This window comes from Bacillus cereus group sp. BcHK124, from assembly GCF_027712065.1.
In the GTDB taxonomy this organism is placed as follows: Bacteria; Bacillota; Bacilli; order Bacillales; family Bacillaceae_G; genus Bacillus_A; species Bacillus_A pacificus.
In genome coordinates this window covers 805,538-863,208 of sequence record NZ_JAQFPJ010000001.1, presented here as the reverse complement: position 1 = coordinate 863,208, position 57,671 = coordinate 805,538, and the positions used below count along the sequence as shown (strand labels likewise).

Sequence of the window (57,671 nt, the reverse complement as noted above, 5' to 3'; positions counted from 1 at the left end):
GCATCGCAATTTCAACTGCACGTGGATGAACGACTTTTGCACCTTGGTATGCCATGTTACAAATTTCGTTATACGTTACAGTTTGAAGGTGACGTGCATCTTTTACAATGCGAGGATCTGCAGTCATCACACCTTCTACATCTGTGAAGATATCGATATATTCAGCATGAAGCGCAACACCTAAAGCTGAAGCTGAAGTATCACTACCTCCGCGTCCAAGTGTTGTCGTATCACCTTTTTTCGTTTGTCCTTGGAATCCTGTCACAACGATTACATCTACATTTTCTAGCTCTTCGTGTATACGATCACAATTCATTTCAATAATCTTAGCATTTGTAAAATCATCATTTGTTACAAAACCAGCTTGTGCACCATTTAATGCCGCTGCTTTTATACCGTTCTCATTTAACATGTTAGAGAAAACGATTGCTGAGATTAATTCTCCGCATGATAATAATAAATCTTGCTCACGATTAGAAATGTGAGATTCCTCTTGATTTACAAGACTTAACAACGTATCAGTTGCATATGGTTCACCTTTACGACCCATAGCAGATACGACAGTCACTACTTTATAACCCGCATCTAGCGATTTTTTTATATGATGAAGCGCATGCTTACGTCCATTTTCATCACGTACAGATGTGCCACCAAATTTTTGAACAATAATTTTCATATTTTGCACCTTCTCTTAGCCGTTTACACTAATTGTAATTTTACTAAGCGCTCTGCAATTTGAACAGAATTCCATGCAGCGCCTTTTAATAAGTTATCAGATACGACCCAAAGATGGAATCCTTTATCGTTATTTAAATCTTTACGAATTCTTCCAACGAATACTTCGTTTTTACCTACTGCAGTAGCTGGCATTGGATATAATTGCTCTTCTGGGTTATCTTGCAGAACGATACCTTCCGCATTTGCAAGTAAATTCTTTAATTCCTCTACTGTTACGCCTTCTTTTTCTACTTCAATGTAAACAGACTCAGAGTGACCTGATACAACTGGTAAACGTACACATGTTGCCGCTACTTCTAGCTCTGGCATATGCATAATTTTTTTCGTTTCATTAATCATTTTCATTTCTTCAAATGTAAATCCATTATCTTGGAACTTATCAATCTGTGGAATCGCGTTGAAAGCAATCGGGAAATGTTTCTTATCACCTGATACAGGTAAAACATTCGCCTTTACTTCCTCACCATTTAAGATTGCTTGTGATTGTTCATGAAGTTCTTCAATCGCTGCCGCACCAGCACCTGATACAGCTTGATATGTGGAAACGATTACTCGTTTTAAACCATATTGCTGACGAACTGGCTCAAGAGCTACTACCATTTGAATTGTAGAACAGTTTGGATTTGCAATAATACCGTTATGTTCTTTTAAGTCGTTTTCATTTACTTCAGGTACAACAAGTGGCACGTTTTCTGTCATACGGAATGCACTTGTATTATCAACAACAATCGCACCGCGCTTTGCTGCTTCTGGCGCTAATTGTTTTGATACAGATCCACCAGCACTAAATAGTGCGATATCTACTCCTTCAAAACTTTCAGGAGTTGCCTCTTGAACTGTAAATTCTTCGCCTTTAAATACAAGTTTCTTACCTGCAGATCGTTTAGATGAAAGTAACGTTAACTTCCCAATTGGAAATTCTCGTTTCTCTAAAGTATTTAACATTTGTTCACCAACTGCGCCGGTTGCTCCAACTACAGCGACATGAAAAGTTTTTTGCTTTTCCATCACTATGCCCCTTTCTAGATACCAATCCTTCTATAACTTAGAATGAGAAGGAGTATACAATACCCCTTCTAATCTTAATAACGTTAATTTTATCATATTCTACAGTAAGAATGATGGTTTCATCGAAAATTGTCCGTTTTTTTTCGTTTTTTAATTCATATATCTGAATTTTTCTACGACAACCGGTTGCAATTGCTTCCCTTGCAGCGCTTCTAATACTGTATCTTCCAGTAACTCCATGCGAGCTACCATTGAATTTGGTTTTTTCTCTGGTGCATCTTGACCGAATGGGACGAAGTAGATGTTTTTTGTAGCCATTAGGCGCATGAGATTTACCCCATTAAGTCCCAACGCATCATTCGTCGAAACAGCCAATACGACGGGCTTACCATTTCTTAGCGTCGCTTTCGCTGCCATTAATACCGGAGAGTCTGTCATTGCATTAGCAAATTTACTCATAGAATTTCCTGTTAGTGGTGCAATTACCATACAATCTAGTGGAATTTTAGGTCCTAGCGGTTCTGCGCCAACGATTGAATTAATCGCTTTAAAACCTGTTACTTCTTCAATCTTTTTAATCCACTCTGCCCCTTCTCCAAATCTCGTATTTGTTGATTGAACAGTGTAAGAAACAACTGGACGCACTTCAGCTCCCTCAGCAATTAACTTTTCTAAATGAGGCATTACTTCTTCGTACGTACAATGTGAACCAGTAAAACCAAACCCTATTCTTTTCCCTTTTAAATTCATTCCCCATTCTCCTTTCTTGCGATTACATCTTCTGCTAATAACTGAGAAAGAACGTTCGCTAAAATTTGTCCTGCTGTTTTTGGAGCAACAATACCTGGTAATCCAGGTGCTAACAGCGCTTTAACTCCCCTTTTTTCCGCATATCTAAAGTCGGTACCACCTGGTTTAGAAGCTAAATCAATTACTAACGTATGAGCTGGCATTTTTGAAATGACATTCGCTGTCACAACGAGATGAGGAATTGTATTAATGACAATATCGATATCCCCTACTTCTTTCTCAATGTCCTGCATATGAAAAGGAGAAAACATCATTTCTGTAATACGTGCAATATGTTCTGATCGTCTTGCTCCAACTTTGACATGGGCTCCTAATGATTGAAATGCTCTGGCAACGCTCATCCCTGTTCTACCAAATCCTAAAACCATTACATTAGAACCATGAATTGTATAGTCGGTATGTTGAATTACCATCATTAATGTACCTTCTACAGTTGGTATAGAATTGTAGATTGCCACATCATCACGATCAAATAATTTAATTAGTTTACGGTTTGTAGTAGATACGAGATTTTCCAAGTAAGGCGTACCAATACCTGAATATATAGTAAAATGTTCTGGTGTATTTTCAATTTGTTCTTTCGTTATAGAAACTTTTTCATTTGAAAAAATAGTATCTACTTCTCCCTTGGCATTTGTACCTGCAACTGGCAAAATAATTGCATCTACAGAAGTGAAATCTAAATTTTGTATACTTTCTTTTGCTGCCCCTGTGAAGCCATGGTCTAACTGATCAAACCCTATCAATGAAAGTTTCGCATCCAATTCAACGAGCTTGCGAATTACTTCTAGCTGTCTTGCATCTCCTCCTATGACAGCAATATGCATCTCAGTCAACATTCCCTAATTCACCTTCTTTTTCTGTCATTTATAAGAAAAGTGCCTACTTTTTCTTTTTCCTCCACATCATATGTAATGTACGAGTTTTAGGTGATTGAAAAACAAAAAGCACCCATCATGTATCCCCCTATTTGTATGCAGGAAGGCCCCACCTCAAAATTCGGCGTAGGAAAAGACATTATGTTGGATTTTGCTCTGAGTAAAATGAACAAAAAAGATGACCAAAATGGCCATCTTTCACTTCGAATTTGAACGATCTGTAATATCGCAAAGAATCATATCATGACCCACTTTTTTTATTTGACTCCATGCGACTCTTATTTCTTGTGGTTCCTTTTTAAAACCTCCCCATTTCCCAGCAGGTATAATAAGAGCCTGTATTTGTCCATCCTTCTCATCAATCTCTAAATCCACATAGCCTAAAACCCCCATTTTTTCTGCTCTTTCTAAATTAACAATTTCTTTCCCACTTAGTTCACTTAATCGCATACTCTCTCCCCCTACCCAAATTATTCATTTAAGTTATCCATAATTAGTACCTATTCTATATACTCACAAAAAATAACCGTATCTCATTTAAAAGAGATACGGTTATTTTTAAATCATATATGGTAATTACAGTTTTATTCCTTTTGGAAGTTTTCCATCTGGACTAATTAATGCTGCAGAAAATTCATCTGTAAACATGTTACGAATTAACTCATCTACATTTTCTTTTGTTACCGTGTTTACACTTTCAATAATCTCATCAAGTGAACGGTGCTTACGAAGTAGCAATTCATTTTTACCATTACGGCTCATACGACTATTCGTACTTTCTAAACTTAACATTAAGTTTCCTTTTAATTGCTCTTTACTATTCATAAGCTCTTTTTCTGTAATACCTGTATTTTTTAATGTTTCTAATGTTTCTTGCATTGTTTCATACAGTGTATCTAATTGTTGGCTACCTGTTCCACCATACAGCGTTAACATACCTGTATCTTCATAAGAAGAATGGTAAGAGAATACTGAGTAAGCTAACCCGCGTTGCTCACGTACTTCTTGGAATAAACGGCTACTCATACTACCGCCTAAAACGTTATTTAATACAATTAAGTTATAAATATCTTCGTGTCCCATTTGTAAGCCTTTATATCCTAAACATAAATGAGCTTGTTCTGTTTCCTTTTTACGTGCTACCTTATTAAAATGGAAAATTGGGCTATGTACTTGTTCACGGTTTGTCGTTCCTTCATAACTACCGAAATATTGCTCTACTGTTTGTAAAAAGGCTTCATCAATATTTCCTGCAATTGATACAACTACATTTTCAGGTGTGTAATGATCCTTAATATATTGACGTAGCGTATCACCTGTAAACGTATTAAGCGTTTCTTCTGTTCCTAAAATAGGGTATCCAAGCGGATGCGTTTCATATGTTGCTTTCGTTAACATATCATGCACAATATCATCTGGAGCATCTTCGTACATTTTAATTTCTTCACATACGACATTCTTCTCTTTTTTCAGTTCTTCTTCATCAAATGTTGAATTAAAGAACATATCTGCTAATACATCTAGAGCATATTTAGCATGCTCATCTAGCACTTTTGCATAGTAACAAGTGTATTCTTTTGAAGTAAAAGCATTCACTTGTCCGCCAATGCTATCAAATGATTCTGCAATTTCACGTGCACTACGTGTTTCTGTTCCTTTAAAGAACATATGCTCTAAAAAGTGAGAAATCCCGTTATTTTTTTCATTTTCATTTCTTGATCCTGCATGGATCCAAATACCAATCGCAACCGATCTTACAGTTGGTATATTCTCCATAACTATTCTTACACCATTTTTACAAGTATATTTTTTAATCAAAAACTTTCCTCCTAATGCCAGTTTCTCTAAATAAGTGCTATTATTTAATGATAACAAGTTTAAGGATGAATGTCATGCAAATGTATTTAATCCACACGTTTTTCATCCAGTAATTCTGTTATATTCCCTACTTTATATCCTTGTTCCTTCAATTTTGTAATCATTGTATCTAATGCTTCTGTTGTGGACGAAGTAGGATGCATTAATACGATAGCACCTGGATGTATTTTTCTCATTACTCTCTGCAATAGTACACCTGGCTCAGGTCGCTTCCAATCAATTGTATCAACAGTCCACATAATCGTTCCCATTTGAAAATCATCTGCAATTTTCACGACTTCATCCCGAAAACTTCCACTCGGCGGTGCAAACCATCTTACCTTTTGATTCGTAGCTGCTTCGATCATTCGATTTGTTTTTTGTAACTGATCTCTTATTTCATCAGACGATAATGTTTTCATATTAGGGTGTGTGTAAGAATGATTTCCAACTTCTTGCTTTGCATCGACAATCATTTTTGCAAATCGTAAATTTTCTTTCACCCAACGTCCTTCTAAAAAGAAGGTCGCCTTCACATCATGTTTTTTCAATATTTCTAATATACGAGGCAAATACTCATTTCCCCATGCCACATTTATTGTTAACCCGACCATCTTTTTATCCGGATGACCTCTATAAATTGGTGCTGGTGATAAATCTTCTAAGTGGACACTCGGTGATACTTCCTTGAATTCAAGATGTTTTTGATCAAACTGCTTTAATTTCTTCATATTGTTATAGGATGCTTCCATATCAACTTGTCTTCCATTATATCCTGGTGTTGCTTTCCATATCTTATCAATCATCGCATTTTGCGGTGCAATCTCATATTGTTTTGCATGCTTTTGAATTTCTTCATATAAGTGATCCTGTGCAAAAACAGAATAAGAACCTGCACTGACATATAAAAAGAATATACATATGTATGCCAATATACGAGTTTTCATATAAACCCTCCCATTAACTATATAAAAAACCATTTTCCTTCTTATCTTTGTTAATTTGAGCGTTATAATGAAAACTATACCTATACTGACATAAAAATATATGCAAATCATATTTTTACATAACAAAAAAAGCCAGTTAAACTGGCTTTTACTTATTGCTGCTCTTGTTTGTTTTCTTCTTTAGCAGCTTCTTTTTCTTGCTCTTCTTTTAGCAATACTTTTCTAGATAAATTCACGCGACCTTGCTTGTCAATCTCGATAACTTTAACTGTAATTACATCACCGATTTTCACAACGTCTTCTACTTTACCTACACGCTCAAGTGCAAGTTCAGAAATGTGAACTAATCCATCTTTACCGCTGAATAATTCAACGAAAGCACCGAATTTCTCAACACGTTTCACTTTTCCTTCGTAGATTTCCCCTACTTGTACTTCGCGAACGATATCCTCGATAATTTTCTTAGCTTTGTCGTTCATTTCTTGATTTATTGAAGAAATGAATACTGTACCATCTTGCTCGATGTCAATTTTAACGCCAGTTTCTTCAATAATTTTATTGATTTGTTTACCGCTTGGTCCGATAACGTCACGGATTTTATCTGGGTTAATTGTCATTGTAATAATCTTTGGAGCGTACGCTGATAATTCAGTGCGTGGCTCTGCAATTACAGATAACATATGATCTAGAATGTGCATACGACCAACTTTCGCTTGTTGTAATGCCTCTTCTAAAATTTCACGAGATAGACCATCGATTTTAATGTCCATTTGTAGTGCAGTTACACCGTGTGCTGTACCTGCTACTTTAAAGTCCATATCACCTAAATGATCTTCCATACCTTGAATATCAGTTAAAATTGTGTAATGCTCACCTGATTTAACTAGGCCCATTGCAATACCTGCAACTGGAGCTTTAAGTGGAACACCAGCATCCATCATTGCTAAAGTACTACCACAAATACTCGCTTGTGAAGTAGAACCATTTGATTCTAATACTTCAGATACAAGACGGACTGTGTATGGGAAATCTTTTTCAGACGGAATTACAGGCTCAAGAGCACGTTCTCCTAGTGCACCGTGACCAATTTCACGACGACCTGGTCCACGCATTGGTCTTGTTTCACCAACACTAAATGATGGGAAATTGTAATGGTGCATAAAGCGTTTTGATTCTTCTACACCAAGGCCATCTAAAATTTGCACATCGCCTAATGCGCCTAATGTACAAATACTTAATGCTTGTGTTTGTCCACGTGTGAATAAACCAGAACCGTGTGTACGAGATAAAATGCCAACCTCTGATGCTAATGGACGGATTTCGTCACCTTTACGGCCATCTGGGCGGATTTTCTCAACTGTAATAAGACGACGTACTTCTTCTTTTACAATTTTATATAAAATCTCATTTACTTGTCCTAATGTATCAGCATCAGCTTCTTGCGCTTCGTAATGCTCAATTACACGCTTTTTCACTTCGTTAATTGCATCTTCACGTGCATGTTTCTCATGTACTTGAATTGCAGAATGCATATCCTTCTCAGCCATTTCACGTACAGATTGGTTAAGATCAGCGTCAACTTCATAAAGTTTCACTTCTGATTTCTCTTTACCTACAGCTTGTACAATCTCTTCTTGGAATGCAATTAGACGTTTAATTTCGTCATGACCAAACATAATTGCTTCTAACATTGTTTCCTCAGGCACTTGATCTGCTCCTGCTTCAACCATGTTAATTGCATCTTTCGTACCAGCTACAACAAGGTGAATATCACTTTGTTCTTGCTGTTCTACTGTTGGGTTGATAACGAATTCGCCGTTAATACGACCAACTGTTGCACCCGCGATCGGACCTTCAAATGGAATGTCTGAAATCGATAACGCTAATGAAGAACCAAGCATAGCTGCCATTTCAGAAGAACAATCTTGATCAACACTCATTACGATGCTGACAACTTGTACTTCGTTACGGAAACCATCTGCGAAAAGTGGACGAATTGGACGGTCGATTAAACGACTTGCCAAAATTGCTTTTTCACTTGGACGACCTTCACGTTTAATGAAACCGCCAGGAATTTTTCCGACTGCATATAAACGCTCTTCATAGTTTACTGTAAGTGGGAAGAAATCTACATTTTTTGCTTCTTTTGATGCAGTTGCTGTAGATAGAACCGCTGTATCGCCATATCTTACTAATACTGCTCCGTTCGCTTGCTTTGCAAGCTGACCTGTTTCAACTGTTAGCTGGCGACCAGCTAAATCTATCGAGAAGACTTGCTTTTCTTGACTCATTTAAGTACCCCTCTCAATTTAAAGTATTCAATTCTTCTATGTAAATGGATAGTATATCACAATATTCTACCTCTAGTATTACCGAAAATGAAGTAAGCTATAAAGAGTAGAAGATATATTTTTACCTAACAAAAAAGCGGGAATATTCCCGCTTCTTTGACTATCGACGTAAGCCAAGCTTTGTGATTAATTCACGGTAACGTGTGATATCGCTATTACGAAGGTAAGTTAGTAAGTTACGACGTTTACCAACCATCTTTAATAGACCACGACGTGAATGATGATCTTTCTTGTGAGTACGTAAGTGCTCGTTTAGAGTGTTAATTTGCTCCGTTAGGACAGCAATTTGAACCTCTGGAGAACCAGTATCAGTCTCATGAGTTCTAAATTGTGCAATGATTTCATTTTTACGCTCTTGTGTTAAAGCCATCCTATTTCACCTCCTATTAATTAAACCCCCGATTACCTAGCAAGCGTCGGTGAGTCGCAATGCCAAGCAATGGTTGTCATAAAGTACATAACATAGAATACTACTTTTCATTTGAAAAAGCAAGTATATTCTTTTCGTTCGTAAAATATTCTTGTGCTGTTTTCTTATCTTTAGCGATTTGTTCAACTAACTCATCGATGCCATTGAATTTCTTCTCTTCTCTTATACGCATATGCCACTCTACTGTAACATTTTGATCATATATGTCTTTGTTAAATTCAAATAAGTGCACTTCAATAGATAGTTGGCGCTCATCTTCTTTAAAGGTTGGTTTATATCCAATATTACATACACCATCGTACCATTCATCGTGAACTTTTAATCTCACTGCATAAACACCTACAGGTGGTAATAGATACTCATCACTTAAACCTACATTAGCTGTTGGGAAACCAATTTGACGTCCACGTTTATCACCGTGTACAACCGTTCCTCCTACTGTATATGCTCTACCTAAAACAGATGGAATTTGCTCCATTTCGCCATTTCGAATTAACTTTCGTAATGCCGTAGAACTTACTTTCTCTTCTTGAAATTCAACTTTTTCAATCACAGTCTGTGTAAACTCCCCTCTTGCATGAAATGGTAAAGTCTCCATCTTTCCTTTTCCTAAACGTCCATATGAATAATCAAATCCTGCTACTACATGTTTTACATTTAAACCAATAATATAATCATCTACAAATTGTTGTGGCAATAAGCCTGCAAATGATTCATCGAATTTAACAACATATAATATATCGATTCCTAAACTCTCGACTATTTTTTCTTTATCACACATTGGTGTAATATACTCCGCATGCGCTTCCTTTTTACCTAAAACAACAGATGGATGCGGATAAAATGTCATCACTGCACTTTTATATCCTCGTTCATCCGCTATTTGTTTCGCAGTTCGAATCACACATTGATGTCCTAAATGAATGCCATCAAAAAATCCTAATGCCATTACAGTAGGTGGTAATTCTAATTTATTTTGTTCATGTGGATGAGTTAAATGAATAAGTTTCACGCTTGAATTCACCTTTTTCTGTAATAATCCTTCCAATAATTCATTATAGCTTTAGTTCTTGATTATTCACAAGTACTTTCATCGGCTTTAGCATACCAGGGTGTTTTGGATGGTGCTCATAAATTGCAAGGCAACGATCGTTTTTATCAAACACTGTTATAAATGGCGCCGTTATTTGCAATTCATTTTTTAAGAACATACCATTTTTTATTTTTTCTGCTTGCTTTTCATCTACAACCATTTTCGGGAACTTACTTAACGCTTCATCAATTGAAATGAAGATAGACTCTACTGTTCCATTTTGCACGTTTTCTTCAATTTCTTCAAATGATATGCAATCTTCTAATACAAATTCACCTGAAGCCGTTCTTACAAGGTGAGACATATGTGATGGAAAACCAAGTTTTTCACCAATCATTACCGCTAATGTTCTTACATATGTGCCTTTACTACACGTTACACGGAAACGGAATGAAATATTTTCTCCTTCAAACACTTCACGTTCATCCAGTAATACAAATTCATGAATTGTAATTGTACGAACTGGACGTTCAACCTCTTGTCCTGCTCTTGCATATTCATATAATTTTTTCCCGTTAACTTTTACAGCCGAAAACATCGGAGGCATTTGCTCAATCGTACCTGTTAATGCGGCAAGAACCTCTTCCACTTCTTTACGAGTAATAACACGATCTACATGTTTCGTTTCCACAACTTCACCTGAAGCATCTTCAGTTGTTGTTGAAAACCCTAATGTTACTTCACCTTCATATGTTTTCGTTTCACTTGTTAAAAATTGTGCAATCTTCGTTGCTCGTCCAACACAAATAGGCAATACTCCTGTTACATCTGGATCTAATGTTCCTGTATGACCAATTCGTTTTTCACGCAATATCTTTCTTAATTTAAATACACAATCGTGTGATGTCATGCCTTTTGGCTTATGTAATAATACTACACCTTCCATATATGTTCACCTCATCGTAATTCTTTCATAATCATTACCTAAAACTTATTTTACATTGAAAAAATGGATAGACAAATGTCTATCCATTATTCTTCACGTTTACCTTCTTTATTAATTTCATGTAAAAGTGTATCAATTCGATGACCATATCCGATAGATTCATCAAATTCAAAGGAAATTTCAGGCGTTTTACGAAGACGAATACGTTGGCCAATTTCTGAACGAATGAAGCCTTTTGCCTTCGCTAAACCTTTTAATGTACTTTCTTTCTGTTCTTCATCACCTAAAACAGAAATATATACTGTAGCAATTTGTAAATCTCCACTCACTTGTACATCTGTTACAGTAACAAATCCGACACGTGGATCTTTAATTTTACGACTGATGATGTCGCCTAATTCTTTTTTCATTTGCTCGCCTACACGGTTTGCACGTAATTTCATAACTCTTCACCTCATTCAATACCATTCCAATTGTGTTATCGTACGTTCAATTTCAGGAAATGAATCGATATACTCAAGTACACGATTCATTTCTTTTTCACAAATAACACGATTTGAGGATACGGAAACAATCGCAATTTCTGTACGTTGCCATACATCTTGATGCCCTACTTCTGAAACAGCTACGTTATAACGCTGTTTCACACGAGTTAACACCCGTTGCAAAATTGCTCGTTTCTCTTTTAAAGAATGCACATCGTAGATCATACACTCGAATGAGAGAGAAGCGATAATCATCGCTTCACTTCTTCCATAATGTACGCTTCAATGATGTCCCCTTCTTTAAGATCGTTGTATTTCTCAATTGTAATACCACACTCATAGTTTTGAGCAACTTCTTTTACGTCGTCTTTGAAACGTTTTAACGTATCAAGTTGACCTTCATAGATTACCACACCATCACGGATAATACGCACGCCGCTATCACGTGTAATTTTACCATCTGTTACGTAACAACCTGCGATTGTTCCAACTTTTGTTACTTTAAACGTTTGACGTACTTCTGCTTGACCGATTACTTTTTCTTCAAATTCTGGATCTAGCATACCTTGCATCGCTGCTTCGATCTCTTCGATTACTTTATAAATAATGCGGTGTAAACGAATATCAACGTTCTCTAATTCAGCTGTACGCTTCGCATTTACATCTGGGCGTACGTTAAATCCAATTACAATCGCATTAGATGCAGAAGCTAAAATGATATCAGATTCTGTAATCGCACCTACGCCTGTATGGATAATTTTAACTTTAACACCTTCAACATCAATTTTACGAAGTGATGCTGCCATTGCTTCTACAGAACCTTGTACGTCCGCTTTCACAATTAAGTTAATTTCTTTTACATCGCCCTCTTGGATTTGTTGGAATAAATCTTCAAGGCTTAATTTAGATTTCTCACCACGTTGAGCAAGTAGCGCTTCTTGTGCACGTGATTCACCGATTTGACGAGCTTTCTTCTCATCAGCGAATGCCATGAAACGATCTCCTGCTTGTGGTACTTCGTTTAAACCTGTAATTTCAACAGGAGTTGATGGACCAGCAACTTTTACACGACGACCAATATCACTTACCATTGCACGAACACGACCGAATGTAGTTCCAACAACGATTGGATCTCCTACTCGAAGCGTACCGTTTTGAACAAGTAATGTCGCGATAGTTCCTTTACCTTTATCAAGTTGGGCTTCAATTACAGTACCAGTTGCATAGCGGTTTGGATTTGCTTTATACTCTTCTACTTCACTTACAAGAAGAATCATTTCTAGTAAATTGTCAATTCCTTCGCCTTGAATCGCAGAAATTGGTACGAAAATTGTGTCTCCGCCCCATGCTTCTGGAACTAATTCATATTCTGTTAGTTCTTGCATTACGCGATCAGGGTTCGCAGCTGGTTTATCCATTTTATTCACAGCTACAATAATTGGTACTCCTGCTGCTTTCGCATGGTTAATTGCTTCAACTGTTTGTGGCATAACACCGTCATCAGCTGCAACAACAAGGATTGTAATATCCGTTACTTGTGCACCGCGAGCACGCATCGTTGTAAACGCCGCGTGACCAGGTGTATCTAAGAATGTAATTTTCTTGTCATTTACTTCAACTTGGTATGCACCAATATGCTGAGTAATTCCACCCGCTTCACCAGCAGTTACTTTAGAGTTACGGATAGAGTCAAGCAATGTTGTTTTACCATGGTCAACGTGTCCCATGATTGTAACTACAGCTGGACGCTCTTTTAAGTTCTCTTCATCATCTTGCTCATCGATGAATGTTTCAAACTCAGTTTCGCTTACAATTACTTCTTCTTCTACTTCAATACCGTAGTCGTTAGCAATTAACTCAATTGTATCTTTATCTAAGTCTTGGTTAATTGTTGCCATAATTCCAAGCATGAAGAGCTTTTTAATAATTTCAGATGGCTCTTTACTTAATTTCTTAGCAAGATCACCTACTGTAAGACTTCCAGAGAAAGTAATTTTATCTGGTGTTTCTACAGTTTGTGTTTGTTGTCTTCCAGCAAAGTTCTCTTGACGCTTATCTTCGTTTCCTTTGCCTTTTTTCTTTTTCTTATTGCTGTTCTTTTTACTACGAACAACTTTTTCTTCTACTTCAAACTCATCTGCAACAGAAGGTTTTTCAGTTTGATACTCATTATCTAATTTGTTTACTACTTCATCGTCTAACATTGTCATATGATTCGAAACCTCGATATTCATTTCTTTTAGTTTTGTCATAAGATCTTTACTTGAGATATTATGTTTTTTCGCATATTCATGCACTCGAATTTTACTCATACCTTCACCCCCGGTAATTTGTATCGAGCATGCTACGCAGCTTTTTCGCAAAGCCTTCATCTAACACAGCTACAACGACTCGCTCATCTCTCCCAATCGCATGCCCTAATTGTTGTCGATTTTCGACCTTTCTCATTGGTACGTTGTAGTACGTCGCTTTATCCGTAATACGCTTTGTAGTATTTACTGACGCATCTTCAGATAGCAACACAAGTTTTGCTTTGCCACTTCGTACTTCCTTTAAAACGAGTTCTTCACCCGAAATAATTTTTCGAGCCCGGTTTGCTAGTCCTAAAAACGATTTCCAATCGGACACTTATTTCGACTCCTTCTCAACAAGCTCAAGAAGTTCTTCATAAAGAGAACTGTCGATTTTCGCTTTTAGATGATGTTCCAAAACATTTTTCTTTTGAGCTTGAAGAATGCTTTCTTTATCTTTTGATAAATAAGCACCTCGTCCTGATTTCTTTCCAGTTAAATCAATAGACACTTCTCCCTCTTTGGAACGAACAATGCGAACGAGCTCTCGTTTTGATTTCATTTCTTGCGTTGCAACACATTTTCGTAACGGAACTTTTCGATTGCTCATACTCATCACCTCTACTCGATTTCGTCTTCAACTGAATCGAATCCGAATGCGACTACGCTATCTTCTTCTGTTACAATTCCAAGTTGTTTCGCATCAGACTCACTCTTAATATCAATTTTCCAACCTGTTAATTTAGCTGCAAGACGTGCATTTTGTCCACGTTTACCGATAGCTAATGACAGTTGGTGGTCTGGAACAACAACAGTTGTTGCTTTTTCTTCTTCATCTACAAGCACTTTAACAACTTGTGATGGGCTTAAAGCATTGGCAACATATTCTACTGGATCATTTGACCAGCGAACGATGTCAATCTTTTCACCTTTTAGTTCGTCTACAATGCGTTGTACACGTTGTCCTTTCGGTCCTACACAAGAACCTACTGGATCCACATCAATGTTCTCTGCATGTACAGAGATTTTAGAACGATCTCCTGCTTCACGTGCTACAGAACGAATTTCAACCGTTCCATCATAAATTTCAGGAACTTCCATTTCGAATAAACGTTTTAAAAGACCAGGATGTGTACGTGATACGTAAATTTGTGGTCCTTTTGTTGTTTTTTCTACTTTCGTAATGAATACGCGAATACGATCATGTGGTTTGTACTGTTCGTTCGGCATTTGCTCACTTACAGGTAATAAAGCTTCTACTTTCCCTAAGCTTACATAGATGAAACGAGCATCTTGACGTTGTACGATACCAACCATGATATCTTCTTCACGATCACTAAACTCAGAGTAAATAACACCACGCTCTGCTTCACGCACTCGTTGTGTTACAACTTGTTTTGCAGTTTGTGCTGCAATACGACCGAAATCTTTTGGCGTTACCTCAATTTCTAGTACGTCACCATCTTGATAGTTTGGATTAATTTGTCTTGCTTCTTCAACAGAAATTTCAAGACGTGGATCAAACACATTATCAACAACGTCTTTACGTGCTAAAACTTGGATTGTTCCCACTTGTGGGTTAAAGCTCACACGAACGTTTTGTGCTTGGTTAAAATTGCGTTTATAAGCAGAGATTAACGCTGCTTCAATCGCATCAATAATAATATCTTTACTAATTCCTTTTTCTGACTCTAATACGAGCAAGGCATCTAACAACTCAGTGCTCATGAAGATCCCCCTTCTAACTAAAACGTAACAGCAAGTCGCGCATTTGCAACTTTGTCCATTGGAATTTGGATTTCTTTTTTACGTGTTTTAATTGTTAATAATAGTGTAATTGTAGTACCATCGTAGGAAAGCATTTTTCCTTCAAACATCTTTTCACCATCAATCGGCTCATATGTTTTAATTGCCACTTGTTTTCCTACCGCTTGCTGGAAGTCTTTCTCTTTCTTTAATGGGCGTTCTGCTCCAGGAGATGACACATCCAAAAAGTAAAGATGAGGAATTGGATCCTCTTTATCTAAAGCTTCGCTTAAACGTTCACTCACCGCACCGCATTCTTCAATGTCGACTCCCTTTTCAGAATCGATGAATACGCGTAAGAACCAGTCTTGTCCTTCTTTCACATACTCTACATCTACAAGTTCAAGATTTAACTCTTCAACGATTGGCTGCGCAAATGCTTCTACAACTTCTGTGACTTTCTTATCCATAAACAGCCTCCTTCCTGCCGCCATGTACCATTTACAAGAAAAGACCCCGCCCATAGAACGGTCTATCTTATTCTTTCTCGTTAGCTAACAAAAGCCCCTGCCGTTAAGCAGGGAATATCTGTCTTAGTATTACCAAATTTAAGAAGTAAAACTTGTAACAAAATATGTATATACGACAGAAATTTCTTACCTCTCCACATCAATAAAATGTAGATAGTAACACGAAAGAGTGGGTTTCCCCACTCTTTTTTTCACACAATATACATGACATGGTTATCTCGGTTAATAGTATACCATAGCAAATGTTGATTTGCAAAGACTTTTCCTACCTATTAGAACAGTGATAACTGGTTTTGATCCGGCAAATCACCTAAACAACCTTGACTATCTAAGTACTCAATAATTGTTTTCGAAACCTTACTACGCTGCTGCAAGTCTTCCTTTGATAAGAATTCTCCATTTTTACGAGCTTCCACAATACTTAAAGCTGCGTTCGTACCAAGACCAGGTACCGCATTAAATGGAGGAATTAATGAGTCTCCATCAATAATAAAGTCTGTTGCATGTGAACGATACAAATCAACCTTTTGGAATGAGTATCCACGCTCACACATTTCAAGTGTCATTTCTAGTACCGTTAATAAACTCTTCTCTTTCGGCGATGCATCTAAACCTTTTTGCGCAATTTCATCAATTCTTGCACGTATAGATGCTGAACCTTTCGCCATCGCTTCTACGTCAAAGTCATCTGCACGAACCGTAAAGTATGCCGCATAGAATAGAAGCGCGAAATGTACTTTAAAGTATGCAATACGCACGGCCATAAGTACGTATGCAGCCGCATGGGCTTTAGGGAACATGTACTTAATCTTCTTACATGAATCAATATACCAACCTGGTACATTATTATTTTTCATGTCCTCTTCCCATTCTTCTGGTACACCTTTACCTTTACGTACTGACTCCATGATTTTGAAGGCTAATGATGGGTCTAAACCTTGATAGATTAAATATACCATGATGTCATCACGACAACCGATAACTTCACTCAGCGTACATGTACCGTTATAAATTAATTCGTTTGCATTACCTAGCCATACGTCCGTACCATGTGATAATCCAGAAATTTGGACTAACTCTGAGAATGTCGTCGGTTTCGTCTCTTCTAACATCTGTCTTACGAATTTCGTACCAAACTCTGGTATACCAAGTGTACCTGTTTTACAGTTAATTTGTTCTTCCGTTACGCCTAACGATTCTGGCCCTGAGAAAATTTTCATTACTTCTGGATCGTCCGTTGGGATTGTTTTCGGATCAATACCACTTAAATCTTGTAACATACGAATAACTGTCGGATCATCGTGTCCTAGTATATCAAGTTTCAATAAATTATCATGAATCGAGTGGAAGTCAAAGTGTGTCGTTCTCCACTCAGCCCCTATTGAATCTGCCGGATACTGTATCGGTGAGAAATCAAAAATGTCCATGTAATCTGGCACAACGATAATACCACCTGGATGCTGTCCTGTTGTACGTTTTACACCGGTACATCCTGCTACTAAGCGATCAATTTCTGCATTTCGAATCGTTAAGTTATGATCATTTGCATAACCTTTTACATATCCATAAGCAGTTTTTTCCGCAACTGTACCAATCGTTCCTGCACGATATACATAATCTTCACCGAACAGTACTTTCGTATAGTTATGGGCACGTGGTTGGTATTCCCCGGAGAAATTCAAATCGATATCGGGTACCTTATCTCCTTTAAATCCAAGGAACGTTTCGAACGGAATATCATGTCCATCTTTTACGTATGGAACATTACATGTAGGACATTCTTTATCCGGTAAGTCGAAACCAGACCCTACAGAACCATCATTAAAGAATTCTGATTGCTTACACTTCGGACATACATAATGTGGTGGTAATGGGTTTACTTCTGTAATTTCCATCATCGTTGCAACGAATGATGAACCTACCGATCCACGCGAACCTACTAGATATCCGTCTACTAATGATTTTTTCACAAGTTTATGTGAAATTAAATAGATTACGGCGAATCCATGACCAATAATACTTTTTAATTCTTTTTCTAAACGGGCTTCTACTATTTCAGGTAACTCTTCACCATAAATGCTACGCGCCATTTTATAACTCATATCACGCGTTTCATCATCTGCACCTTCAATTTTCGGTGTATATAGATCATCTTTTACTGGATGAACATCACCAATTAATGATGCAATCTTTTGTGTATTCGTTACGACAATTTCTTTCGCTACGTCTTCACCTAAAAATGAGAAACACTCTAACATTTCATCCGTTGTACGGAAATGTACAGGTGGTAATGAATGTCGGTTTAACGGATTCGCTCCACCCTGTGAACTTACTAAAATTTTACGATACATTGCATCTTCTGGATCTAAATAATGTACGTTTCCGGTAGCAACAACTGGTTTATCTAACGTCTCACCTAGTTTTACTAAGTTAGAAATGATTGTTTTTAATTGTCCCTCATCTCGAACGAGTTCACGCTCTACTAAATGACGTAACACTTCTGGTGGCATTACTTCAATGTAATCGTAGAACTGCGCAATTTCTTCTACCTCTTCAGGAGCTTTTTGCATCATCGCCTCAAACACTTCACCTTTATCACAAGCCGTTCCTACTAAAATACCTTCACGATACTTTTTTAATAGTGATCTTGGTACTCGTGGTACACGGTAAAAGTAATTTAAATGAGAATATGAAACAAGTTTATATAAATTTTTCAATCCAACATCCGATGTAGCAAGTAATGTCATATGACTTGGACGCCCGCGTTTATATGCATCCCCTTGTCCCATACTATCGTTTAATTGATCGTGATATTCAAAACCTTTTTCAATTACCTCTTTTAACATTTTTACAAGTAAATATCCCGTTGCTTCTGTATCATAAATTGCACGGTGATGTTGCGTTAATTCGATATCCATCTTTTTACACAACGTATTTAAACGGTGATTTTTCATTTCTGGGAATAAGAATCGTGCAAGCTCTAACGTATCTATTACTGGATTTTTTGTTTTTTCTAAACCAGCTTTTTTAAATCCTACGTTAATAAAGCCCATATCGAAGCTTGCGTTATGAGCAACAAGTGTATGGTCACCCATCCATTCCTCAAACTTTTTAAACACTTCGTCCACTTCTGGTGCGTCGGTTAACATATCATCTGTAATACCTGTTAATTCAATGATCGTTGCCGATAATGGTTGATGCGGATTTGCAAAAGATTCAAAGCGGTCAATAATTTCGCCGCCTTTTACTTTTACAGCAGCTAACTCAATAACTGTATCATATACAGCTGATAAACCTGTCGTCTCAACGTCGAAAACAACATACGTTTCCTCTGCAAGTAAACGATGCGCTTCGTTATACGCTATTGGTACACCGTCATTCACTAAGTTTGCTTCCACACCATATATAACTTTAATTCCGGCTTTTTTCCCAGCTGAATATGCTTCTGGGAATGACTGTGCAACAGCGTGGTCTGTAATGGCAATAGCCTCATGCCCCCATTTACCTGCTTGAGCAACAAGCTTAGAAACTGGAGTAACAGCATCCATTTGACTCATTGGCGTGTGAAGATGGAGCTCTACTCGTTTTTCGCCTTCTGGGGCTTTATCTTTACGAGACGGTCCTGTTATTTCATTAATATCATTTGCAATCATTACTAAATCTCGAACAAATGTATCATTTTGAACAGAACCACGAGCCTTCACCCACATTCCTTTTTTCAAGGATTGTAGCATTGGAATATCTTCTTTATCACGTGAGAACATTTTGATCATAATCGAATCTGTATAATCCGTTATTTTTAAAGTTAATAACGTACGTCCACTACGAAGCTCTTTCGTTTCCACATGGAAGACATATCCTTGAACTGTTTTTCTTCTTTCTTCATCTTGAATTTCTCGCATTGGTGTAATCTCTTCATCTGGCTTAATAAGATACCCGAGTGTGATCGGCCCTTCATGCACAACGCTGCTTTCTTCAGCTTGCTTCTTCGCCATTTCTTCCATAGCTTGTATAACACGCTCGCGGTCTTCTTGCTGCGTTTGCTCACGAAACTTTTGCATTTCTTCTGTATTTTGCTGTATATGTGTGTCTAACTGGAAACGCGGGAATCCAAAAGCCTCGTATTGATCCCCTACTGGTTTCGCAACGTTTTTCTTTAAAGCAGTAGATTCCAGCTCATTATTCACATTTATAAGTAACTTCACTCCATTGACCTGCGGAAGCTGCTTCTTTAAATAAGCAAACATAGGTGAAAATGTAATTCGTTCTGTACAAAGTGGCCAATACGCCCTCACTTCTTCTTCAGTAAATTGTTTGTTCTCTGTTTCTAATGCAAATGTTGTTCTTGCAATATGAGAAAATGATTGCTTAAGCTTTGTTTCTAGCAATTCATATAATTCTGTAGGCAAAATACGCGGTACTTGTAAATCAAAATGCCAACTTTTATTCGCTTTATCAATAACTAGCTTTTCAATGCCACCGCCTTGTAAATATTGATTTATAAGGTCTTCTGGTATTTGCAACTGCTGGAGCAAAATTTGAAATCGCTCTTGTTGTTCATTTGTTAAAGACATAAGCACTCTCCTTCCATTTGCTATTATAAATTGAAACGTACTACAAAGAAAGATTTCTCCCTTCTTCTTTTACAAAATACGTTGACAAAGAAAGAGAAGGTACCTCGTTACGAGGTACCTCTTCTTATTTTAAAATATTAGCAATATATGTTTGAAGCTCTTCTACTTTCACTTCTTCAGACTCACCTGTAGCACGTACTTTCACTTCTACAATACCTTCGTCTGCTTTTTTACCAACTGTCACGCGAACTGGAAGGCCGAATAAATCAGCATCAGCAAATTTAACGCCTGCACGTTCTGCACGATCATCTAGTAATACTTCATATCCTTGCTCTTGTAATGAGTTATAGATGTTTTCACCCATTTCACGTTGTGCATCAGATTTCATATTTACTGGAATTACATGCACATGGAACGGCGCCACAGCTTTTGGCCAAACTAAACCGTTCTCATCATTAAACTGCTCTGCAATTGCTGCCACTGTACGAGACACACCAATGCCGTAACAACCCATAATAAGTGGTTGTGTTTTTCCGTTTTCATCTAGGAATGTTGCGTTCATTGCTTCACTATAACGAGTTCCTAATTTAAATACATGACCAACTTCAATTCCGCGTGCGAAAAGAATTGTTCCGTTTCCGTCTGGAGATTGGTCTCCTTCTTGAATGAATCGTAAATCCGTATATTGACTTACTTTAAAGTCACGTTCTGGATTTACATTTACATAATGGAACCCTTCTTCGTTCGCTCCTGAACATCCGTTGACAATTGATGCTACAGCGTGATCAGCAATAATTTCAATATCACCTGTTACACCAATTGGACCTAATGAACCAACTTCACAATTTAATAATTCTTTTACTTCTTCATGAGAGGCAAGCTCAACAACGGAAGCACCGTATACATTTTTCACTTTTACATCGTTTACTTCATGATCACCACGAACAAGTACAACTACTAATTTCTCATCTACTTTAAATACCATAGACTTAATGCACTTTTCAGCTTCTATGTTTAAGAAGGCAGATACTTCTTCAATTGCTTTTTGGTCTGGTGTTGCTACTTTTTCAAGCGCTTTTTCTGCTTCGTCACTCTTCGTATACGTAGCTACAACAGGAGCCATTTCGATGTTCGCTGCATAATCAGATGTATCCGAGTATGCAATTGTATCTTCACCAACATCAGATAATACCATAAATTCATGTGTATCTTTTCCGCCCATTGCTCCTGAATCAGCAATAACCGCACGGAAATTCAAGCCACAACGAGCGAAAATGTTAGAGTATGCTTTGTATAAGCGATCGTACACTTCATCTAAGCTCTCTTGTGTAGCATGGAAAGAGTATGCATCTTTCATTAGAAACTCTCTTCCACGTAATAAACCGAAACGAGGTCTTTGTTCATCACGGAATTTTGTTTGAATTTGATATAATGTTAACGGTAATTTTTTATATGATTTCACTTCATCACGTACAAGATCCGTAATTACTTCTTCATGTGTCGCTCCTAATGCAAATTCACGAGCGTTACGATCTTTCATACGCATTAATTCAGATCCGTAAGAATACCAACGACCTGACTCTTGCCATAATTCTGCAGCTTGCATCGCTGGCATTAATAATTCTACAGCACCTGCGCGCTCCATTTCTTCTCGAACGATTCGTTCTACTTTGTGTAGCACTTTTAATCCAAATGGTAAAAAGCTATAAATACCAGAAGCATTTTGACGCATAAAACCTGCACGAAGTAATAACTGATGACTCTTAATTTCAGCATCAGCTGGAACTTCACGTAATGTAGGACTAAATACCATACTTTGTTTCATTTATTCGCACCTCTTCATTTTACTCTTATACGCAGGAAAACCCCTCACCTCGAGTTAGGTGAGGGATTTTATTCTACGAGCTCTATTTCATTATAAGTTTCACTTTATTTTACAAGAAAAACTTACGAATGTCATTCCAAGTTACTACTAACATAAGTAACATTAATAATGCAAAACCAATAAAGTGAACCATTCCTTCTTTTTGACGGTCAATTGGTTTCCCGCGTAACGCTTCAATTAAGAAGAAGAACAAACGTCCACCGTCTAAAGCAGGAACTGGTAGTAGGTTAAATAAACCAAGGTTAATACTTAAAACGGCTGCTAAACTTAATACACGCGTAAATCCATAATCTACAACTTGATCTGTTAGATTATAAATTCCTACTGGACCTGACAACTCATTAATAGAGAATTGGCCGGTTACTAATTTCACAAGAGACTCAAAAATTAGTTTCGTCCATTGGTATGTTTGTTCAAAACCTGATTTAATAGAACCCATCACTGTTTTTTCTACAGGAGAGTAAACACCGATTCTACCAACTTCTTCTTTACCTTCTTTATCAAGCGTTGGCGTTACTTTCACATTAAACTGTTCACTATCACGCTTTACTTGTAACGTAATTTCTTTATTCGGATTTTCACGTACAATGGTAACAACATCTTTCCATGTACTTGTGTTTTTCCCATCAATAGCTTGAATTGTATCATTTTCTTTTAATCCAGCTTGCTCTGCCGCACTATTCTCCATCACTTTTCCGACCATTGGTTTGTCAACAGGAACACCTTGTACAAATCCAAGAATCACAAAAATAACAAACGCTAAAATGAAGTTCATTGCAGGACCCGCAAAGATCGTTAAAGCACGTTGACCTAATTTCTTAGAGCCAAACTGTCTATTATACGGAGCAATTTGAATTTCTTCACCGGCAGTAATAATACGAGCCTTTTCATTCACTCGGAATGTTTGAAGCTCTTCCTCGTACTCTTCATAACCCGAAATTGTTAAATTATGCTCTAAATCAGCTTGTTCCACTTCAATCACGCGAACATTTGGATACTTTTCATATCCATCAAAAACTAATTTTACAACTTCGTCTTTTTCGTTTAATACAAGGCCAACCTTTTTCCCAGGCTTTAACTCAACTGTATCTGCATCCTCGCCAGCCATTCTTACATAGCCACCAAGGGGCAATAATCGAATCGTATACACCGTTTCATTCTTTTCAAATGAGAATATTTTCGGACCAAAACCAATCGCAAACTCACGGCATAAAATACCTGCTCTTTTTGCGAAATATAGATGCCCTAGCTCATGGAAAAATACGAGTGCACCGAAAATTAATATAAAGGCAATCGCTGTATTCAATTCCATACCACCTTTGCTAAATTTGTTCCATCACAAACCGTCTTGTGGTTGCATCAATTTCCAGAATTTCCTCTAAGCTCGGACGTGCAATGACATTGTGATGGTTCATTGCTTTTTCAATGAGGTCTTCCACTGTTAAGAAACCAATTCTCTTTTGTAAAAAAGCTTCAACAGCTACTTCATTCGCTGCATTCATTACAGCCGGCATACTTCCACCTGTTTTTCCAGCTTCATACGCAAAGCGCAAGCAACGGAAACGTTCTTGGTTCATTTTCTCAAAATGCAATGTACCCATTTCCCATAAATTTAACTGCTTTGTGTCTGAAAGAGGCAATCGATCAGGATATGTAAGTGCGTATTGAATTGGTACTCGCATATCAGGTGAGCCAAGCTGTGCCATCACACTACGATCTTCAAATTCAACCATAGAATGAATAATACTTTCTTTATGTAAAACAACATCGATTTGCTCGTAAGGGATACCAAAAAGCCAATGTGCTTCAATTACTTCTAGCCCCTTATTCATCATTGTAGCAGAATCAATTGTAATTTTCGAACCCATTGACCAGTTTGGATGTCGAAGCGCATCTTCTACGGTCACATGATGCAATTCATCTCTCGTTTTATCACGGAAACTTCCACCAGAAGCCGTTATAATTAGTCGAGAAATTCTTTTTTCATTTTCACCATTCAAGCATTGAAAAATAGCTGAATGTTCACTGTCTACTGGAAGTAACGAAACATTATGTTTTCGCGCTGCTTCCATTACAAGATGCCCTGCAGTTACTAACGTTTCTTTGTTTGCAATTCCAATTGTTTTTTTCGCCTCAATTGCACGAAGTGTTGGTAACAACCCTACGCTACCTACAACAGCATTTACTACGATCTCCGCATCTGGATGTAATGCTACTTCTAAAAGTCCTTCACTACCATATACAATTTTTGTATTACCAGAGACAGCTTGTAATTTTAAAACATCTTCCTCTCTTTGCACAGAGACAATTTGCGGAGAAAATTCTTGAATGACTTTTACTGCGTAGTCAATATTTTTCCCTACAGAAAAAGCAACGAGACGGAATTGGTCTGGGTGCGAGCGTAATACATCTAAAGTTTGTGTACCAATTGATCCGCTTGCACCTAATAAACTAATGTTTTTCATGACTCCAACCCCTCGTTCATTTATTAATTGTATTGTAATAAGAAGTAGAGAATTGGTAAAACGAATAACCAACTATCTGTTCGATCTAATATACCACCATGTCCAGGTAAAATTGTACCTGAATCTTTTACGCCATAATGACGTTTAAATGCAGATTGTACTAAATCACCAATTTGTCCAAAAATAGAAATGATAATTGTCAGCACAATTAAAATTACTACATTCGATTCCACTGGGAAAAACATGTTGTAAACAAGCGCTACAATAATTCCACAAACGATGCCGCCTAATGAACCTTCAATCGTTTTATTTGGACTAATTTCTGGCCATAACTTTCTTTTTCCTAATGCTTTTCCTACAAAATATGCGCCTGAATCAGTAGCCCATATAACAAATAATGCGCAAAACACATATTTAATTCCTAAAATTCTCGTTTCATTCAAATATAAGAATCCCATTGCAACATATGTTGTTGCCATTAGTAAAAATGAAGCATTGTCAAAAGTAAATGTATTCTTAGAAAGGACTGTATATGATAAAAGTAATAGAACAATCACAAATGTGATTTCTAATTTACCTAATCCAATCCAAGTAAACAGTTCTGATGCACTACTTGGAACTAAAATAATCCATAATAATACTGCAGCTAAAACTGTTGGTACTGAAATAAGCGTAAGCTTATTCATACGAATTAATTCATATAAACCTATAGAAGCAAGTGCATACACTAAAACCGTAAAAGGCACGCCACCGTAAATTACGATGGGAATGAATAGCGCGGCAGCAACCACTCCAGTAATAATTCTCTGTTTCACTACCAAACCCTCTCTTTCTACACGCCTCCGAATCTGCGCCCTCTATGCTGAAAGTCTGTAATCGCATTTAGCAAATGTTCCTCGGTAAAATCTGGCCAATACACATCTGTAAACCAAAATTCCGAATATGCAATTTGCCATAACATGAAATTACTAATACGTAGCTCTCCGCTCGTACGGATTAACAACTCTGGGTCAGGTAAAGAACTCGTCATTAAGTAGGAAGAAAGCATTTCTTCGCTTACATCTTCAACACGAACTTTTCCTTCCTCACGATCTTTCATCATATGTTGCACAGCAGAAACGATTTCATCTCGACTTCCATAGTTTAACGCGAAATTCAGAATTAATCCCGTATTCTCTTTCGTCTCTTCCATGGCCTTCTCCATCGCTCTGCGTGTATGCGTAGGAAGACGATCTTGTTGCCCTATTACACGGACTTGTACGTTCTCTTCAATCAATTCTGGTAAAAATGTACCTAAAAATTCTTCTGGAAGCTTCATTAAATAATCAACTTCCTTTTTCGGTCTTTTCCAGTTCTCAGTTGAAAAAGCATAAAGAGTTAATACTTTCACATTAAGTTTGCTTGCAAATTTTGTGATTTTCTTTACAACTTGCATGCCTTCATGATGTCCCGCAATACGAGGCATCGCTCTCCTCTTTGCCCACCTTCCATTACCATCCATAATGATGGCAATATGTTCTGGGATGTATCCTTTTTTCACTTCTTCAACGAGATGATCAAACGATGTGTCCTTTTTACCTTTAAAAAAAGGAAAGTTTTTAAACATCATTCATACCCTCCAACAAGCAGACGTATGCCTAAAAGTGTAAAAAGACCCCCTTAAGAAGAGGGTCATATTTGCGAAAGTATCGCTATTACACTTCCATGATTTCTTTTTCTTTGTTTTTTGCGATTTCGTCAACTTTTGCAATATATTTATCTGTTTCTTTTTGGATATCTTCAGTATATCCTCTTAAATCGTCTTCTGTAATCTCGCCAGCTTTTTCAAGCTTCTTAAGATCATCGTTACCGTCACGACGTACGTTACGAACAGCAACTTTTGCTTCTTCAGCATATTTTTTCACAACTTTTACAAGATCACGACGACGCTCTTCTGTTAATGCAGGGAATGCAATACGAATTACAGTTCCATCATTAGAAGGGTTTAAGCCTAAATCTGCTTTTAAAATTGCTTTTTCGATATCACCGATAGAAGTTTTATCATACGGTTGAATTACAAGTAAACGTGCTTCTGGAACTGTAATGTTCGCTAATTGCACAACTGGTGTTGGTGCACCATAGTAATCAACTTGTACTTTATCTAATACAGACGCGTTTGCACGACCAGCGCGAACTGTTGCTAATTCGCGTGAATAAGCAGCAACCGCTTTTTCCATTTTTTCATTTGCAGACTTCAATACTTGTTGTCCCATATTTATTTCCCCCTTACAACTGTTCCGATATTTTCGCCTAACACGGCACGTTTAATATTCCCTTTTTCCATAACTGAGAATACAATTAATGGAATATCATTATCCATACATAGAGAAGAAGCTGTAGAATCCATTACACCTAAACCTTCTTTTAATACATCTAAGTAAGTAAGTGTTTCGTATTTCGTAGCTGTTGGGTCAATAGATGGATCTGCATTATATACGCCATCCACATTGTTTTTCGCCATTAAAATTACGTCAGCTTCAATTTCCGCCGCACGTAATGCTGCCGTTGTATCTGTAGAGAAGTATGGGTTACCAGTACCTGCTGCGAAGATAACAACACGTTTTTTCTCTAAGTGACGAACTGCTTTACGACGAATGTAAGGCTCTGCCACTTGACGCATTTCAATTGAAGTTTGTACGCGAGTTTGAATTCCGATGTTCTCCAAGCTATCTTGAAGAGCTAATGAATTCATAACTGTCGCTAACATGCCCATGTAATCCGCTCCTGCACGATCCATGCCCATCTCACTTCCAATTTTTCCACGCCAAATGTTACCGCCGCCAACAACAACAGCAACCTCTACATCTAGTTCTGCAATTTCTTTCACTTGTTCCGCAACTGACTTAATAACAGCTGGGTTGATTCCAAATCCTTGCTCGCCAGCTAAAGCTTCTCCACTCAGCTTTAAAACGACACGATTATATTTCGGTTTACTCATAATGAACCTCCAATTGCTTACATCTTTATTTTAAAAAAGGGAACACAATGTGTTCCCTAATCTGTATTAGTTACTACCTTTTACTTGGTTCATTACTTCTTCAGCAAAGTTGTCTTCGCGTTTTTCGATACCTTCACCAACAGCGTAGCGAACGAATCCTTTTAATGTTGCGCCTTTAGACTCAACGAATTGACGAACTTTCATATCAGGGTTTTTAACGAATGCTTGGTCAAGTAAGCAAATCTCTTCGAAGAATTTGCCTAGACGGCCTTCAACCATTTTTGCAACGATTTTTTCAGGCTTGCCTTCGTTTAATGCTTGTTGTGTTAATACTTGACGCTCATGCTCAACTTCTTCAGCTGTTACAGCATCACGATCGATGTATTTAGGGTTAACTGCAGCGATGTGCATTGCTACGTCTTTAGCAGCCGCTTCATCAGTAGAACCTTCAAGAACTGTTAGAACACCAATGCGTCCACCCATGTGTAGGTAAGCACCGAATGCATCTGCATCAGTTTTTGATACGATTTCGAAACGACGAAGTGTAAGCTTTTCACCAATTTTAGCGATTGCTTCGTTGATGTGCTCTTCAACTTTTTTACCGTTTTCCATTGTTTGAGCCATAGCTTCTTCAACGTTAGCAGGTTTCTTAGCTAATAAGTGAGCAGCTAATTCTTTAATTAATGTTTGGAAACCTTCGTTTTTCGCAACGAAATCAGTTTCAGAGTTTAATTCTAAGATTAAACCGTCGTTACCGTTTGTTTCGATGAAAGTTAAACCTTCAGCAGCGATGCGGTCTGCTTTTTTAGCAGCTTTCGCGATACCTTTTTCACGTAAGAAGTCAATTGCCTTCTCCATGTCGCCGTTAGTTTCTGTTAAAGCTTTTTTGCAGTCCATCATACCTGCGCCAGTTTTTTCACGTAATTCTTTTACCATTTGTGCAGTGATTGCCATACTTTTCATCCTCCTAAAATATGTATTTATACCTTTTATAAAGGTGTTTATACCTTAAAAAAGGTGATAAAAGGCCGAACCCCTTATCACCTTTCCAACTTTGTTACGCAGTAACAGTTTCTTCACCTTGTTTTGCTTCAAGGATCGCGTCTGCCATTTTAGATGTAAGAAGTTTTACAGCACGAATTGCATCATCGTTCGCTGGGATAACGTGATCGATTTCGTCTGGATCACAGTTTGTATCAACGATACCGATGATTGGAATGTGTAATTTGCGTGCTTCAGCAACTGCAATACGCTCTTTACGAGGGTCTACTACGAATAATGCACTTGGAAGACCTTTCATATCTTTAATACCGCCTAAGAATTTCTCAAGACGCTCTAACTCTTTTTTAAGTTGAACAACTTCTTTCTTAGGTAGTACTTCGAAAGTACCATCTTCTTGCATTCTTTCGATGTCTTTAAGACGCTTGATACGCTTTTGGATTGTTTGGAAGTTAGTTAAAGTTCCACCTAACCAACGTTGGTTAACGAAGTACATACCAGCACGAGTTGCTTCTTCTTTAATAGCTTCTTGTGCTTGTTTTTTAGTACCTACGAATAAGATGTCTCCGCCTTCAGCAGCGATGTCACGCATAACTTTGAAAGCTTCCTCAACTTTTTTCACAGTTTTTTGTAAGTCGATGATGTAGATACCGTTACGCTCTGTGAAAATGTAACGCTTCATTTTTGGGTTCCAACGACGAGTTTGATGTCCGAAATGAACACCAGCTTCAAGCAATTGCTTCATAGAAATTACTGACATAATATAGTTCCTCCTAAATGGTTTTTGATATCCTCCGTTTACTTCATCTCTAAGCGAAACTACAAACGTAGCACCAACACTTAAATCAGTAAACGTGTGTACTTTGTACTGACACCACTGCTTACTATATCATACTGAAATATTACAATCAAGTCGAAAATGCGAACAATGTAAAACTTTCTTTGTTCATACTCGAATTCTAGTATTACCAACCTGCATTTCTTTTAAGCAAAAAGTGAAATGCAATTCATGGCTTTTCAAAAAAATGCGATTATGACGCTATGTACGAACAACATCAATCTGTTATACAAAAAAACTCTCCTCAAAAAATGAGAAGAGTTTTATAAATTAGTTTGTTTTTAATTTAGCAAGTTCATGTAAGAATTTGTCGTTTAATACTTTAATGTATGTTCCTTTCATACCTAAAGAACGTGACTCAATTACACCAGCACTTTCTAATTTACGAAGTGCATTTACGATTACCGAACGAGTGATTCCTACACGGTCAGCAATTTTACTTGCAACAAGTAAACCTTCTGTTCCGTTTAATTCTTCGAAGATGTGCTCGATTGCTTCTAACTCACTGTAAGATAATGAGCTGATCGCCATTTGAACAACAGCTTTGCTACGCGCTTCTTCTTCAATTTCTTCTGCTTTTTCACGTAAAATTTCCATACCTACAACAGTTGAGCTGTACTCAGCAAGAATTAAATCATCATCTAAGAACTCTTGACCAAGACGAGCTAAAACTAATGTACCTAGACGCTCACCGCCACCAACGATCGGTACGATTGTAGTTAAGCCTTGACCAAATAATTCTTTATTTTCTACTGGGAATGCTGTGTAAGCACTGTTTACATCTAAGTTTGAAGATGTTTCTGTAATGTTGAATAAGCTTTGTGTATACTCTTCTGGGAATTGACGCTCTGCAAGCATTTGTTTCATACGCTCATTCTCGATTTGTTGGTGAATTGCATAACCTAGTAATTTACCACGACGGCTTACTACGAATACGTTCGCTTCGATTACTTCACACATTGTGTCAGACATTTCTCTAAAGTTTACAGGCTTTCCTGCTGCGCTCTGTAATAACGCATTTAATTTTCTTGTTTTTGCTAATAATTCCATTTCAAAAGTTCCTCCTACATGTTACTCACATATTTTTTCATCACTTGGAAACTAGGGCGAGTCACCTGATGACACTATTACAAAATAAACTGGCTCACATCTTTATTTTTAGCAATCGTTGCTAATTTTTCCTCAACGTATTGAGGCGTTATCGTTATTTTCTCTAACGTAATTTCAGATGCTTCAAACGATAAATCTTCAAGGAGCTTCTCCATAATCGTATGAAGTCTTCTTGCTCCAATATTATCTGTATCCTGATTAACTTGATAAGCAATCTCAGCAATCTTACGAATAGCTTCGTCTGAAAATTCAATTTCTATACCTTCAGTCGCTAATAAAGCAATATATTGTTTAATTAACGCATTGTCAGGCTCGATTAATATTTTAACAAAATCATCCGTCGATAATTTTGTTAATTCTACTCGAATCGGAAATCTCCCTTGTAATTCCGGAATCAAATCTGACGGTTTAGACATATGAAACGCTCCAGCTGCAACGAATAAAATATAATCCGTTTTTACTGATCCGTATTTTGTCGCAACATTTGATCCTTCTACAATTGGTAAAATGTCACGTTGCACACCTTCACGTGATACATCTACACTATTCGACTGCTTACCAGCAATTTTGTCAATTTCATCGATAAAAATAATCCCGAGCTGTTCAGCACGATAAACAGCCTCTTGTGTAACTTCATCCATATCAATTAAGCGCTGTGCTTCCTCATTTGTCAAGACTTTTCTTGCTTCTTTTACAGAAAGTTTACGTTTTTTTGTTTTTTTCGGCATAAAACTTCCTAATGCATCTTGGAAATTCATCCCCATTTGTTCCATGCCAGTTCCTTGCAGCATATCGAACATGGAAGACTGTTGTTCAGTCACTTCAATCGATACAATTTCATCTTCAAGAAGTCCTGCAGCAAGCTTTCTTTCCACATCTTGACGTTTCTTTTCGATTTCAACATCTTCCTGTGAATCTGTTGTTTGATTCGAATTTTGAGCGCCACCAAATAGCATTTCTAATGGGTTTTTAAATCCAGATTGCTTCTCCGGACTCGGTACTAAAATTTCAACAAGACGTTGGTTCGCTTGTTCTTCTGCTTTGTCTTGTACTTTTACTACCATTTCTTCTTTCACAATGCGAACTGACGTTTCCACAAGGTCACGTACCATCGATTCTACATCTCTACCTACATATCCAACTTCTGTAAATTTCGTAGCTTCAACCTTAATAAAAGGTGCTCCAACGAGTTTCGCCATTCGTCGTGCTACCTCTGTTTTACCAACACCTGTCGGTCCAATCATTAAAATATTTTTAGGTGCAATTTCATCACGTAGATTTTCAGCTAATTTACTTCGGCGGTATCGATTTCTTAAAGCTACAGCAACCGCTTTCTTCGCATCTTTTTGACCGATAATGTATTGATCTAATTTTTCCACAATTTGACGCGGAGTAAAATGTAAATGCATATAAAATGCCTCCCTTACGATTCTACAATTCTTCCACAATTATATTGTGGTTTGTATACACACAAATATCGCCTGCAATGTCTAAACTCGCTTTCGCAATTTGCTTCGCTGTTAAATGTTCACTTGCATATTGTTTTAAAGCACGACCTGCTGAAAGCGCATAATTTCCGCCAGATCCAATTGCTAAAATACCATCATCCGGTTCAATCACTTCTCCCGTACCTGAAACAAGGAGCATAGTTGTTTTATCCATGACAATGAGCATCGCTTCTAGCTGACGTAACATTTTGTCACCGCGCCATTGCTTCGCCATCTCAACAGCAGCACGCTGCAAGTTTCCATTATACTCTTCTAATTTCCCTTCAAACATTTCAAAAAGAGTAAATGCATCAGCAACTGAACCTGCAAAACCAGCTAAAACTTTCCCTTGAAAAAGTTTACGAACCTTACGAGCTGTATGTTTCATTACAACAGCATTTCCCATTGTCACCTGGCCATCTCCAGCCATTGCACATTCTCCATTATGATGAACTGCAAATATCGTTGTAGCGTGGAAATTTCCCATAGAAAAAACTCCTTTATATGTTTTTATAGCTTTAAAAGCAATTTATGCCCGTGGGTGATGCTTCATGTAGACAGAACGCAATCTTTCTTTAGAGACATGCGTATAAATTTGTGTCGTAGACAAATTTTCATGACCGAGTAGCTCCTGTACAGTACGTAAATCTGCCCCTTCATCTAACATATGTGTAGCAAATGTATGCCTTAACATATGAGGACTTATACGCATTGTCAGTGAAGCTTTCTTAATGAGTTCATTTAATACATAGCGTACTCCTCGACTTGTCAGCGGCGTGCCTTTCGCATTTAAAAATACCATATGAGATTGTTCTTCAGTTTTCTTGGCTAACTGTTTTCTCCCGTTCTCTATATAAGTAATTAAAGCATCTTGTGCATAGCTCCCGAACGGAATATACCTTTGTTTTTTTCCTTTTCCCATTACTAAAATTGTCCCCACCGCAAAGTCAATATCGGTAAGTTGTAAATTGACACATTCACTCACACGGATCCCGGTCGCATACATCAACTCTAATAAAGCTTGATTCCTTTGACCTAACGGGGTTTCCGTATCAGAAACTTCAAATAATTCCTCTAATTCTTCAGCATATAAAAACTTTGGGATTGACAATTCTTTTTTGGGGAGTGACGCAAGTGCAAACGGATTATCCTTCCGATAACCTTCACGCATCAAAAAACGATATAAACTTCGTAAGCTTGATACTTTTCTTGCGACAGATTTACGGGCTAACTTTTCATCGTGCAACGTCGTTAAGTACAAACGAACATCCGCGTATGTAATATCTAAAAAAGAGGATATGCCTTCTCGCTCCATAAATTGCACAAAATGTTCTAAATCATTTTGATAACTTGCAATTGTATATTTTGAATAATTTCTTTCAATTTGTAAATATCCAACGAATAATTGTAACAATTTCTTCACATTCACACAATTCACCTCAATAAAGGCTACTAAATCGTATCACAACTTAGTAGCCTTTGCAAGAAATTTAACTAAATATTTACAAAATTTCGAATCGTTTCTAAAGCGCGTGTTGCATAGGCTTCATTACGTTCTGCTTTCTTTTTAATTTTCTTCTCTAACGGTGCAAACAGACCGAAGTTTGCATTCATCGGTTGGAAGTTTTTTGCATTTGTCGCAGTAATATAATTCGCCATACTTCCCATCGCAGTTACTGGTGGTAATACAACCGGCTCTTCACCTTTTACAAGTCGAGCAGCGTTGATACCTGCTAGCAATCCTGAAGCCGCTGATTCAACATATCCCTCCACTCCAGTCATTTGACCAGCGAAGAATAAATCATCACGTTGTTTATATTGGTATGTTGGACGAAGCAAGTTAGGTGAATTAATAAACGTATTACGATGCATTACACCATAACGTACAATCTCTGCGTTTTCCAGTCCTGGAATCAACTGTAACACTTCTTTTTGCGGTCCCCATTTTAAATGCGTTTGGAAACCTACGATATTGTATAACGTTCCCGCTGCATCATCTTGGCGTAACTGAACAACAGCATATGGCGTTTTCCCTGTTTTCGGATCTTCTAATCCAACAGGTTTCATCGGTCCAAATACTAGTGTTTGTCTTCCTCTACTTGCCATAACTTCTACTGGCATACAACCTTCAAAGAAAATTTCTTTTTCAAATTCTTTTAAAGGTACTGTTTCAGCAGCGATTAAAGCCTCGTAAAAACGGTCGAATTCCTCTTCCGTCATTGGACAGTTTAAATATGCCGCTTCACCTTTATCGTAACGAGATTTTAAATACACTTTATTCATATCAATGCTGTCTTTCTCAACAATCGGTGCTGCTGCATCATAGAAATAAAAGTAGTCTTCACCCGTTAATTCTTTTAATTGCGCAGAAAGATCAGGCGACGTAAGTGGACCTGTCGCGATAACAGTAGGACCTTCTGGAATTTCAGTAATTTCTTCATTCACCACAGTTACGTTCGGATGATTTTTCACATATTCCGTTACTTTTGCCGCAAATTCATGACGATCTACCGCTAAAGCCCCTCCTGCTGGTACAGAACACTCATCAGCTGCACGAATAATAACAGAATCCATTAAACGCATTTCTTCTTTAATAACACCAACAGCATTTGTTAATGTGTTTGCGCGAAGCGAGTTACTACATACTAATTCTGCAAATTTATCTGTGTGATGAGCTGGCGTTTGCCTTACCGGTCTCATTTCGTATAATCTTACTTGGACACCACGTTTTGCAATTTGGTAAGCTGCTTCACTTCCTGCAAGACCTGCGCCAATGACGTTTACTACTTGTGTTGTCATATATTTATCACCTTTCCTTTTCTTCCCGAAAAAAATGTGAGCAGTTACGCTCACATTTGTTGTTCTTCTTCATAATCACACGAAATACATTGTACTTGTACGCCTTTTTTCAACTTCTTCTCTACTAGCATACCTTCACACTTCGGACATTTACGGCCAATCGGCTTATCCCAAGATACAAAGTCACACTCTGGATACGTACCGCACCCATAGAAAAGACGTTTCTTTTTATTACTACGACGCTCAATAATTTGACCTTTATCACATTTCGGACAAGTAACACCGATTTCTTTCACAATCGGTTTTGTATTACGACAATCTGGGAAATTCGAGCAAGCCATAAATTTCCCGTATTTACCCATTTTAAAGACCATTGGGTGATTACATAATTCACAATCTTCCCCAGCTGGTTCATCTTTAATTTCCACTTCACGCATTTCTTTTTCCGCTTTTTCTAAACGCGGTTCAAATCCTACGTAGAAATCATCAACAATTTTTACCCAATTCGCATTTCCTTCTTCTACTTCATCGAGGCTTTGCTCCATGTTAGCAGTAAATTCAATGTTAATAATTTCTGGGAAAAACTCTAAAATAAGTTCAATTACTATTTCACCTAGTTCAGTTGGAACGAAGCGTTTATTATCCAAACCTACATATCCACGTTTTTGAATCGTTTCAAGTGTCGGTACGTAAGTCGACGGTCTTCCAATTCCAAGCTCTTCAAGTGTTCTTACTAAACGAGCCTCTGTATAGCGCGGCGGAGGTTGTGTAAAGTGTTGCTTCGGTTCTAAATCCTTCGAAAATACGGTTTCCCCTACTTCTAAAGGTGGCAACATCTTATCCTTTTCTTCAGCCCCATCATCTTTCGACTCTACATACACTTTCATAAATCCTGGGAACTTTACAACCGATCCACTTGCACGGAACTGAACATTATTATTAATGAGTCTCGCTGTCACAGTATCCATTATAGCAGACGCCATTTGACTTGCAACAAATCGCTCCCAAATCAATTTATACAATCGAAGTTGATCACGACTTAAGAAACTCTTTAGTTCCTCTGGCTTTCTCATTACCGAAGTAGGACGAATTGCCTCATGCGCATCTTGTGCGTTCGACTTCTTCGTTTCTTTCTTCTTTTCTGTTCCTATGTATTCCGTACCAAACGCCTCAGTAATGTACGTACGTGCCTCTGTTTGAGCTGTTTCTGAGATACGTGTTGAATCAGTTCTCATATACGTAATAAGACCTACAGTTCCTTGTTTTCCAAGATCAATTCCTTCATACAATTGCTGCGCAAGCATCATCGTTTTCTTTGCTCGCATGTTTAACTTACGCGCCGCCTCTTGTTGCAAGGAAGATGTTGTAAATGGTAATGCCGGATTACGTTTTCGCTCTTTTCTCGTTACATTTTCAACTGAGAACGCATTATCTTTCAGCCGTTCAATTATTTCATTCACTTGTGTTTCATTCGTTAATTGAACTTTTTCACCATCTACACCGTAAAAGCTTGCTTCAAATGTGTCTTTCCCTTTCACAAATTCTGTCTTAATTGTCCAGAATTCTTCAGGCTCGAAACTTTGAATTTCTCTTTCACGTTCGATAATTAAACGAACTGCTACAGATTGTACGCGTCCTGCACTTAATCCTTTTTTTACTTTCTTCCATAATAAAGGACTAATATTGTAACCAACAAGACGATCTAGTATACGTCTTGCTTGTTGTGCATCTACTAAATTCATGTTAATCGCGCGAGGATGTTTAAAGGATTCCTTTATTGCATCTTTTGTAATCTCATTAAACACAACTCGGCAATCTGATTCAACGTCCACATTTAACGTATTGGCTAAATGCCAAGCAATAGCTTCCCCTTCGCGGTCTGGATCGGCCGCGAGATAGACTTTCTTTGCTTTTTTTGCTGCTGATTTTAAGTCTTTTAAGACGGGACCTTTACCACGAATGGTAATATACTTCGGGGTGAAGTTGTTCTTTACTTCTATCCCCATTTGGCTTTTAGGTAAATCGCGAACGTGTCCCATAGACGCGACAACTTTGTATTTTTTCCCTAAATATTTCTCAATGGTCTTCGCCTTAGAAGGCGACTCCACGATTACGAGGTAATCTGACATGCTAGTGCCTCCTTAAGAGGTGGATTCAAGTCTTCATTAATCTTATTGATTTCTCTTGTTTTTGTCAATCAAGAATGAATATACCATACAGTGCCTATCTACCATTTGTCAATAATTGTTTAATAAAAACATAAAAATATAAGGTTAATTTAAAATCTCTTCCAGTATATCTTCTGCATTTCTTACTAGTTTCGCTCCTTGTTGAATGAGATGATTTGTTCCTGATGCACTATCTATAAATATAGGTCCAGGAAGTGCAAATACCTCTCTATTTTGCTCTAGAGCAAGGTCTGCGGTAATAAGTGTTCCACTTCTCGATTTCGCTTCTACAACTAAAACACCTTTACTTATGCCACTAATAATCCGATTCCTTTTTGGAAAATACCATTTTTTCGGTGCATAGTGCGGCGGATACTCTGTTAATAACAATATATATTCATTCCACACTTCATATAAATATCGATTCTCTCTTGGATATATATACGATAATCCATGTCCTAGTATCGCAATTGTTGGGCAATGCCGTTTTACTGTAATTTCATGAGACATCGCATCTATCCCTCTTGCAAATCCACTGACAACAAGCCATTCCTTTTCTAATAATGGATGTAAAATAAATTTCAAACTTTCATATCCATATAAATTCGGTTCTCTTGTTCCAACAACCGCTAATTTATTCACTTTATTGAGAAAATCTTTTTCTCCTTTTCCATATAATACAAAGGGAGGATCTTGTATTTCACGTAATAATTTTGGATAATCTTCATCCCATATTGTCATATAAAAGAATCGATTTTTCTCTAAATAAGATATATATTGTGGGAGATTTGAACTTTGAAGAAAATTTACTAATTCTGAAGATTTTTTCGAGGATATTCCAGTGTAACATTCAATTTGTTTTGCATTAAAATTGTATATTTCCTTCAATTCTGGATCGACATGTAATAGCCTCTCTATCGCCTTCCAATGGTCTGCTAACAAGTAATGAAGATGTAATAATCGTTCTCTTTTCATCACAATTCTCCTTACCCATAATTTTTATTATGTTAACAAGAAGTTTGTAAAAAGACACCTTCAAGCAAGAAGGTGTCTTTCAACAGATTAGTAGTTTTTACAAGTCTCAAATAGACCTTTTTCTTTTAAGACAGAGATTAGCGTTTCACCCATAACTGCTGGAGTTTCCGCTACTTTAATACCACAAGCTTCCATCGTTTTAATCTTTTCTGCAGCAGTTCCTTTGCCGCCAGAAATGATTGCACCAGCATGACCCATACGTTTGCCAGCAGGCGCTGTTTGGCCGCCAATGAAGCCTACAACAGGTTTTGTCATATTAGCTTTTACCCATTCAGCTGCCTCTTCTTCCGCTGTACCACCGATTTCACCAATCATAATTACAGCGTGTGTTTCTTCATCTTCATTAAATGCTTTTAACGCGTCAATAAAGTCTGTACCGTTAACAGGGTCTCCGCCGATACCTACAGCCGTAGATTGACCAATACCTTCTTGTGTTAACTGATGTACAGCCTCATACGTTAATGTACCAGAGCGAGATACGATACCTACATGACCTTTTTTATGAATGTATCCTGGCATAATACCAATTTTACATTCATCAGGTGTGATAACACCTGGGCAGTTCGGTCCAAGTAAACGTGTATGTTTACCAGCCATATATCTCTTTACATTTACCATATCTAATACAGGAATTCCTTCAGTAATACATACTACTAAATCAATTTCTGCATCAACTGCTTCCATAATTGCATCAGCCGCAAAAGCGGGTGGAACGTATACAACTGAAGCGTTTGCGCCCGTTGCTTTCACTGCATCTTCTACAGTATCAAATACTGGTACACCTTCAATATCAGTGCCACCTTTACCTGGCGTTACACCACCGACAATTTTCGTACCGTATTCTATCATTTGCTTTGTGTGGAATAACCCTTGAGAACCTGTAATACCTTGAACAATAACTTTTGTATCTTTATTAACTAATACGCTCATTTTTCTCCCCCGCTTTCTATTAGCCCACTAGTGAAACAATTTTTTGTGCACCGTCTGCCATAGATTCTGCTGCAACAATATTTAAGCCAGACTCATTTAAAATTTTCTTACCTAACTCTACGTTTGTACCTTCAAGACGTACAACTAAAGGCAATTCAAGACCTACTTGTTTCGTTGCTTCAATAACACCTTCTGCAATAACATCACACTTCATAATGCCACCAAAAATGTTAACGAAGATACCTTTTACATTTTTGTCAGAAAGGATAATTTTGAATGCTTCTGTAACCTTTTCAGCTGTCGCACCGCCACCAACATCTAAAAAGTTAGCTGGATCTCCATGGTAATGTTTAATGATATCCATAGTAGCCATCGCTAAACCTGCACCATTAACCATACAACCGATATTTCCATCTAAAGGAATGTAGTTTAAGTCATATTTAGAAGCTTCGATTTCTTTTGCATCTTCTTCATCAAGGTCACGAAGTTCTAAAATGTCTTTATGGCGATATAAAGCATTAGAATCAAAGTTTAATTTCGCATCTAATGCCATAACTTTACCATCACCTGTTGTAACAAGTGGGTTAATCTCTGCGATAGAGCAATCTTTTTCGATAAAAGCACGGTATAAGCCCATCATAAACTTCACAGCTTGTCCTACAAGCTCTTTTGGAATATTGATGTTAAATGCAATTCGGCGTGCTTGGAAGCCTTGTAAGCCTACTGCTGGATCAATATATTCTTTAAAGATTTTTTCAGGTGTTTTTTCTGCTACTTCTTCAATTTCTGTTCCGCCTTCTTCAGAAGCCATTAAAACAACTTGAGAAGTTGCACGGTCTAAAACAAGACCTACATAATATTCTTTTTTAATATCGCAACCTTCTTCGATAAGTAAGCGTTTTACTTCCTTACCTTCAGGACCTGTTTGATGTGTCACAAGTGTAGTTCCTAAAATGCTCTCTGCATATGTACGAACTTCATCTAAATTTTTTGCAACTTTTACTCCGCCAGCTTTGCCGCGTCCACCAGCGTGAATTTGTGCTTTCACTACACATACATCCGTTCCTAATTCTTTCGCCGCTTCTACAGCTTCTTCTACTGTAAATGCAACCTTCCCGTTCGGAACGCTAACCCCATAGCTTCTAAGGACTGCCTTACCTTGGTACTCATGGATATTCATGGTCCCATCCTCCCCTGTTTTCCTGTTTTACTCGAAAAGTTTTTTAATGTTTAAAAAACATTACATTGCCATTGTATAAGATGATTGGCACGCTGTCTACAATAAAGTGTCAGAAAACTGAAATCGCTTTATTCTTTTTGGAAAATAGTAATGTTTATATGTCAAAATACAAAATAAGCTGCGTTTTCGCAGCTTATTTTTGAATCATATCTTTAATTGGCGCGAACGATTTTCGATGTTCTTCTAATATGCCATGCGCTTCAATCGCTTCTAAATGTTGTTTTGTGCCATATCCCATATGTTGTTCAAATCCATATGCAGGATACTTTTCTCCAAGCTCTTTCATCATACGATCTCTCGTTACTTTCGCAATAATGGATGCAGCTGAAATAGAAATACTTTTTGCATCACCTTTAATAATAGATGTTTGCGGAATTGGTGTAGGGAGTTTCATCGCATCAATTAATAAATATTGTGGTGTACAAGATAAATTCGCTACAGCATCTAACATCGCTTGTTTCGTCGCTTGATAAATATTTATTTCATCAATAACTTGCGGTGATACAATTCCAACTCCAATTGCAATTGCTTGCGCTTTAATTTCATCATAAAAACGCTCACGTTTCGCTTCACTCAACTTTTTCGAGTCATTTAACCCCGGAATATAAAAATCCTCAGGAAGAACGACAGCTGCCGTCACAACAGGCCCAGCTAACGGTCCACGACCTACTTCATCTATACCTGCGATATATGTGAGACCTTTTTCACGTAACGCATTTTCATACTTAGACATTTCTAGAAATTTTTCTTTTTCCTTTTGCGCTAACTCTTTTTGTTTATACCACTTAGAAATGAGCTTTTGTACCCCTTTACGTTCATCTTTTATTAATATTTGAAAGCGGTCGTCCTCTTCACTCATAATTTCTTGTAGTAAATGTTCCGCCTCTTGAATAGTCACTTTTTGCATTCATGCCACTCCCTTTATATACAAAAAAGAAAAGACGTACAAACGCACGTCTTATACTTCTTCTACTTTTTCTGCATCTTCTGTCTGCTCCGCAAACTCTTCTGGTGTTTCAAACGTCATTTTCCCAAGTTTGCCACCACGAAGCTCACGAAGTATAAGTTCAGATGTTTTATCATAATCAATCATTCCGCCGCCCATTAAACAGCCTCTATTTTTTCCAATCGCATCAAATAACTCCACGATGTCTTCTGGAATGTCATTTAAATTATAGCGCTCTTTTAATCGGTCTGGGTAATGTTTCTCCATAAAACGTAGCGCATAAACAGCTACGTCTTGTAGATTTAAAATAGAATCTTTAATTGCACCAGTCGTAGCTAGACGTAACCCAACTAATTGGTCTTCAAATTTAGGCCATAAAATACCTGGCGTATCTAACAGCTCCATTTCTTTCCCAACCTTAATCCATTGCTGAGCTGTTGTCACACCAGGACGATCCCCTGTTTTAGCAATATTTTTCTTCGCTAACTTATTAATCAACGTAGATTTACCAACATTCGGTATCCCTACAATTAATGCACGAATCGCTCTCGGTCTAATACCTTTTGCAACCATTTTATCGAATTTCTCTTTCACTAACACTTTACAAGCCGCCGCAATTTCCTTCATGCCTTGTCCAGCCTGTGCGTTAATTGAAATTGCCATATGGCCTTTTTCTTTAAAATATGCGATCCATTGCTTTGTTAAACGATCGTCTGCCATATCCGCTTTATTTAAAACAACAAGCCTCGGTTTATGTGTAATAATCTCATCGATCATCGGATTTCGAGAAGATAAAGGTAATCGAGCATCTACAAGCTCAATTACAACATCAATTAACTTTAATTTTTCTGTTACTTGGCGTCTAGCCTTTGCCATATGTCCCGGGAACCATTGAATTACCATGTTGCCACCTTCTTTTTCTTTTATTTCACAATACGAGCATCTTTTAACGGCCAATATAGTATATTTGCCTTTCCAATCACTTGGTCCATTGAAATTGTACCAATCGAACGGCTATCTTTACTAAAACGACGATTATCACCTAAAACAAATAATTGACCTTCTGGAACAGTTTTCTTCCCTGTCATTTCTTCAAGAGTGAAATCATATGTAAGCGGTCCGTCAGCAATTTGTTTTTTCTGCTTGTCTAAATACGGCTCCTCATAAGCCTTTCCGTTAACATATAGTTTATCATTACGATACTCTATTTCATCGCCTGGTAGGCCGATAATACGCTTAATATAATCTTTATCTTCCGTCGCTCGGAATACAATAATATCAAATCGTTTCGGATCTCCTATGTGATAACCAATTTTATTAACTATCATTCGATCGCGATCATGTAATGTAGACGCCATCGATACTCCATCTACGAGAATTGGCGCAAAGAAAAACTGTCTAATAACACCTGCTAATACAACAGCTATCAAAATTGCCTTGATCCATTCCCAAAGTGAACTCTTTTCTTTCTTCATGCTTTTCCCCTCCACGATTATGTAAGCTGATCGTATTATATCAAAATTTTATATAGATTGGAAAAAGGGAGCTTGTGCATTTACAAGCTCCCATACATGTCTTATCGAATTTCTTTAATACGTGCTTTTTTACCGCGAAGGTTACGTAAGTAGTATAACTTAGCACGACGTACTTTACCACGGCGAAGTACTTCGATTTTCGCGATTCTTGGCGTGTGAACTGGGAATGTACGCTCTACACCTACACCGTAAGAAATCTTACGAACTGTGAATGTTTCACTGATTCCGCCACCACGACGTTTAATTACAACACCTTCGAAAAGCTGAATTCTTTCACGAGTTCCCTCAACTACTTTTACGTGTACACGTAAAGTGTCTCCAGGACGGAATGAAGGAAGGTCAGTTTTTAATTGGCCTTTTGTAATTTCTGCGATTAATTGTTGCATATTAAATTCTCTCCTTTAAACAGATGCTCTTATAAAGTCTAAATAAATTACAGCGGAACATCGTTAATACGGCTACTGATTTCAGCAGCACAAGTGTTATAATAGCATATTGCTAAGGCTGTTGCAATAGAAAATATATCAAGCACTTATTTGCCTTCTTTAATCTGTTCTAGCCACTTCTTTTCTTGCTTAGACAATTCTCGTTCTTCTAGTAAATCCGGTCTACGCGTGTACGTACGACGCAACGATTCTTTATGTCGCCATTCATCAATATTTTTATGATTTCCCGACATTAATACATCTGGCACTTTCATACCACGAAAATCAGCTGGACGTGTATAATGAGGATGCTCTAATAAACCTGTACTAAACGAATCCTCGACTTGTGAAGCATGATTTCCTAGTACTCCTGGAAGGAGACGTACGACACTATCAGTTATAACCATAGAGGCTAACTCTCCGCCTGTTAATACATAGTCACCGATAGAAATCTCATCTGTTACGAGATGTTCACGAATTCGTTCGTCATATCCTTCATAATGCCCACATACAAAGATTAAATGTTCTTCCTCTGCAAGCTCTTCCGCTTTCTTCTGAGTAAACCTTTCACCTTGCGGACACATTAAGACAACTCGCGGCTTCCGCTCCGTTTCTTTCGTTAAATCTTCTACAGCATCAAAAATAGGCTGAGGAGTTAACACCATCCCAGCGCCGCCACCATACGGATAATCATCCACACTATTATGCTTACTCGTTGTATAATCACGGAAATTGACAACACGGAGCTCTACCGCTTCTTTTTCTTGTGCTTTCTTTAAAATTGAAGATCCAAACACACCTGTAAACATATCTGGAAACAAAGTTAAAATGTCAATTTTCATTATAGTAGCCCTTCCATTACATGAATGGTTACTAATTTATTCTCAATGTTAACTTGAAGTACAACATCATCAATATAAGGAATTAACAGATCTTGACCTTTTGGACGTTTAATTACCCAAACATCGTTTGCACCAGGAGATAAAACTTCTTTTATTGTCCCTAACGCTTCTCCTTCTTCCGTTACAACGTTGCAACCAATAATTTCATGATAGTAGTATTCGCCTTCAGCTAGTTCGCCTAATTGATCTTCAGGTACTTTTAAAAGAGAACCTTTAAACTGTTCTACTTCATTTACATTCCCATATCCTTCAAATGTCAATAAATCAAATGTTTTATGTTGACGATGAGAAGTAATCTTTACTGGGAAAGGCTCTCCACCTTTTTCATTCGATATGTATAACGTATTCCCTACCTTATATCGCTCTTCTGGAAAATCAGTACGAGAAACCACACGAATTTCTCCTTTTACGCCATGAGTATTTACAATTTTCCCTACGTTAAACCATTTTGTCATAAACAGTATGTCACCCCTGGTTTCTATATAAATTAAGCATCCCCATTTCACATATGGAACATGCAATTTCTCTTTAAATGTTAAAAAAGGGAGAGGAAATAACTCCTCGCCCTTTTTACGTTTATTGAATTTCCAGTGTTACTTTTTCACTATTGTGATGTCCCACTGAATACAAGAGCATTCGAATTGCTTTCGCAACTTTCCCTTGTTTTCCAATGACTTTTCCAACATCCTCAGGATGTACAGTTAATCGATACTTTATCTCTCCGTTGTAAAGTTCCTGTGTAACTTTTACATCTTCAGGATAATCGACAAGAGGCTTGACAATCGTCTCGACTAACTTCTTCATAGTCATTGCCTCAATTACTTACCTTGTTTAGATAAGTGGAATTTCTCCATGATACCTTGGTTAGAGAATAAGTTACGAACTGTATCAGATGGTTTAGCACCATTTCCTAACCATTTTAATGCTGCTTCTTCGTTGATCTTAACTTCAGCTGGTTGAGCAACCGGATTGTAAGTACCGATTTCCTCAATGAAACGTCCGTCACGAGGAGAACGAGAATCTGCAACAACTACACGATAGAAAGGAGTTTTTTTAGCTCCCATACGTTTTAAACGAATTTTAACTGCCATTTATAAAGCACCTCCGAATTTATTTCACACAGATAATTATATTAGCAAAAAGACTATTGCTTTGTAAAGTATTTTTTCTTAACAGAGCCATCTTTTTTCCTTACATGAATGGAAACTTCAATCCACCTAGTCCTTTTTTCTTACCTTTTTGCATTCCAGTCATCGTTTTCATCATCTTTTTCATATCATCAAATTGCTTGATTAAACGATTGATTTCTTGTACCGTTGTACCGCTACCTTTGGCAATGCGTTTTTTGCGACTAGCATTGATTATTTCCGGTTGTTCTCGCTCTAATTTAGTCATAGAACGAATAATTGCCTCAATATGCCCAATTTGTTTTTCATCAACTTGTGCATTTTTCAGCCCTTTAATTTTATTTGCACCAGGAAGCATTCCTAACAATTCATCAAGCGGGCCAAGTTGACGCACTTGTCCAAGTTGTTCTAGGAAATCGTCAAGTGTAAACGAAAGCGTACGCATTTTTTGCTCAAGTTCTTTTGCTTTCTCTTCATCAACTGTAGCTTGCGCTTTTTCAATTAATGTTAAGACGTCTCCCATCCCTAAAATACGGGATGCCATACGTTCTGGATGGAACGCTTCAAGTGCATCTAGTTTTTCACCCATACCTGCAAATTTAATTGGCGTATTTGTAACAGCTTTAATAGACAATGCCGCACCACCGCGCGTATCACCATCCAGCTTCGTTAATACAACCCCTGTTAAACCTAACTGTTCATGGAAACTTTGTGCAACATTAACCGCGTCTTGTCCTGTCATCGCATCGACAACAAGGAAAATTTCATCCGGTTTCGCAACTTCTTTCACTTTCGCTAATTCATCCATTAGTTCTTCATCAATATGCAGGCGACCTGCTGTATCAATTAAAACATAATCATGATGATCTTCTTTCGCTTTTGCAATCGCTTGTTTCGCAATTTCAACAGGACTTACTTGATCTCCTAAAGAGAATACAGGCATGTCCAATTGCTTCCCTAATGTTTCAAGCTGTTTAATCGCTGCAGGACGGTAAATATCCGCCGCAACAAGCATTGGTTTACGATTATGCTTTTTACGAAGCAAATTCGCAAGCTTACCTGTCGTCGTTGTTTTACCTGCACCTTGCAGACCAACCATCATAATAACAGTCGGTGGCTTATTAGCAACAGCAATTTTGCTTTGCTCTCCGCCCATAAGTTCTGTAAGTTCTTCCTGTACAACTTTAATTACTTGTTGTCCAGGTGTCAAACTTTTCATTACATCTTGTCCGACAGCACGTTCAGATACACGCTTTACAAAATCTTTTACTACTTTAAAGTTAACGTCCGCTTCTAAAAGAGCTAGACGAACTTCTCTCATCATTTCTTTCACATCGGCTTCAGAAACTTTTCCTTTGCCGCGGATTTTTTGCATCGTCTGTTGAAGTCGGTCGGCTAATCCTTCAAATGCCATATTGCCGCCCTCCTAATCTAATTTTTCGATAGCTTCAACAACTTGTTTCATTTCTTCATTCACATGCTCTTCTTCGCTGATTAGCTGTTTTAGCTTTGCAACAAGTCGCTGTCGCTCTTGAAACTTTTGAAGTAATACTAATTTTTCTTCATATTCTTCAAGCATCGCTTCAGTCCGTTTAATGTTATCATACACGGCTTGGCGACTTACATCAAATTCTTCCGCAATTTCACCAAGAGATAAATCATCTAGATAATAAAGCGACATATAACTTCTTTGTTTTTGCGTTAACAACGATTGATAAAAATCAAATAAATAGTTCATTCTCGTTGTTTTTTCGAGCATGTTGGATCATCCTTTGTTAAGTGATTTCCCTTTACATGAATTAGTTTACATGGAGTACAAAAGAGTGTCAAGTTTTTTTCTTAACATCTCATATTTTTATAGAAAAAGAAGCGGAAAATACCGCTTCTTTCACTTATACTTCTTCTGTTTCTACTAAGTTCGCAAATAAACCATATACATATTGTTCTGGATCGAACTGTTGCAGATCATCCATTTGCTCTCCTAATCCAACGAATTTCACCGGTACATCCATTTCGTTACGAATTGCTAATACAATACCACCTTTAGCAGTTCCATCTAACTTCGTTAAAACAATACCAGTCACATTCGTTGCTTCACGGAATGTTTTCGCTTGACTTAAACCATTTTGTCCTGTTGTTGCATCAATAACAAGCAATACTTCATGAGGAGCTCCTGGTACTTCACGCTCAATTACACGCTTTACCTTCTCTAACTCTTTCATTAAGTTTACTTTATTTTGTAAACGCCCTGCTGTATCACATAGTAATACATCTACTTTACGTGCTTTTGCAGCTTGTACAGCGTCATACATAACCGCTGCTGGATCAGACCCTGATCCTTGTTTAATCACTTCTACCCCAACGCGATCGCCCCATACTTCCAATTGTTCAATCGCTCCAGCACGAAATGTATCTCCTGCTGCTAATAAGACAGACTTACCTTCTGATTTAAACTTATGAGCCATCTTACCAATTGTTGTCGTTTTACCTACACCATTCACACCAACAAATAAAACAACTGTTAAACCATCCTTTTGCACATTAATTTCATTAGTAAAATCGCTGTCACCTTTATAAATTTCTATTAATTTTTCCGAAATAACAGCTTGTACTTCTTTTGGATCTTGAATATTACGGCGTTGCACTTCTTCTTTCAGCTGGTCGATTAATTCCATCACTGTCGAAACGCCAACATCTGCACCGATTAAAATTTCTTCTAATTCTTCGAAGAAATCTTCATCTACTTTACGGTAACGAAAGACTAAATCATTTACTTTATCTGCAAACGAATTTCTCGTTTTTTCTAATCCTTGTTTAAACTTCTCTGTTACCGTATCTGTTTGTTTTGAAATTTTTTCTTTTAGTTTTTTAAAAAAGCTCATACTGTCCCATCCTTTCTATTTGCTTGCAACTAGTTCTTCTCCATCATCTAAACGAACCGAAACAAGTTTAGATACCCCTGACTCTTGCATTGTTACACCGTACAATACGTCAGACTCTTCCATTGTACCTTTTCTATGTGTAATTACAATAAACTGTGTCTCATCACTAAATTTCTTTAAATACTGAGCAAAACGGGCAACGTTTGCCTCATCAAGAGCAGCCTCTACCTCATCTAATACACAGAATGGGACTGGGCGCACTTTTAAAATACCAAATAGCAGCGCAATTGCCGTTAAAGCACGCTCTCCACCTGAAAGTAAACCTAAGTTTTGCAGTTTTTTCCCTGGCGGTTGCGCTACGATATCAATACCCGTATTTAATAAGTCCTCTGGATTCGTCATAACTAAATCCGCTCTACCGCCTCCAAATAATTCAGAGAACACCGATTGAAACTCCATTCGAATTCCTTCAAACGTAGTAGAAAAGCGTTTTTTCATTTCTTCATCCATTTCAGTAATAAGTTGGTGCAATGTCGTTTTTGCTTCTTCTAGATCATCTTTTTGCTCTAGTAAGAATGTATGACGCTCTGCCACACGCTCATACTCATCAATTGCTCCTAAGTTTACTGTACCTAGCTCTTCGATGGAGAGTTTAATTAGTTTCACCTTTTTACGTGCATCCTCAGCAGGCATCACCATTGTATACTTCAGTTTTGCCGCTTCAAATGAAATCGTATATGTTTCACGTAAATGTTGTAATCTATTTTCTAACTCTACATCAAGTCGGTTTATTTTTACCTCTTGATCTTTCAACATCTCAAGAATGTATTTATGTTTACCTGTTGTTTCTTTCAGGTTACGCTCTAACTGTTCTACTCTCTCTTGTAACGATACACGTTGTTCACGACGAGAGCGAATTAACTCTGAAGTTTGATTACGATCATATGCTTTCTTCTCAATCATATTCGTAATTTGTTCTTCACCACTTGAATTCGATGTCATTTCTTGTTTTAAGAATGCTAAATCCTCTTTCGTTTTGACAAGCGTTGCATCGGTTTCTTCTTTTTCCTTCGTCAATCGTTCTACTTTTTCTTTTTGATTAGATAAGCGTTGTTGCTTTTCAGCTGCTAACACTTTTAACTCAGTCATTTCTTTTTGAACTTTTTCTTTCGAAGAATGTTGCTCACTTTTTTGTTTTGTTAAAGCTGTGATTTTGCTATCTAATTCCGTAATCTCTGCCTGAAGAGTCGCCAAAATCTTTTCTAACTCTTCTTTACGGCCTTGCATTTTCACTTGGTCTTGCAAGAACCCTTCAATCTCTAAATCGTAAATAGATAAACGATCATTAATACGATGTTCTTCTAATTCTAAGCGACTAATTTCTTCTCTTAATTTCTGTTCATCTACACGCTCTGCTTCTACACTTTGCCTTAGTTCGCGTATTTGCACTTCTTTTTCTTGAATCTCTTGTTTTACTGCTTTAACAAAGTTTTCTAACTTCGTTGTTTTCTCTTCCATATCAGTTAACTTACTCGTCCACTCTTCTAGTTCACGTTGACGTCCTAATAAAGATGATTTCGCCTGTTTTACCGCTCCACCCGTCATAGAACCGCCAGGGTTTACTACATCACCTTCGATTGTTACAATGCGATAACGGTATTGCAATTGTTTCGCCAACTCATTCGCTCCGCGTAAATCTTTTGCAACAATAACAGTACCTAATAAATTTGAAACTACATTTTCATATTTATTGTTATATTGCACGAGTTCTGCTGCCACACCTACAAACGATGGGTGCTGATTTACAATACGTAATTGCTCAAATGATAACGATCTACCTTTAATAACAGCTTGCGGTAAAAACGTTGCTCGTCCATGTTTATTTTGTTTTAAAAACGCAATTGCATTACGAGCATGTTCTTCTTTTTGTACAACTATATGCTGCATCGCTGCACCTAGAGCAATTTCCATTGCAATTTCATATTCTTTCGGTACCGTTAGCAGTTCTGCAACAGCACCCTCAATACCTTGCAACCTATTTTCTCTAGCTTTTAATACTTCACGTACCCCTTGATAGAAACCAGAGTAGTCCTCTTGCATCTCTTCTAGCATTTCTTTTCGAGAACGTGCCTGTTGTACAAATTGATATGCTTGATACAGTTTTGTTTCGTTTTCACTATACTGCGCCTTGCATTTCCCAAGTGCCGCTTCTGTCTTTTGTATATTCGAAAGGATTCCAGCTACTTTTTCTTTTACTTGTTCATAACTTTCCACAAGTTTTGTCTTTTTCGCTGTAATTTCCATACGCATTTCTACATATTTCGCATTTTCTTCATCAAGGCGTTCATTTTTCGAGTTTTGTTGTTTAGATTGTTCTTCAATCATAGATAACTCATTACGATGACTAGCTTGTTGATTTAAAAGTTCAATATAGTCACCTTTTAAATTCTCAATTTGCTCTTCTAAATTGTCAGCAAACGTTGCAAGTAATTGCTCATTATCATGCAATTTCGTCTCCAACTCTTTTACATGATTTACAAATTGCATCAATACTTCTGTACTCGATTCAATTTCACCATCATAACTTGTAGCTTTCTCTGTTAATTCAACAATTAACTGTTCGAGTTGTGCACAATGCGTCGTTGCATTTTGCTTTCTCTCTTTTAATAGCTCACGCTGTCCTTCTAACTTTTCTAGCTCTTTACTAGAAAGTAAAAGTACTTCTTGCAGGGAATCTACAGACTCATCTACTGCTTGTAATTGGCCTCGTAATTCTTCTAGCTCTTCTTCACCTTTTTGTAAATGCGTTGACATTTTCGCTTCTTCGTTTTTATTATGCCCAAACTGATTTCGAAGCGCTTCCCATTTCTCATGTAATTCTTCAATTTCATGTACAATAAGCGCCGCTTCTACTTTCTCTAATTCTTCTTTTTTCTCGAGATAATCCTTTGCAATAGAAGCTTGTCTTTCTAAAGGTTCTACTTGACTACTTAATTCGTGAATTATATCTTGTACACGATTTAAGTTTTCTTGTGTGTCTGCTAATTTACCTTCAGCTTTCTTTTTACGAAGTTTGTATTTCAACACTCCCGCCGCTTCTTCAAATACCCCACGACGTTCTTCTGATTTACTACTTAAAATTTCTTCAACTTTCCCCTGGCTAATAATTGAAAAAGCTTCTCTTCCCATACCAGAGTCCATAAATAAATCGATAATATCTTTCAACCTGCATGATTGTTTATTAATATAAAAATCACTATCACCAGAACGAGATACACGACGCGTTACACACACCTCATTATATTCAATCGGTAAACGTTGATCTTCATTATTTAAAGTTAATGTTACTTCAGCAACATTAACCGCTCTTCTCGTATCACTACCTGCAAAAATAATATCTTCCATCTTTGCACCACGTAATGATTTTGCCGATTGTTCACCAAGTACCCAACGAATGGCATCAGTAATATTACTTTTCCCGCTTCCATTAGGTCCTACTACAGACGTTACACCTGGGACAAAATCGACAGATACACGCTCAGCAAAAGACTTAAATCCCGCTATTTCTAATCTTTTTAAAAACACGAAAGGCCTTCCTCCTATTCTCCGTTGCTATAAATGTTGTTTATACAAAAACAAACGATTATACGGATTTCATTTCCTTACATTTATAAACGAAAGGAAAGTTTCATTCTATGCACAAGGAATCCCCCTCATTCAAAGGGGGATTCCTTATAGTTGTTCTTTTAACTTTTTCAACGCTTCTGCAGCAGCTTGTTGCTCTGCTTCTTTTTTCGACTTGCCACTACCAAGACCTAAGGCCACGTTATTTAACGTAACACGTGACACAAATTCTCGATTGTGAGCCGGTCCTTTTTCTTGCAAAATTTGATACTCAATATTGCCACTACCATCACGCTGAATCAACTCTTGTAATTGACTCTTATAATCCATCACATGAGAAAAAGCACCTTCATTAATTTTAGGGTATACAATTTCTTTTAAGAAGCCCCATACTGTTTCTAGCCCTTGATCAAGATAAAGGGCACCAATAAACGCTTCAAAGACATCCGCTAATAAAGCTGGTCGTTCACGTCCGCCTGTCATTTCCTCACCTTTTCCTAATAAAACTAGGCTACCAAATGACAACTCGTTTGCAAAACGAACAAGAGATGGTTCACATACAATAGCTGCACGTAGTTTTGTTAACTCTCCTTCGCTCATTGTCGGATATTTTTGAAACAGATACTGCGATACAGTAAGTTCCAATACTGCATCTCCAAGGAATTCGAGACGCTCATTGTCTTCATGCGGTTTTTTTCGATGCTCATTCACATACGATGAATGCGTAAATGCTTGAATCAATAATTTTTCATCTGTAAACGTAATACCTATTTTTTCTTGAAATACTTTAAACGCTTCACGATATTTTGTTTCGTATTTTTTTTCTCTATATTTACGGTACGGCATAGGTCCCTCCAGATATAAGCCGAGAAGCCCCGCTAAAAAACGGGACTTCATTCAAGCATTATAGATGACTCTCTATGTAAGTCACAGCATCGCCAACAGTAGCAATCTTTTCAGCATCTTCATCAGAAATTTCCATTTCGAATTCGTCTTCTAATTGCATTACAAGTTCTACTACATCTAGGGAGTCTGCTCCTAAATCTTCCTTGAAGCTTGCAGCTGGTACTACTTCTGTTTCTTCTACTCCTAAACGATCAACGATAATTTTTGTTACACGCTCTAAAACATCTGCCATTCCATTCACCTCCCCTCAAATATTATATTAAATATTGTCCAAAAAAACTAGCTGAAATCGATTCTTTTATTACATTACCATACCGCCATCAACATTTAACGTTTGACCTGTAATATATTTGCTTTGATCAGAAGCAAAAAACGTTACAGCATTTGCGATATCTTGCGCTTCACCAAACTGAGCTGCAGGAATTAATTTTAACATTTCAGCTTTTATATTTTCATCTAATACGTCTGTCATATCTGTCGCAATAAATCCAGGAGCAATTGCATTTACAGTAATATTGCGGCTTGCTAACTCTTTTGCTGATGTTTTTGTTAATCCGATTACACCTGCTTTAGCAGCAACATAGTTTGCTTGTCCTGGGTTTCCCGTTACTCCGACAACAGAAGCGATATTTACAATACGTCCATGACGTTGACGCATCATATATCGAGATACTGCCTTTGTACATAAGAATACACCTTTTAGGTTTGTATTAATAACTGTATCCCATTCTTCTTCTTTCATACGCATTAATAAATTATCTTTTGTTACACCTGCATTATTTACAAGAATATCAACTTGTCCAAATACATCTACAGTTTGTTTCACCATATTTGTAACGTCTTCAGCATTTGCAACATCTGCTCTTACTGCAATTGCATCCGAACCTAATTTCTTTATTTCATCAACTACTTCATTTGCCTTTTGCTCGTTACCAGCATAATTTACTACAACATTTGCCCCTTGTTTTGCTAAATCAATCGCAATTGCACGACCAATTCCACGTGAAGCACCCGTTACTAATGCTACTTTCCCTTTTAACATCAGTTTTCTCCTCTCAAATTTGAAATGGTATCTTGTAATGTCTCTTCATCGTATATCGCGTATGCTTTCACTGATGAATCAATTGACTTCATAAGTCCAGCAAGTACTTTCCCAGGTCCAATCTCAATAAATGTATCTACCCCTTGACTCACCATATATTCAATGGATGGATACCATAAGACAGGCGAATAGAGCTGCTCGATTAGCTTTTCTTGAATATGCGCACCACTTGTAATAACGTCTGCTGTTACATTTGCGATTACCGGAATATTCGTATCTTGAATTGTAATTTCATTTAAGACACTTTGGAATTTCTCCGCCGCTGGCTTCATAAGCGCAGAGTGGAACGGTCCACTTACTTTAAGCGGAATTGCTCTCTTTGCACCATGTTCTTTCGCTCTTTGAGAAGCAATCTCGACTCCTTGCTTTGTTCCAGAAATCACAATTTGCTTCGTACTATTCATATTAGCAATTTGTACTGCATACCCTTCACTTGTTACTTCTTCTGTAACTTGTTTCAGCATATGTGGATCAGCACCTAAAATAGCCGCCATTGCACCTTCTCCGCCAGGAACAGCTTCTTCCATATATTCCCCACGTTTCCTTACAGCATATACTGCATCCTCAAAAGTTAATGCACCCGCTGCTACAAGAGCGCTATACTCACCTAAACTATGCCCTGCGACAAAGTCTGGTGTAATATCATACTCTTTTAAAGCTGTCAAAATAGCAAAACTTGTTGTTAATAAAGCAGGTTGCGCATTTGTTGTTAACGTAAGCTTTTCCTGCGGCCCTTCAAAAATCACTTCTGAAAGTGAGTCTTGCAACACCTCATCTGCTTTTGCAAATACATTTGCAACCTCTTTATTATTCTCTGCTAACTGTTTACCCATTCCAACTGCCTGTGAACCTTGGCCCGGAAAAAGAAATGCTAGTTTTCCCATTTCAAATCCTCCTCTTATTGGAGTGGCTCTTTCTCCATTACGCTTGAAATAGTAGGAATAACTTCTTTCGCTACCATTTCTCTCGTTTGACGAATCGCACTAAATATCGATTGGTCATTGGAAGAACCGTGAGCCTTAATGACAGGAGCCTTCAATCCAAATAATGCCGCTCCTCCATACTCCGAATAATCCATTTTATCTTTTAATACCATAAGTTTTGGCTTTAATACCGCTGCTGCTAATTTGCTCGTAAACGAACTCATTAACTGTTCTTTTAACATAGAGAATAATGCAAGTGCTGTTCCTTCTAATGATTTCAGTGCTACATTCCCTGTAAAACCATCACATACAACAACATCTGCTACACCTTGCAATAAATCTCTTGATTCAACGTTCCCAACGAAATTAATTGGGGCATCTTTAAGCATTGCAAAGACTTGTTTTGAAAGCTCGTTACCTTTACCATCTTCTGTTCCAACGTTTAAAAGTCCAACGCGAGGATTTTTAATTCCTCTTACTTTCTCAGCGTATACAGATCCCATTACTGCATATTGATATAAATGAATTGGTTTTGCATCAACGTTCGCTCCAACATCTAACATAACAAAACCTTCTCCATCAACAGTTGGCATTGTAGGGGATAAAGCTGGTCGCTCAATTCCTTCCATACGACCTACAACAAACAATCCAGCCGCCATTAAAGCTCCTGTACTACCAGCTGATATACAAGCATCCGCTACACCCTCTTTCACTTGCTGCGCCGCAAGTACCATTGAAGCTTGTTTTTTTCGACGAACCGCTCTTACTGGTTCATCTGTCGATTCAATTTTTTCGTCTGTATGAAGTATAGTAATTCGTTCTTCACTCGTTAAGTATTGACGAATTTCCTCTTCTTTCCCCACTAACGTAATATGTAAATCAGAATATTCCTTAATAGCTTTCATTGCTCCTAGTACGACAGCCTTTGGAGCATGATCGCCGCCCATTGCATCTATTGCGATTTTCATAAGTTGTTACCTTCCTCACTATAATTACTAGATCGATACATTTCAAAAGTGCCTGTAAAAACAAGTTCTTCTCCAACAAAGCTACGCACTTTGACAACCGTCCGCCCTTTATCATTCTCTACATCTTCCACGCGCGCTTTTGCAACAACACGCTCTCCTAATTTTACAGGACGAATGTATCGAATGGTAGACTTTGCAGTTAAAGCTAATTCTTCATCAATAACCGCAACAGCTAGTGAGTTTGCTTGTGCAAACAAATGATGCCCACGGGCAATTTGATTTCTTTTAAATACGTGTTCTACCTTCACTTCAAAAATAGAAATCGCATGTCTATCTAATTCTATATCAATAATTTCTCCGACAACCTCTTCTAACGGTAAAGATTTCACATCTTCTTCATGTTGCTTTGTAGCTACATGTTTAATTCTTTCTCTTAATTCAGGAATAGATAATTCCATACGATCAAGACGTACAGTTTGTATACTCACTTGAAATTTTTCTGCTAAATCTTCATCCGTAATAAAAGGATTCGTTTCTATCGTTTGTTGTAATAATTCTTGTCTTTCTTTTTTACTTCTTCTTTTTTTCATACCGCACCATCCATTTTTATGACTAGGTACTAATAGTAGTATATAATCATTAAAAGTAGAATGCAACAAAAACTTTTGTTGCCTCCCTTTAATCGAGCTTCTCTCCCTGGAACACACCTGTCCCGTCAAGATACGTACGCAACGACGCATATTGATCATTATGCCAAAACGCTTCTGAATCTACTAGTAACGCCGCATCTTGTCTAGCTGTTTCTAGCGCCCGATAATCATGTACCATATCAGCAACCTTGAATTCTGGTAAACCACTTTGCTTACTCCCAAAGAAATCTCCAGGACCTCGTAATTCTAAATCTTTTTCTGACAATACAAATCCATCATTCGTTTCGGTCATAATACGCATTCGTTCTTTTCCCGTTTCCGATTTTGGATCCGCGATTAATAAACAATACGATTGTTCACTACCACGCCCAACACGTCCTCTTAGCTGATGAAGCTGTGATAAACCGAAACGCTCTGCATCATAAATAACCATTACAGTCGCATTCGGTACGTTCACACCCACCTCAACAACTGTTGTCGACACAAGAATTTGCACTTTATTTTCACTAAATTGCCCCATTATCTCTTCTTTTTCTTGAGATGATAATCTTCCATGCATTAATCCGACTTGACATTTCCCCTGATAATGATGAGTCAGCATACTATGTAAGTCGATTGCATTTTGTACATCAAGTTTCTCAGATTCTTCAATTAGAGGACAAATAACATATGCTTGTCTTCCTTTTTTTATCTCTTTCTCTACAAAACCGAGAACACGATCTAACATGTCATGTTTTGCCCAGTATGTTTCAATTACCTTTCTACCAGCTGGCATCTCATCGATTATAGAAACATCCATCTCTCCAAATGCAGTAATTGCTAACGTACGTGGAATTGGTGTTGCTGTCATAAATAATACATCTGGACTTTCACCTTTCTCACGTAAAACTCGTCGCTGCGCTACACCAAATCGATGTTGTTCATCAGTAATCACGAGACCTAACCTATGAAAAATAACTTCATCTTGAATTAAAGCATGCGTTCCAACAAGGATATCTATTTCTCCTTGTTCTAATTTTGCCAAAATCTCTCGGCGTCTCACACCTTTAACTGAACTTGTTAACAATTCAACCTTCATACCAAAGTGCGAGAACGTCTCTGCGAGCGATTGATAATGTTGTTCT

Annotated in this window: 56 protein-coding genes (2 of these 56 running past the window's edge); all 56 read right to left on the bottom strand. The window is 37.5% G+C overall.

Annotated features, from left to right (window positions below; all coding sequences use genetic code 11):
• Positions 1-676, bottom strand: the 5' portion of a protein-coding gene (gene dapG, locus PDK19_RS04685; protein WP_000692473.1) for an aspartate kinase. It extends 557 nt beyond the left edge of the window; only the first 676 of its 1,233 coding nucleotides appear in the window; the start codon lies at positions 674-676; the stop codon falls past the left edge of the window.
• 23 nt (positions 677-699) lie between these two features.
• Entirely contained in the window at positions 700-1,746 is a 1,047-nt protein-coding gene (gene asd / locus PDK19_RS04680; protein WP_000414848.1) for an aspartate-semialdehyde dehydrogenase, read from the bottom strand.
• Between the two features lie 150 nt (positions 1,747-1,896).
• On the bottom strand, positions 1,897-2,496 hold the full coding sequence (gene dpaB, locus PDK19_RS04675) for a dipicolinate synthase subunit B (protein ID WP_001049480.1): 600 nt from the start codon (positions 2,494-2,496) through the stop codon (positions 1,897-1,899).
• On the bottom strand, positions 2,493-3,395 hold the full coding sequence (dpaA, locus tag PDK19_RS04670) for a dipicolinic acid synthetase subunit A (RefSeq protein ID WP_000954733.1): 903 nt from the start codon (positions 3,393-3,395) through the stop codon (positions 2,493-2,495). The genes dpaB and dpaA overlap by 4 nt, the downstream gene beginning before the upstream one ends.
• Before the next feature lie 237 nt (positions 3,396-3,632).
• Complete coding sequence (locus PDK19_RS04665) at positions 3,633-3,884, bottom strand: YlmC/YmxH family sporulation protein (RefSeq protein ID WP_001239750.1); 252 nt, start codon at positions 3,882-3,884, stop codon at positions 3,633-3,635.
• Positions 3,885-4,010: 126 nt separating this feature from the next.
• Positions 4,011-5,252, bottom strand: a complete 1,242-nt coding sequence (locus tag PDK19_RS04660) for a M16 family metallopeptidase (protein ID WP_000592994.1) — start codon at positions 5,250-5,252, stop codon at positions 4,011-4,013.
• A gap of 86 nt (positions 5,253-5,338) precedes the next feature.
• Positions 5,339-6,238: a polysaccharide deacetylase family protein gene (locus tag PDK19_RS04655; RefSeq protein WP_000857420.1), complete on the bottom strand. Its 900-nt coding sequence runs from the start codon at positions 6,236-6,238 to the stop codon at positions 5,339-5,341.
• 152 nt (positions 6,239-6,390) lie between these two features.
• Positions 6,391-8,529 carry a polyribonucleotide nucleotidyltransferase gene (gene pnp, locus PDK19_RS04650; RefSeq protein WP_000076751.1) on the bottom strand — a complete coding sequence of 713 codons (2,139 nt, stop codon included), beginning with the start codon at positions 8,527-8,529 and terminating at the stop codon, positions 6,391-6,393.
• Positions 8,530-8,689: 160 nt separating this feature from the next.
• On the bottom strand, positions 8,690-8,959 hold the full coding sequence (gene rpsO / locus PDK19_RS04645; RefSeq protein WP_001229392.1) for a 30S ribosomal protein S15: 270 nt from the start codon (positions 8,957-8,959) through the stop codon (positions 8,690-8,692).
• 100 nt (positions 8,960-9,059) lie between these two features.
• Positions 9,060-10,031, bottom strand: coding sequence for a bifunctional riboflavin kinase/FAD synthetase (ribF, locus tag PDK19_RS04640; RefSeq protein WP_270706651.1), 972 nt, complete (start codon positions 10,029-10,031; stop codon positions 9,060-9,062).
• A 43-nt stretch (positions 10,032-10,074) separates the two neighbouring features.
• Positions 10,075-10,998, bottom strand: a complete 924-nt coding sequence (gene truB, locus PDK19_RS04635; RefSeq protein WP_000399343.1) for a tRNA pseudouridine(55) synthase TruB — start codon at positions 10,996-10,998, stop codon at positions 10,075-10,077.
• Positions 10,999-11,084: 86 nt separating this feature from the next.
• Positions 11,085-11,441 (bottom strand): 30S ribosome-binding factor RbfA, encoded by a 357-nt coding sequence (gene rbfA / locus PDK19_RS04630; protein WP_000776443.1) that lies wholly within the window; start codon positions 11,439-11,441, stop codon positions 11,085-11,087.
• A gap of 15 nt (positions 11,442-11,456) precedes the next feature.
• A complete protein-coding gene (locus tag PDK19_RS04625; RefSeq protein WP_000582364.1) occupies positions 11,457-11,738 on the bottom strand; it encodes a DUF503 domain-containing protein in 282 nt (93 codons plus the stop codon).
• Positions 11,735-13,795, bottom strand: coding sequence for a translation initiation factor IF-2 (gene infB, locus PDK19_RS04620; RefSeq protein ID WP_000036345.1), 2,061 nt, complete (start codon positions 13,793-13,795; stop codon positions 11,735-11,737). The genes PDK19_RS04625 and infB overlap by 4 nt, the downstream gene beginning before the upstream one ends.
• 4 nt (positions 13,796-13,799) lie before the next feature.
• Positions 13,800-14,111 (bottom strand): YlxQ family RNA-binding protein, encoded by a 312-nt coding sequence (locus PDK19_RS04615; protein ID WP_074567378.1) that lies wholly within the window; start codon positions 14,109-14,111, stop codon positions 13,800-13,802.
• The gene (gene rnpM, locus PDK19_RS04610) at positions 14,112-14,384 is read right to left on the bottom strand and encodes an RNase P modulator RnpM (RefSeq protein ID WP_000071128.1); all 273 of its coding nucleotides are present in this window, start codon (positions 14,382-14,384) and stop codon (positions 14,112-14,114) included.
• Between the two features lie 11 nt (positions 14,385-14,395).
• Entirely contained in the window at positions 14,396-15,502 is a 1,107-nt protein-coding gene (nusA, locus tag PDK19_RS04605; RefSeq protein WP_000102609.1) for a transcription termination factor NusA, read from the bottom strand.
• A gap of 17 nt (positions 15,503-15,519) precedes the next feature.
• Complete coding sequence (rimP, locus tag PDK19_RS04600; RefSeq protein ID WP_000359097.1) at positions 15,520-15,990, bottom strand: ribosome maturation factor RimP; 471 nt, start codon at positions 15,988-15,990, stop codon at positions 15,520-15,522.
• 332 nt (positions 15,991-16,322) lie between these two features.
• Entirely contained in the window at positions 16,323-20,624 is a 4,302-nt protein-coding gene (locus tag PDK19_RS04595) for a PolC-type DNA polymerase III (RefSeq protein WP_049113048.1), read from the bottom strand.
• A 124-nt stretch (positions 20,625-20,748) separates the two neighbouring features.
• On the bottom strand, positions 20,749-22,449 hold the full coding sequence (locus PDK19_RS04590) for a proline--tRNA ligase (protein ID WP_000814305.1): 1,701 nt from the start codon (positions 22,447-22,449) through the stop codon (positions 20,749-20,751).
• 109 nt (positions 22,450-22,558) lie between these two features.
• Entirely contained in the window at positions 22,559-23,815 is a 1,257-nt protein-coding gene (gene rseP, locus PDK19_RS04585) for an RIP metalloprotease RseP (RefSeq protein ID WP_001090246.1), read from the bottom strand.
• Positions 23,816-23,831: 16 nt separating this feature from the next.
• Complete coding sequence (dxr, locus tag PDK19_RS04580) at positions 23,832-24,974, bottom strand: 1-deoxy-D-xylulose-5-phosphate reductoisomerase (protein ID WP_000790363.1); 1,143 nt, start codon at positions 24,972-24,974, stop codon at positions 23,832-23,834.
• 23 nt (positions 24,975-24,997) lie between these two features.
• Positions 24,998-25,789 carry a phosphatidate cytidylyltransferase gene (gene cdsA, locus PDK19_RS04575; protein WP_000813586.1) on the bottom strand — a complete coding sequence of 264 codons (792 nt, stop codon included), beginning with the start codon at positions 25,787-25,789 and terminating at the stop codon, positions 24,998-25,000.
• A 17-nt stretch (positions 25,790-25,806) separates the two neighbouring features.
• Entirely contained in the window at positions 25,807-26,583 is a 777-nt protein-coding gene (gene uppS, locus PDK19_RS04570) for an isoprenyl transferase (protein WP_000971300.1), read from the bottom strand.
• A gap of 85 nt (positions 26,584-26,668) precedes the next feature.
• Positions 26,669-27,226, bottom strand: coding sequence for a ribosome recycling factor (gene frr / locus PDK19_RS04565; RefSeq protein WP_000531500.1), 558 nt, complete (start codon positions 27,224-27,226; stop codon positions 26,669-26,671).
• Between the two features lie 2 nt (positions 27,227-27,228).
• A complete protein-coding gene (gene pyrH / locus PDK19_RS04560) occupies positions 27,229-27,951 on the bottom strand; it encodes a UMP kinase (RefSeq protein WP_000042663.1) in 723 nt (240 codons plus the stop codon).
• Positions 27,952-28,017: 66 nt separating this feature from the next.
• Positions 28,018-28,905, bottom strand: a complete 888-nt coding sequence (tsf, locus tag PDK19_RS04555; RefSeq protein ID WP_001018580.1) for a translation elongation factor Ts — start codon at positions 28,903-28,905, stop codon at positions 28,018-28,020.
• Positions 28,906-29,008: 103 nt separating this feature from the next.
• Entirely contained in the window at positions 29,009-29,710 is a 702-nt protein-coding gene (gene rpsB, locus PDK19_RS04550; RefSeq protein WP_000111483.1) for a 30S ribosomal protein S2, read from the bottom strand.
• A 348-nt stretch (positions 29,711-30,058) separates the two neighbouring features.
• Entirely contained in the window at positions 30,059-30,838 is a 780-nt protein-coding gene (gene codY / locus PDK19_RS04545) for a GTP-sensing pleiotropic transcriptional regulator CodY (protein WP_000421288.1), read from the bottom strand.
• A gap of 77 nt (positions 30,839-30,915) precedes the next feature.
• Positions 30,916-32,307 carry an ATP-dependent protease ATPase subunit HslU gene (gene hslU / locus PDK19_RS04540; RefSeq protein WP_000550081.1) on the bottom strand — a complete coding sequence of 464 codons (1,392 nt, stop codon included), beginning with the start codon at positions 32,305-32,307 and terminating at the stop codon, positions 30,916-30,918.
• A gap of 22 nt (positions 32,308-32,329) precedes the next feature.
• Positions 32,330-32,872 carry an ATP-dependent protease proteolytic subunit HslV gene (hslV, locus tag PDK19_RS04535; protein WP_000526271.1) on the bottom strand — a complete coding sequence of 181 codons (543 nt, stop codon included), beginning with the start codon at positions 32,870-32,872 and terminating at the stop codon, positions 32,330-32,332.
• 42 nt (positions 32,873-32,914) lie between these two features.
• Positions 32,915-33,814 (bottom strand): tyrosine recombinase XerC, encoded by a 900-nt coding sequence (gene xerC, locus PDK19_RS04530; protein ID WP_001101228.1) that lies wholly within the window; start codon positions 33,812-33,814, stop codon positions 32,915-32,917.
• A 65-nt stretch (positions 33,815-33,879) separates the two neighbouring features.
• Positions 33,880-35,184 carry an FADH(2)-oxidizing methylenetetrahydrofolate--tRNA-(uracil(54)-C(5))-methyltransferase TrmFO gene (trmFO, locus tag PDK19_RS04525; RefSeq protein WP_002028254.1) on the bottom strand — a complete coding sequence of 435 codons (1,305 nt, stop codon included), beginning with the start codon at positions 35,182-35,184 and terminating at the stop codon, positions 33,880-33,882.
• Between the two features lie 50 nt (positions 35,185-35,234).
• Positions 35,235-37,313, bottom strand: coding sequence for a type I DNA topoisomerase (gene topA, locus PDK19_RS04520; protein WP_001286972.1), 2,079 nt, complete (start codon positions 37,311-37,313; stop codon positions 35,235-35,237).
• 144 nt (positions 37,314-37,457) lie between these two features.
• Positions 37,458-38,327 (bottom strand): DNA-processing protein DprA, encoded by an 870-nt coding sequence (gene dprA, locus PDK19_RS04515; RefSeq protein ID WP_242296029.1) that lies wholly within the window; start codon positions 38,325-38,327, stop codon positions 37,458-37,460.
• 87 nt (positions 38,328-38,414) lie between these two features.
• A complete protein-coding gene (sucD, locus tag PDK19_RS04510) occupies positions 38,415-39,317 on the bottom strand; it encodes a succinate--CoA ligase subunit alpha (protein WP_000115178.1) in 903 nt (300 codons plus the stop codon).
• Positions 39,318-39,336: 19 nt separating this feature from the next.
• Entirely contained in the window at positions 39,337-40,497 is a 1,161-nt protein-coding gene (gene sucC / locus PDK19_RS04505) for an ADP-forming succinate--CoA ligase subunit beta (protein WP_001020785.1), read from the bottom strand.
• 193 nt (positions 40,498-40,690) lie between these two features.
• Complete coding sequence (gene rnhB / locus PDK19_RS04500) at positions 40,691-41,464, bottom strand: ribonuclease HII (protein ID WP_001174724.1); 774 nt, start codon at positions 41,462-41,464, stop codon at positions 40,691-40,693.
• Positions 41,465-41,515: 51 nt separating this feature from the next.
• Positions 41,516-42,406 (bottom strand): ribosome biogenesis GTPase YlqF, encoded by an 891-nt coding sequence (ylqF, locus tag PDK19_RS04495; protein ID WP_000236697.1) that lies wholly within the window; start codon positions 42,404-42,406, stop codon positions 41,516-41,518.
• A 20-nt stretch (positions 42,407-42,426) separates the two neighbouring features.
• Positions 42,427-42,978 (bottom strand): signal peptidase I, encoded by a 552-nt coding sequence (gene lepB / locus PDK19_RS04490; protein WP_000711857.1) that lies wholly within the window; start codon positions 42,976-42,978, stop codon positions 42,427-42,429.
• Positions 42,979-43,079: 101 nt separating this feature from the next.
• Positions 43,080-43,424, bottom strand: coding sequence for a 50S ribosomal protein L19 (gene rplS, locus PDK19_RS04485; RefSeq protein WP_001186516.1), 345 nt, complete (start codon positions 43,422-43,424; stop codon positions 43,080-43,082).
• 146 nt (positions 43,425-43,570) lie between these two features.
• Positions 43,571-44,305, bottom strand: a complete 735-nt coding sequence (trmD, locus tag PDK19_RS04480; protein WP_000686892.1) for a tRNA (guanosine(37)-N1)-methyltransferase TrmD — start codon at positions 44,303-44,305, stop codon at positions 43,571-43,573.
• Positions 44,305-44,820, bottom strand: coding sequence for a ribosome maturation factor RimM (gene rimM / locus PDK19_RS04475; protein ID WP_000170268.1), 516 nt, complete (start codon positions 44,818-44,820; stop codon positions 44,305-44,307). The genes trmD and rimM overlap by 1 nt, the downstream gene beginning before the upstream one ends.
• 121 nt (positions 44,821-44,941) lie before the next feature.
• Positions 44,942-45,169 carry a KH domain-containing protein gene (locus PDK19_RS04470; protein ID WP_000737403.1) on the bottom strand — a complete coding sequence of 76 codons (228 nt, stop codon included), beginning with the start codon at positions 45,167-45,169 and terminating at the stop codon, positions 44,942-44,944.
• A gap of 14 nt (positions 45,170-45,183) precedes the next feature.
• Complete coding sequence (gene rpsP / locus PDK19_RS04465; RefSeq protein WP_000268750.1) at positions 45,184-45,456, bottom strand: 30S ribosomal protein S16; 273 nt, start codon at positions 45,454-45,456, stop codon at positions 45,184-45,186.
• Positions 45,457-45,556: 100 nt separating this feature from the next.
• Complete coding sequence (gene ffh, locus PDK19_RS04460; RefSeq protein ID WP_000863461.1) at positions 45,557-46,906, bottom strand: signal recognition particle protein; 1,350 nt, start codon at positions 46,904-46,906, stop codon at positions 45,557-45,559.
• A gap of 12 nt (positions 46,907-46,918) precedes the next feature.
• Positions 46,919-47,251: a putative DNA-binding protein gene (locus PDK19_RS04455; RefSeq protein WP_000891062.1), complete on the bottom strand. Its 333-nt coding sequence runs from the start codon at positions 47,249-47,251 to the stop codon at positions 46,919-46,921.
• A gap of 133 nt (positions 47,252-47,384) precedes the next feature.
• Positions 47,385-48,374: a signal recognition particle-docking protein FtsY gene (gene ftsY, locus PDK19_RS04450; RefSeq protein WP_000007647.1), complete on the bottom strand. Its 990-nt coding sequence runs from the start codon at positions 48,372-48,374 to the stop codon at positions 47,385-47,387.
• A 15-nt stretch (positions 48,375-48,389) separates the two neighbouring features.
• Positions 48,390-51,959, bottom strand: coding sequence for a chromosome segregation protein SMC (gene smc, locus PDK19_RS04445; protein ID WP_000479000.1), 3,570 nt, complete (start codon positions 51,957-51,959; stop codon positions 48,390-48,392).
• 147 nt (positions 51,960-52,106) lie between these two features.
• Positions 52,107-52,844, bottom strand: coding sequence for a ribonuclease III (gene rncS, locus PDK19_RS04440; protein ID WP_001146876.1), 738 nt, complete (start codon positions 52,842-52,844; stop codon positions 52,107-52,109).
• Positions 52,845-52,902: 58 nt separating this feature from the next.
• Positions 52,903-53,136: an acyl carrier protein gene (acpP, locus tag PDK19_RS04435; RefSeq protein WP_000786062.1), complete on the bottom strand. Its 234-nt coding sequence runs from the start codon at positions 53,134-53,136 to the stop codon at positions 52,903-52,905.
• A 69-nt stretch (positions 53,137-53,205) separates the two neighbouring features.
• Positions 53,206-53,946, bottom strand: coding sequence for a 3-oxoacyl-[acyl-carrier-protein] reductase (gene fabG / locus PDK19_RS04430; RefSeq protein ID WP_000911784.1), 741 nt, complete (start codon positions 53,944-53,946; stop codon positions 53,206-53,208).
• Positions 53,946-54,890: an ACP S-malonyltransferase gene (gene fabD / locus PDK19_RS04425; protein ID WP_000516951.1), complete on the bottom strand. Its 945-nt coding sequence runs from the start codon at positions 54,888-54,890 to the stop codon at positions 53,946-53,948. Before fabD ends, fabG begins: the two co-directional genes overlap by 1 nt.
• Before the next feature lie 14 nt (positions 54,891-54,904).
• Positions 54,905-55,897, bottom strand: a complete 993-nt coding sequence (plsX, locus tag PDK19_RS04420; protein WP_270706646.1) for a phosphate acyltransferase PlsX — start codon at positions 55,895-55,897, stop codon at positions 54,905-54,907.
• A complete protein-coding gene (gene fapR / locus PDK19_RS04415; RefSeq protein ID WP_000747352.1) occupies positions 55,894-56,487 on the bottom strand; it encodes a transcription factor FapR in 594 nt (197 codons plus the stop codon). The genes plsX and fapR overlap by 4 nt, the downstream gene beginning before the upstream one ends.
• Positions 56,488-56,575: 88 nt before the next feature.
• A protein-coding gene (recG, locus tag PDK19_RS04410) for an ATP-dependent DNA helicase RecG (RefSeq protein ID WP_001006880.1) crosses the window boundary here: on the bottom strand, positions 56,576-57,671 show its 3' portion. It continues 953 nt past the right edge of the window; the window shows 1,096 of its 2,049 coding nt (coding positions 954-2,049); its start codon lies beyond the right edge, outside the window; its stop codon occupies positions 56,576-56,578.

What these genes read in the sequence shown, in the direction of transcription:
- hslU (WP_000550081.1), bottom strand. Translation starts at nt 32,307, where the DNA reads ATGCATTTACATTTTACTCCGCGTCAAATTGTGGAAAAATTAGATCAA.
- trmFO (WP_002028254.1), bottom strand. Translation starts at nt 35,184, where the DNA reads ATGACAACACAAGTAGTAAACGTCATTGGCGCAGGTCTTGCAGGAAGT.
- lepB (WP_000711857.1), bottom strand. Translation starts at nt 42,978, where the DNA reads ATGAAGAAAGAAAAGAGTTCACTTTGGGAATGGATCAAGGCAATTTTG.
- rimP (WP_000359097.1), bottom strand. Translation starts at nt 15,990, where the DNA reads ATGGATAAGAAAGTCACAGAAGTTGTAGAAGCATTTGCGCAGCCAATC.
- fabG (WP_000911784.1), bottom strand. Translation starts at nt 53,946, where the DNA reads ATGTTAAAAGGGAAAGTAGCATTAGTAACGGGTGCTTCACGTGGAATT.
- PDK19_RS04455 (WP_000891062.1), bottom strand. Translation starts at nt 47,251, where the DNA reads ATGCTCGAAAAAACAACGAGAATGAACTATTTATTTGATTTTTATCAA.
- acpP (WP_000786062.1), bottom strand. Translation starts at nt 53,136, where the DNA reads ATGGCAGATGTTTTAGAGCGTGTAACAAAAATTATCGTTGATCGTTTA.
- PDK19_RS04665 (WP_001239750.1), bottom strand. Translation starts at nt 3,884, where the DNA reads ATGCGATTAAGTGAACTAAGTGGGAAAGAAATTGTTAATTTAGAAAGA.
- pyrH (WP_000042663.1), bottom strand. Translation starts at nt 27,951, where the DNA reads ATGAGTAAACCGAAATATAATCGTGTCGTTTTAAAGCTGAGTGGAGAA.
- ffh (WP_000863461.1), bottom strand. Translation starts at nt 46,906, where the DNA reads ATGGCATTTGAAGGATTAGCCGACCGACTTCAACAGACGATGCAAAAA.
- uppS (WP_000971300.1), bottom strand. Translation starts at nt 26,583, where the DNA reads ATGATGTTTAAAAACTTTCCTTTTTTTAAAGGTAAAAAGGACACATCG.
- pnp (WP_000076751.1), bottom strand. Translation starts at nt 8,529, where the DNA reads ATGAGTCAAGAAAAGCAAGTCTTCTCGATAGATTTAGCTGGTCGCCAG.
- rpsO (WP_001229392.1), bottom strand. Translation starts at nt 8,959, where the DNA reads ATGGCTTTAACACAAGAGCGTAAAAATGAAATCATTGCACAATTTAGA.
- asd (WP_000414848.1), bottom strand. Translation starts at nt 1,746, where the DNA reads ATGGAAAAGCAAAAAACTTTTCATGTCGCTGTAGTTGGAGCAACCGGC.
- tsf (WP_001018580.1), bottom strand. Translation starts at nt 28,905, where the DNA reads ATGGCAATCACTGCACAAATGGTAAAAGAATTACGTGAAAAAACTGGC.
- rncS (WP_001146876.1), bottom strand. Translation starts at nt 52,844, where the DNA reads ATGCCGTACCGTAAATATAGAGAAAAAAAATACGAAACAAAATATCGT.
- dxr (WP_000790363.1), bottom strand. Translation starts at nt 24,974, where the DNA reads ATGAAAAACATTAGTTTATTAGGTGCAAGCGGATCAATTGGTACACAA.
- ftsY (WP_000007647.1), bottom strand. Translation starts at nt 48,374, where the DNA reads ATGAGCTTTTTTAAAAAACTAAAAGAAAAAATTTCAAAACAAACAGAT.
- sucD (WP_000115178.1), bottom strand. Translation starts at nt 39,317, where the DNA reads ATGAGCGTATTAGTTAATAAAGATACAAAAGTTATTGTTCAAGGTATT.
- dpaA (WP_000954733.1), bottom strand. Translation starts at nt 3,395, where the DNA reads ATGTTGACTGAGATGCATATTGCTGTCATAGGAGGAGATGCAAGACAG.
- PDK19_RS04590 (WP_000814305.1), bottom strand. Translation starts at nt 22,449, where the DNA reads ATGAAACAAAGTATGGTATTTAGTCCTACATTACGTGAAGTTCCAGCT.
- PDK19_RS04595 (WP_049113048.1), bottom strand. Translation starts at nt 20,624, where the DNA reads ATGTCTTTAACAAATGAACAACAAGAGCGATTTCAAATTTTGCTCCAG.
- fapR (WP_000747352.1), bottom strand. Translation starts at nt 56,487, where the DNA reads ATGAAAAAAAGAAGAAGTAAAAAAGAAAGACAAGAATTATTACAACAA.
- rbfA (WP_000776443.1), bottom strand. Translation starts at nt 11,441, where the DNA reads ATGAAATTACGTGCAAACCGTGTAGGCGAGCAAATGAAAAAAGAATTA.
- PDK19_RS04655 (WP_000857420.1), bottom strand. Translation starts at nt 6,238, where the DNA reads ATGAAAACTCGTATATTGGCATACATATGTATATTCTTTTTATATGTC.
- plsX (WP_270706646.1), bottom strand. Translation starts at nt 55,897, where the DNA reads ATGAAAATCGCAATAGATGCAATGGGCGGCGATCATGCTCCAAAGGCT.
- hslV (WP_000526271.1), bottom strand. Translation starts at nt 32,872, where the DNA reads ATGGGAAATTTCCACGCTACAACGATATTTGCAGTTCATCATAATGGA.
- ylqF (WP_000236697.1), bottom strand. Translation starts at nt 42,406, where the DNA reads ATGGTAATTCAATGGTTCCCGGGACATATGGCAAAGGCTAGACGCCAA.
- infB (WP_000036345.1), bottom strand. Translation starts at nt 13,795, where the DNA reads ATGAGTAAAATTCGAGTGCATGAATATGCGAAAAAACATAATATCTCA.
- frr (WP_000531500.1), bottom strand. Translation starts at nt 27,226, where the DNA reads ATGGGACAACAAGTATTGAAGTCTGCAAATGAAAAAATGGAAAAAGCG.
- fabD (WP_000516951.1), bottom strand. Translation starts at nt 54,890, where the DNA reads ATGGGAAAACTAGCATTTCTTTTTCCGGGCCAAGGTTCACAGGCAGTT.
- sucC (WP_001020785.1), bottom strand. Translation starts at nt 40,497, where the DNA reads ATGAATATCCATGAGTACCAAGGTAAGGCAGTCCTTAGAAGCTATGGG.
- PDK19_RS04625 (WP_000582364.1), bottom strand. Translation starts at nt 11,738, where the DNA reads ATGATTATCGCTTCTCTCTCATTCGAGTGTATGATCTACGATGTGCAT.
- PDK19_RS04470 (WP_000737403.1), bottom strand. Translation starts at nt 45,169, where the DNA reads ATGAAGAAGTTAGTCGAGACGATTGTCAAGCCTCTTGTCGATTATCCT.
- rpsB (WP_000111483.1), bottom strand. Translation starts at nt 29,710, where the DNA reads ATGTCAGTAATTTCTATGAAGCAATTGCTTGAAGCTGGTGTTCATTTC.
- rnpM (WP_000071128.1), bottom strand. Translation starts at nt 14,384, where the DNA reads ATGAGCAATCGAAAAGTTCCGTTACGAAAATGTGTTGCAACGCAAGAA.
- truB (WP_000399343.1), bottom strand. Translation starts at nt 10,998, where the DNA reads ATGGAAGGTGTAGTATTATTACATAAGCCAAAAGGCATGACATCACAC.
- topA (WP_001286972.1), bottom strand. Translation starts at nt 37,313, where the DNA reads ATGTCAGATTACCTCGTAATCGTGGAGTCGCCTTCTAAGGCGAAGACC.
- rpsP (WP_000268750.1), bottom strand. Translation starts at nt 45,456, where the DNA reads ATGGCAGTTAAAATTCGTTTAAAACGTATGGGAGCTAAAAAAACTCCT.
- dpaB (WP_001049480.1), bottom strand. Translation starts at nt 2,496, where the DNA reads ATGAATTTAAAAGGGAAAAGAATAGGGTTTGGTTTTACTGGTTCACAT.
- trmD (WP_000686892.1), bottom strand. Translation starts at nt 44,305, where the DNA reads ATGAAAATTGACATTTTAACTTTGTTTCCAGATATGTTTACAGGTGTG.
- nusA (WP_000102609.1), bottom strand. Translation starts at nt 15,502, where the DNA reads ATGAGCACTGAGTTGTTAGATGCCTTGCTCGTATTAGAGTCAGAAAAA.
- rplS (WP_001186516.1), bottom strand. Translation starts at nt 43,424, where the DNA reads ATGCAACAATTAATCGCAGAAATTACAAAAGGCCAATTAAAAACTGAC.
- rnhB (WP_001174724.1), bottom strand. Translation starts at nt 41,464, where the DNA reads ATGCAAAAAGTGACTATTCAAGAGGCGGAACATTTACTACAAGAAATT.
- dprA (WP_242296029.1), bottom strand. Translation starts at nt 38,327, where the DNA reads ATGAAAAGAGAACGATTATTACATCTTCATTACTTGTTAGCAGACCAT.
- codY (WP_000421288.1), bottom strand. Translation starts at nt 30,838, where the DNA reads ATGGAATTATTAGCAAAAACAAGAAAATTAAATGCGTTATTACAGAGC.
- rimM (WP_000170268.1), bottom strand. Translation starts at nt 44,820, where the DNA reads ATGACAAAATGGTTTAACGTAGGGAAAATTGTAAATACTCATGGCGTA.